60 protein-coding genes and 2 pseudogenes (2 of these 62 cut by a window edge) are annotated in these 55,051 nt (G+C 59.0%); 36 read left to right on the top strand and 26 right to left on the bottom strand.

What is annotated here, in order from left to right:
- Window positions 1-424, top strand: partial view of an SOUL family heme-binding protein gene (locus tag AC0V6L_RS00600; RefSeq protein ID WP_486152173.1) — the 3' portion only. Its footprint begins 227 nt before the window's first position; the window shows 424 of its 651 coding nt (coding positions 228-651); its start codon lies beyond the left edge, outside the window; it ends in the stop codon at window positions 422-424.
- Between the two features lie 21 nt (window positions 425-445).
- Here the strand turns inward: AC0V6L_RS00600 and AC0V6L_RS00595 are convergent, their stop codons facing one another.
- The 7 genes from AC0V6L_RS00595 to AC0V6L_RS00565 all read right to left on the bottom strand — a co-directional run bounded on the left by AC0V6L_RS00595 (window position 446) and on the right by AC0V6L_RS00565 (window position 8,182).
- A complete protein-coding gene (locus AC0V6L_RS00595) occupies window positions 446-721 on the bottom strand; it encodes a DUF1153 domain-containing protein (protein ID WP_486147092.1) in 276 nt (91 codons plus the stop codon).
- A 215-nt stretch (window positions 722-936) separates the two neighbouring features.
- The gene (locus tag AC0V6L_RS00590) at window positions 937-3,141 is read right to left on the bottom strand and encodes a prolyl oligopeptidase family serine peptidase (protein WP_486155026.1); all 2,205 of its coding nucleotides are present in this window, start codon (window positions 3,139-3,141) and stop codon (window positions 937-939) included.
- A gap of 316 nt (window positions 3,142-3,457) precedes the next feature.
- Entirely contained in the window at window positions 3,458-3,715 is a 258-nt protein-coding gene (locus tag AC0V6L_RS00585) for an ATP synthase F1 subunit epsilon (protein ID WP_486152172.1), read from the bottom strand.
- A gap of 9 nt (window positions 3,716-3,724) precedes the next feature.
- Entirely contained in the window at window positions 3,725-5,182 is a 1,458-nt protein-coding gene (gene atpD, locus AC0V6L_RS00580) for a F0F1 ATP synthase subunit beta (protein ID WP_486147086.1), read from the bottom strand.
- A 20-nt stretch (window positions 5,183-5,202) separates the two neighbouring features.
- Window positions 5,203-6,072, bottom strand: a complete 870-nt coding sequence (locus AC0V6L_RS00575) for a F0F1 ATP synthase subunit gamma (RefSeq protein ID WP_486152170.1) — start codon at window positions 6,070-6,072, stop codon at window positions 5,203-5,205.
- 13 nt (window positions 6,073-6,085) lie between these two features.
- A complete protein-coding gene (atpA, locus tag AC0V6L_RS00570; RefSeq protein WP_486152168.1) occupies window positions 6,086-7,615 on the bottom strand; it encodes a F0F1 ATP synthase subunit alpha in 1,530 nt (509 codons plus the stop codon).
- 12 nt (window positions 7,616-7,627) lie between these two features.
- Complete coding sequence (locus tag AC0V6L_RS00565; RefSeq protein ID WP_486152166.1) at window positions 7,628-8,182, bottom strand: F0F1 ATP synthase subunit delta; 555 nt, start codon at window positions 8,180-8,182, stop codon at window positions 7,628-7,630.
- 238 nt (window positions 8,183-8,420) lie between these two features.
- On the opposite strand from AC0V6L_RS00565, the gene AC0V6L_RS00560 reads away from it, so the two are divergent.
- On the top strand, window positions 8,421-9,248 hold the full coding sequence (locus AC0V6L_RS00560; RefSeq protein WP_486152164.1) for a TauD/TfdA dioxygenase family protein: 828 nt from the start codon (window positions 8,421-8,423) through the stop codon (window positions 9,246-9,248).
- A gap of 22 nt (window positions 9,249-9,270) precedes the next feature.
- Here the strand turns inward: AC0V6L_RS00560 and AC0V6L_RS00555 are convergent, their stop codons facing one another.
- The 3 genes from AC0V6L_RS00555 to AC0V6L_RS00545 all read right to left on the bottom strand — a co-directional run bounded on the left by AC0V6L_RS00555 (window position 9,271) and on the right by AC0V6L_RS00545 (window position 12,605).
- Window positions 9,271-10,767: a S1 family peptidase gene (locus AC0V6L_RS00555; RefSeq protein ID WP_486152162.1), complete on the bottom strand. Its 1,497-nt coding sequence runs from the start codon at window positions 10,765-10,767 to the stop codon at window positions 9,271-9,273.
- A gap of 105 nt (window positions 10,768-10,872) precedes the next feature.
- Window positions 10,873-12,072, bottom strand: coding sequence for a trypsin-like serine protease (locus tag AC0V6L_RS00550; protein ID WP_486152160.1), 1,200 nt, complete (start codon window positions 12,070-12,072; stop codon window positions 10,873-10,875).
- The gene (locus AC0V6L_RS00545) at window positions 12,039-12,605 is read right to left on the bottom strand and encodes a hypothetical protein (RefSeq protein ID WP_486152158.1); all 567 of its coding nucleotides are present in this window, start codon (window positions 12,603-12,605) and stop codon (window positions 12,039-12,041) included. Before AC0V6L_RS00545 ends, AC0V6L_RS00550 begins: the two co-directional genes overlap by 34 nt.
- A 7-nt stretch (window positions 12,606-12,612) precedes the next feature.
- Between AC0V6L_RS00545 and ada the strand changes: the two genes are divergently transcribed.
- Together ada and AC0V6L_RS00535 are read left to right on the top strand one after the other, a co-directional pair.
- Window positions 12,613-13,677 (top strand): bifunctional DNA-binding transcriptional regulator/O6-methylguanine-DNA methyltransferase Ada, encoded by a 1,065-nt coding sequence (ada, locus tag AC0V6L_RS00540; protein WP_486152156.1) that lies wholly within the window; start codon window positions 12,613-12,615, stop codon window positions 13,675-13,677.
- Window positions 13,678-13,694: 17 nt separating this feature from the next.
- The gene (locus tag AC0V6L_RS00535; RefSeq protein WP_486152154.1) at window positions 13,695-14,441 is read left to right on the top strand and encodes an isocitrate lyase/PEP mutase family protein; all 747 of its coding nucleotides are present in this window, start codon (window positions 13,695-13,697) and stop codon (window positions 14,439-14,441) included.
- Here the strand turns inward: AC0V6L_RS00535 and AC0V6L_RS00530 are convergent.
- The 4 genes from AC0V6L_RS00530 to AC0V6L_RS00515 all read right to left on the bottom strand — a co-directional run bounded on the left by AC0V6L_RS00530 (window position 14,438) and on the right by AC0V6L_RS00515 (window position 17,084).
- Entirely contained in the window at window positions 14,438-15,229 is a 792-nt protein-coding gene (locus AC0V6L_RS00530) for a fatty acid desaturase (protein WP_486152152.1), read from the bottom strand. The genes AC0V6L_RS00535 and AC0V6L_RS00530 overlap by 4 nt on opposite strands.
- Window positions 15,172-15,477, bottom strand: a complete 306-nt coding sequence (locus AC0V6L_RS00525; protein WP_486152150.1) for a hypothetical protein — start codon at window positions 15,475-15,477, stop codon at window positions 15,172-15,174. Before AC0V6L_RS00525 ends, AC0V6L_RS00530 begins: the two co-directional genes overlap by 58 nt.
- 167 nt (window positions 15,478-15,644) lie before the next feature.
- Window positions 15,645-16,430: an SDR family NAD(P)-dependent oxidoreductase gene (locus AC0V6L_RS00520; RefSeq protein WP_486152148.1), complete on the bottom strand. Its 786-nt coding sequence runs from the start codon at window positions 16,428-16,430 to the stop codon at window positions 15,645-15,647.
- A 9-nt stretch (window positions 16,431-16,439) separates the two neighbouring features.
- The gene (locus tag AC0V6L_RS00515; protein WP_486152146.1) at window positions 16,440-17,084 is read right to left on the bottom strand and encodes a glutathione S-transferase family protein; all 645 of its coding nucleotides are present in this window, start codon (window positions 17,082-17,084) and stop codon (window positions 16,440-16,442) included.
- A 114-nt stretch (window positions 17,085-17,198) separates the two neighbouring features.
- Between AC0V6L_RS00515 and AC0V6L_RS00510 the strand changes: the two genes are divergently transcribed.
- Window positions 17,199-17,963 (top strand): siderophore-interacting protein, encoded by a 765-nt coding sequence (locus AC0V6L_RS00510; protein WP_486152144.1) that lies wholly within the window; start codon window positions 17,199-17,201, stop codon window positions 17,961-17,963.
- Between the two features lie 64 nt (window positions 17,964-18,027).
- Here AC0V6L_RS00510 and AC0V6L_RS00505 read toward each other — a convergent pair whose 3' ends face one another.
- The 3 genes from AC0V6L_RS00505 to AC0V6L_RS00495 all read right to left on the bottom strand — a co-directional run bounded on the left by AC0V6L_RS00505 (window position 18,028) and on the right by AC0V6L_RS00495 (window position 22,887).
- Window positions 18,028-18,822: a hypothetical protein gene (locus tag AC0V6L_RS00505; RefSeq protein WP_486152142.1), complete on the bottom strand. Its 795-nt coding sequence runs from the start codon at window positions 18,820-18,822 to the stop codon at window positions 18,028-18,030.
- 291 nt (window positions 18,823-19,113) lie between these two features.
- Window positions 19,114-20,691 (bottom strand): cryptochrome/photolyase family protein, encoded by a 1,578-nt coding sequence (locus AC0V6L_RS00500; RefSeq protein ID WP_486155025.1) that lies wholly within the window; start codon window positions 20,689-20,691, stop codon window positions 19,114-19,116.
- 15 nt (window positions 20,692-20,706) lie between these two features.
- Entirely contained in the window at window positions 20,707-22,887 is a 2,181-nt protein-coding gene (locus AC0V6L_RS00495) for a primosomal protein N' (protein WP_486152140.1), read from the bottom strand.
- 56 nt (window positions 22,888-22,943) lie between these two features.
- Here AC0V6L_RS00495 and AC0V6L_RS00490 point away from each other — a divergent pair, with 56 nt between their 5' ends.
- Entirely contained in the window at window positions 22,944-23,648 is a 705-nt protein-coding gene (locus AC0V6L_RS00490; protein ID WP_486152138.1) for a DUF4197 family protein, read from the top strand.
- A gap of 16 nt (window positions 23,649-23,664) precedes the next feature.
- Here AC0V6L_RS00490 and AC0V6L_RS00485 read toward each other — a convergent pair whose 3' ends face one another.
- Entirely contained in the window at window positions 23,665-24,342 is a 678-nt protein-coding gene (locus AC0V6L_RS00485; protein ID WP_486152136.1) for a DUF2490 domain-containing protein, read from the bottom strand.
- Between AC0V6L_RS00485 and AC0V6L_RS00480 the strand changes: the two genes are divergently transcribed.
- From AC0V6L_RS00480 to AC0V6L_RS00425, 12 genes are all read left to right on the top strand, one after another.
- Window positions 24,341-24,529: a hypothetical protein gene (locus tag AC0V6L_RS00480; RefSeq protein ID WP_486152134.1), complete on the top strand. Its 189-nt coding sequence runs from the start codon at window positions 24,341-24,343 to the stop codon at window positions 24,527-24,529. The two genes, AC0V6L_RS00485 and AC0V6L_RS00480, sit on opposite strands and share 2 nt — an antisense overlap.
- Window positions 24,526-25,179 carry a fructose-6-phosphate aldolase gene (gene fsa, locus AC0V6L_RS00475; protein WP_486147054.1) on the top strand — a complete coding sequence of 218 codons (654 nt, stop codon included), beginning with the start codon at window positions 24,526-24,528 and terminating at the stop codon, window positions 25,177-25,179. The genes AC0V6L_RS00480 and fsa overlap by 4 nt, the downstream gene beginning before the upstream one ends.
- A gap of 9 nt (window positions 25,180-25,188) precedes the next feature.
- Window positions 25,189-27,033 (top strand): cobaltochelatase subunit CobT, encoded by a 1,845-nt coding sequence (gene cobT, locus AC0V6L_RS00470; protein WP_486152132.1) that lies wholly within the window; start codon window positions 25,189-25,191, stop codon window positions 27,031-27,033.
- Window positions 27,030-27,377: a hypothetical protein gene (locus AC0V6L_RS00465; RefSeq protein ID WP_486152130.1), complete on the top strand. Its 348-nt coding sequence runs from the start codon at window positions 27,030-27,032 to the stop codon at window positions 27,375-27,377. Before cobT ends, AC0V6L_RS00465 begins: the two co-directional genes overlap by 4 nt.
- An 84-nt stretch (window positions 27,378-27,461) precedes the next feature.
- Window positions 27,462-27,749, top strand: a complete 288-nt coding sequence (locus AC0V6L_RS00460; RefSeq protein ID WP_486147048.1) for a ribbon-helix-helix domain-containing protein — start codon at window positions 27,462-27,464, stop codon at window positions 27,747-27,749.
- Window positions 27,746-28,045, top strand: coding sequence for a type II toxin-antitoxin system RelE/ParE family toxin (locus tag AC0V6L_RS00455; RefSeq protein ID WP_486152128.1), 300 nt, complete (start codon window positions 27,746-27,748; stop codon window positions 28,043-28,045). The genes AC0V6L_RS00460 and AC0V6L_RS00455 overlap by 4 nt, the downstream gene beginning before the upstream one ends.
- Window positions 28,042-28,701: a nitroreductase gene (locus AC0V6L_RS00450; RefSeq protein ID WP_486152126.1), complete on the top strand. Its 660-nt coding sequence runs from the start codon at window positions 28,042-28,044 to the stop codon at window positions 28,699-28,701. The genes AC0V6L_RS00455 and AC0V6L_RS00450 overlap by 4 nt, the downstream gene beginning before the upstream one ends.
- A gap of 149 nt (window positions 28,702-28,850) precedes the next feature.
- Window positions 28,851-30,296, top strand: coding sequence for a cysteine--tRNA ligase (gene cysS / locus AC0V6L_RS00445; protein ID WP_486152124.1), 1,446 nt, complete (start codon window positions 28,851-28,853; stop codon window positions 30,294-30,296).
- Between the two features lie 64 nt (window positions 30,297-30,360).
- On the top strand, window positions 30,361-30,717 hold the full coding sequence (locus tag AC0V6L_RS00440; RefSeq protein ID WP_486152122.1) for a hypothetical protein: 357 nt from the start codon (window positions 30,361-30,363) through the stop codon (window positions 30,715-30,717).
- Between the two features lie 10 nt (window positions 30,718-30,727).
- On the top strand, window positions 30,728-31,666 hold the full coding sequence (locus AC0V6L_RS00435) for a D-2-hydroxyacid dehydrogenase (protein WP_486152120.1): 939 nt from the start codon (window positions 30,728-30,730) through the stop codon (window positions 31,664-31,666).
- A 92-nt stretch (window positions 31,667-31,758) separates the two neighbouring features.
- On the top strand, window positions 31,759-33,435 hold the full coding sequence (locus AC0V6L_RS00430; protein ID WP_486152118.1) for an acetolactate synthase large subunit: 1,677 nt from the start codon (window positions 31,759-31,761) through the stop codon (window positions 33,433-33,435).
- A gap of 26 nt (window positions 33,436-33,461) precedes the next feature.
- Window positions 33,462-34,901 carry an aldehyde dehydrogenase family protein gene (locus AC0V6L_RS00425; protein WP_486152117.1) on the top strand — a complete coding sequence of 480 codons (1,440 nt, stop codon included), beginning with the start codon at window positions 33,462-33,464 and terminating at the stop codon, window positions 34,899-34,901.
- A gap of 19 nt (window positions 34,902-34,920) precedes the next feature.
- On the opposite strand, the gene AC0V6L_RS00420 is transcribed toward AC0V6L_RS00425, so the two are convergent.
- Together AC0V6L_RS00420 and AC0V6L_RS00415 are read right to left on the bottom strand one after the other, a co-directional pair.
- Entirely contained in the window at window positions 34,921-35,418 is a 498-nt protein-coding gene (locus tag AC0V6L_RS00420) for a hypothetical protein (protein WP_486152115.1), read from the bottom strand.
- A complete protein-coding gene (locus AC0V6L_RS00415) occupies window positions 35,411-35,710 on the bottom strand; it encodes a hypothetical protein (protein WP_486152113.1) in 300 nt (99 codons plus the stop codon). The genes AC0V6L_RS00420 and AC0V6L_RS00415 overlap by 8 nt, the downstream gene beginning before the upstream one ends.
- A 127-nt stretch (window positions 35,711-35,837) precedes the next feature.
- Between AC0V6L_RS00415 and AC0V6L_RS00410 the strand changes: the two genes are divergently transcribed.
- The 4 genes from AC0V6L_RS00410 (at window position 35,838) to AC0V6L_RS00395 (ending at window position 37,769) form a co-directional block, all read left to right on the top strand.
- Window positions 35,838-36,341 carry a hypothetical protein gene (locus tag AC0V6L_RS00410; RefSeq protein ID WP_486152111.1) on the top strand — a complete coding sequence of 168 codons (504 nt, stop codon included), beginning with the start codon at window positions 35,838-35,840 and terminating at the stop codon, window positions 36,339-36,341.
- Window positions 36,313-36,549 (top strand): S24 family peptidase, encoded by a 237-nt coding sequence (locus AC0V6L_RS00405; protein WP_486152109.1) that lies wholly within the window; start codon window positions 36,313-36,315, stop codon window positions 36,547-36,549. Before AC0V6L_RS00410 ends, AC0V6L_RS00405 begins: the two co-directional genes overlap by 29 nt.
- Window positions 36,550-36,605: 56 nt before the next feature.
- Window positions 36,606-37,034 (top strand): DUF3617 domain-containing protein, encoded by a 429-nt coding sequence (locus tag AC0V6L_RS00400; RefSeq protein WP_486152107.1) that lies wholly within the window; start codon window positions 36,606-36,608, stop codon window positions 37,032-37,034.
- A 72-nt stretch (window positions 37,035-37,106) separates the two neighbouring features.
- The gene (locus tag AC0V6L_RS00395; protein WP_486152105.1) at window positions 37,107-37,769 is read left to right on the top strand and encodes an MBL fold metallo-hydrolase; all 663 of its coding nucleotides are present in this window, start codon (window positions 37,107-37,109) and stop codon (window positions 37,767-37,769) included.
- 167 nt (window positions 37,770-37,936) lie between these two features.
- Here AC0V6L_RS00395 and AC0V6L_RS00390 read toward each other — a convergent pair whose 3' ends face one another.
- Window positions 37,937-38,332: an MAPEG family protein gene (locus AC0V6L_RS00390; protein WP_486152103.1), complete on the bottom strand. Its 396-nt coding sequence runs from the start codon at window positions 38,330-38,332 to the stop codon at window positions 37,937-37,939.
- 222 nt (window positions 38,333-38,554) lie between these two features.
- On the opposite strand from AC0V6L_RS00390, the gene rpmF reads away from it, so the two are divergent.
- From rpmF to AC0V6L_RS00365, 5 genes and pseudogenes are all read left to right on the top strand, one after another.
- The gene (rpmF, locus tag AC0V6L_RS00385; RefSeq protein WP_486147018.1) at window positions 38,555-38,734 is read left to right on the top strand and encodes a 50S ribosomal protein L32; all 180 of its coding nucleotides are present in this window, start codon (window positions 38,555-38,557) and stop codon (window positions 38,732-38,734) included.
- A gap of 31 nt (window positions 38,735-38,765) precedes the next feature.
- Window positions 38,766-39,875, top strand: coding sequence for a phosphate acyltransferase PlsX (plsX, locus tag AC0V6L_RS00380; protein ID WP_486147016.1), 1,110 nt, complete (start codon window positions 38,766-38,768; stop codon window positions 39,873-39,875).
- Window positions 39,872-40,877, top strand: a pseudogene (locus AC0V6L_RS00375) (beta-ketoacyl-ACP synthase III). Before plsX ends, AC0V6L_RS00375 begins: the two are co-directional and overlap by 4 nt.
- A gap of 138 nt (window positions 40,878-41,015) precedes the next feature.
- Window positions 41,016-41,315 (top strand): integration host factor subunit alpha, encoded by a 300-nt coding sequence (locus tag AC0V6L_RS00370; protein WP_486147012.1) that lies wholly within the window; start codon window positions 41,016-41,018, stop codon window positions 41,313-41,315.
- 50 nt (window positions 41,316-41,365) lie between these two features.
- Window positions 41,366-41,788, top strand: coding sequence for a MerR family transcriptional regulator (locus AC0V6L_RS00365; protein ID WP_486147010.1), 423 nt, complete (start codon window positions 41,366-41,368; stop codon window positions 41,786-41,788).
- Window positions 41,789-41,797: 9 nt separating this feature from the next.
- Here AC0V6L_RS00365 and AC0V6L_RS00360 read toward each other — a convergent pair whose 3' ends face one another.
- The 4 genes and pseudogenes from AC0V6L_RS00360 to AC0V6L_RS00345 all read right to left on the bottom strand — a co-directional run bounded on the left by AC0V6L_RS00360 (window position 41,798) and on the right by AC0V6L_RS00345 (window position 47,462).
- Window positions 41,798-45,220 (bottom strand): AAA family ATPase, encoded by a 3,423-nt coding sequence (locus tag AC0V6L_RS00360; RefSeq protein ID WP_486152101.1) that lies wholly within the window; start codon window positions 45,218-45,220, stop codon window positions 41,798-41,800.
- A gap of 24 nt (window positions 45,221-45,244) precedes the next feature.
- Complete coding sequence (locus AC0V6L_RS00355; protein ID WP_486152099.1) at window positions 45,245-46,009, bottom strand: thioredoxin domain-containing protein; 765 nt, start codon at window positions 46,007-46,009, stop codon at window positions 45,245-45,247.
- A gap of 102 nt (window positions 46,010-46,111) precedes the next feature.
- Window positions 46,112-46,900 (bottom strand): DsbA family protein, encoded by a 789-nt coding sequence (locus tag AC0V6L_RS00350; protein WP_486152097.1) that lies wholly within the window; start codon window positions 46,898-46,900, stop codon window positions 46,112-46,114.
- Window positions 46,897-47,462, bottom strand: a pseudogene (locus AC0V6L_RS00345) (DUF721 domain-containing protein). The gene AC0V6L_RS00350 and the pseudogene AC0V6L_RS00345 overlap by 4 nt, the downstream one beginning before the upstream one ends.
- Before the next feature lie 29 nt (window positions 47,463-47,491).
- Here AC0V6L_RS00345 and AC0V6L_RS00340 point away from each other — a divergent pair.
- Window positions 47,492-48,538, top strand: a complete 1,047-nt coding sequence (locus AC0V6L_RS00340) for an A/G-specific adenine glycosylase (protein ID WP_486152095.1) — start codon at window positions 47,492-47,494, stop codon at window positions 48,536-48,538.
- A 22-nt stretch (window positions 48,539-48,560) separates the two neighbouring features.
- On the opposite strand, the gene AC0V6L_RS00335 is transcribed toward AC0V6L_RS00340, so the two are convergent.
- On the bottom strand, window positions 48,561-48,773 hold the full coding sequence (locus AC0V6L_RS00335; RefSeq protein ID WP_486152093.1) for a hypothetical protein: 213 nt from the start codon (window positions 48,771-48,773) through the stop codon (window positions 48,561-48,563).
- A gap of 158 nt (window positions 48,774-48,931) precedes the next feature.
- Between AC0V6L_RS00335 and AC0V6L_RS00330 the strand changes: the two genes are divergently transcribed.
- The 8 genes from AC0V6L_RS00330 to AC0V6L_RS00295 form a co-directional block, all read left to right on the top strand.
- On the top strand, window positions 48,932-50,260 hold the full coding sequence (locus tag AC0V6L_RS00330) for a serine hydrolase domain-containing protein (RefSeq protein ID WP_486152091.1): 1,329 nt from the start codon (window positions 48,932-48,934) through the stop codon (window positions 50,258-50,260).
- Complete coding sequence (gene nudC, locus AC0V6L_RS00325; RefSeq protein WP_486152089.1) at window positions 50,260-51,165, top strand: NAD(+) diphosphatase; 906 nt, start codon at window positions 50,260-50,262, stop codon at window positions 51,163-51,165. Before AC0V6L_RS00330 ends, nudC begins: the two co-directional genes overlap by 1 nt.
- Before the next feature lie 11 nt (window positions 51,166-51,176).
- Entirely contained in the window at window positions 51,177-51,872 is a 696-nt protein-coding gene (locus tag AC0V6L_RS00320; RefSeq protein WP_486152087.1) for a DsbA family oxidoreductase, read from the top strand.
- Between the two features lie 23 nt (window positions 51,873-51,895).
- A complete protein-coding gene (locus tag AC0V6L_RS00315; protein ID WP_486152085.1) occupies window positions 51,896-52,759 on the top strand; it encodes a DUF1295 domain-containing protein in 864 nt (287 codons plus the stop codon).
- A 24-nt stretch (window positions 52,760-52,783) separates the two neighbouring features.
- Entirely contained in the window at window positions 52,784-53,599 is an 816-nt protein-coding gene (locus AC0V6L_RS00310; protein ID WP_486152083.1) for an SDR family NAD(P)-dependent oxidoreductase, read from the top strand.
- 123 nt (window positions 53,600-53,722) lie between these two features.
- A complete protein-coding gene (locus tag AC0V6L_RS00305) occupies window positions 53,723-54,226 on the top strand; it encodes a c-type cytochrome (RefSeq protein ID WP_486152081.1) in 504 nt (167 codons plus the stop codon).
- A gap of 27 nt (window positions 54,227-54,253) precedes the next feature.
- A complete protein-coding gene (locus tag AC0V6L_RS00300; RefSeq protein WP_486152079.1) occupies window positions 54,254-54,922 on the top strand; it encodes a cytochrome b/b6 domain-containing protein in 669 nt (222 codons plus the stop codon).
- Window positions 54,923-54,928: 6 nt separating this feature from the next.
- Window positions 54,929-55,051 carry the start of a hypothetical protein gene (locus AC0V6L_RS00295; protein WP_486152077.1) on the top strand. It continues 420 nt past the right edge of the window, so only the first 123 of its 543 coding nucleotides appear in the window; it begins with the start codon at window positions 54,929-54,931; its stop codon lies off the right edge, out of view.

Here is a 55,051-nt window from a genome sequence, read left to right as displayed (position 1 = left end):
CTTTGGCGAAGACCGGCCCGAAGGCGGCGACAAAATCGCGATGACATCGCCTGTGCTGCAGGATCGCGCCGATCAGGATGCGAAAATCGCGATGACATCGCCAGTTTTGCAGGGTGAGACAGGCAGCGGCACATGGCGCATGCGGTTTGTGATGCCGGCCAAATATACCATGGCAACGCTTCCCACTCCGCCTGCTGATATCACACTCAGCGAAGTGCCCGCACGCCGCGTCGCAGCGGTCACTTTTAGCGGCAATGGCAGCGCGTCAGACCTTGCCGATATGGAAGCTTTGCTGAGCGAATGGATCGCAGCGCAGCAGCTTTTGCCCAAAGGCGATTTTGAGTACGCTTTTTACGATGCGCCGATGGTGCCGGGCCCAATGCGCCGCAACGAAGTGCTGATTGAGGTTGCGGCGGCGGAATAAACCGCGCCGCCGCACACACCCTCAAACCGCGGCCAGCTGGGCGGTGCGGGCAGGGGCCTCGGAGCCAGCGTCCATGCTGGTGTCGATATGCTCAAGCCCGCAATCGCGTTCCCACTGTTCAAACTCGCTGCGGCTCAGCAGATACCGCTCACGCGCTTCGTGGAAACTGATCGCACGCTCATGCACAGCGCGCACTACGTCTGCTTTGCGAGTCTTTGACCAGTGCACCTTGTGACTTTTGGGCAGGCCGTAGCTTTTGATGACATCAGCCATCGACATATGATTGGGATACGTCATTCGCTTTCTCCTTGTGCCCCCTCTGATGCATTTGAGATCGCGCTTTGGCACTTAACCACGCCCTTCCAAAGATGGTTAAAATCGTGTTGATCCTACCCCCCGTGCAAGCCCTGCGGTGAAGCGAGGCAAAACTGTCGGTTTGCTTTACAAGGCCAGTGAAAAACCCCGATGCTCAGCGCACCGGGGTTCACAATTTATTCAGTTATATGAGGAAGTTAACCGCCCTCACGCGCGTCCATCAAACGCTGCATCAGATACACATATTGCAGCGCCTGAAGCTTCGCGCGTTGTTCGTTATCGACCCCGCCGGAATGCCCGCCGGTCATATCTTCAAAGTAGTAATAAGGCTGGCCCAATTCCTTAAGCCGCGCGGCCCCTTTGCGGGCATGGGCAGGGTGCGTCCGGTCATCGGCGGTGGAGGCCCAGAGGAATGGCATGGGGTAATCCACCCCCTCCACAATCTTTTGATAGGGCGAATACCCTTCGATCCATGCGCGCTGTTCAGGGATGCGCGGATCGCCATATTCGCCAATCCACGATGCTCCTCTGCCGATCAGGTGATAGCGCAGCATGTCGAACAGCGGGATCTGCACGATCGCTGCGCCAAACAGGTCGGGGCGCTGGGTAAAGGCAGTGCCGACGAGCAAGCCGCCTTGCGAGCCGCCCTGAATGCCGAGATTGTCCGGAGAGGTGAAGCCGCGTTTCACCAGATCCTCACCCACTGCGATAAAGTCATCCCAGGTGCGCTGCTTGTTTTCGCGGATGGCGCTCTGGTGCCATTCGGGGCCAAATTCGCCCCCGCCGCGAATGTTGGCAAGCACATAAGCGCCGCCGCGTTCCAGCCACATCTTGCCGGTTGATCCCAGATATCCGGGCAGGCGAGGCACCTGAAATCCGCCATATCCGCCCATCAGAACAGCGGTTTCGCCGTCCATCGCCATGCCAGCGGGTTTGACGATGAAATAAGGGATGCGTGTCCCGTCTTTGCTCACCGCTTCGTGCTGTTCAACTTCCATGCCCGCGGCTTCAAAATAGGAAGGCGAGGTCTTTAGCACTGCCGGATCGGCGCTGCCATCGGTGTAATAAAGCGTGGTGGGATTGAGGAAATCGGTGACGGTGAACATGATCTGCTCGCTCTGGTTAGAGCTTGCCGCGATGCCCACAGTTGCATTGTCTGGCAGGTTCACTTCCTCGCTCACCCATGCGCCATCTGCAAAATTGAACTTCAGCACTTTGCCAACGACATTATCGAGCAGGCCCACATAGAGCGCGCCCGCCGTGACCGCGCCGCCGCGTTTTGTCTGGCGCTCTGCAGGAGCCCAAACCAGCGTTTTGGCCGCCGCATTGGGATCGGCTTTCCATTCTTCCAGATCGGCTGCAATCAGGCTGTCTGCGGGGAATGTTTGATCCCCCACCGTCCAATCGACATCGGTGGAGAAGAGAATATGCCCGTCCACAATCCCGTAAATCGAAGCCTTAAGCGGCATATCAAGCCGCACCCATTCCATGGTTTCAGGATTGCGCCAGTAATTTTCGCTTTCATGGAAACTGACAGCGCGAAACGCGGTGGTGGCATGCACGGTGCTGGCGGCATCGCGCAGCAGGCTCGCGCCTGACCACACATCCGATGCGTCCCCGCGAAAGATCTCAGCTGCGTCCGCAATATCGGTGCCACGCTTCCACAGCCGGGTGGTGAAGGGATATTCGCTGTCGGTCAGCGTCCCTTCGCCAAAATTGCGGCTGACCAGCATGGTGTCTTTGTCCATCCACTGGACGCTGCCCTGGCTTTTCTCAGAAAGCTCAAACCCGTCATCGACAAAAGTGCCGGTGGCGGTGTCAAATTCGCGCATAATGGTCGCATCTTCGCCCCCATCGGACAGCGCGATCATGCAGCGATTGAGCGCAGGCGGCAGGCAGGTGGAGCCTTTATAGACCCATTCCTTGCCATCCGCCTCGGCCAGCGCATCCACATCGAGCAGCACTTCCCATTCCGGCTCATCGCTTTGATAGCTTTCCAAAGTGGTGCGGCGCAGCAGACCTTTGGGGTTCTGTTTATCCTGCCAGAAATTATACAGGCCATCAGGGCGAAAGCTCACATAAGGGATGCGGTCTTCGCTGTCATAAATGGCAAGCGCTTCGGCTTTCAGCGTTTCGAACCGCGGATCGGCCTCCAGCGCGGCCAGAGTGAGCGCGTTTTCCGCTTCAACCCAGGCAAGCGCTTCATCGCTGCGCGCTTCTTCGAGCCAGATATAGGGATCTTGTTCGGGGCCGGGCACGCCATCATCTGTTGCGGTTTGCATATCGGCTTTCTCTGATTGGCTGTCTTCGCCGGTTTGCGCGCCTGCTTTGGCGGCATTGGCGGCATTGGCGGCGGTGGATGCGGTGATACTCATGGCGGCTGCCAGAGCGATTTTGGACACGAGTTTCAAGGGGTCTCTCCTGCGCGATAATATGGCCCCCTTGTGCCGGGGTCAGGCGCGCTTGTGAAGGCGCTTTGGCTGATAGAGTAGGAAAGGCTTTGCGCAATACGGGCCGCGCGGTTCTTGCATGGAAAAACCAATGCCGATTTCGCGGATTGATTGCCGTTTGGAAACAGGCGGCTGGTGGCCAAGGCATTACCCGTAACACCAGCACCCGTAACACCAGCCTGTGAGCGAAGGAAAACAACTCAGGATCGCTTGCGCAAAAAAGGCGGCCAACAAGGCCGCCTTTTCTGAGTTTCAATTATGGAACAACTTACCCCTCAACATGCTCCGCGAGCACGGTGAGGCCGGTATCGCCAACCTCGGCAAATCCGCCTTTGACAGCGATCATTTCGGGCGCAGCGCCTTCGGTTTTGAAGACCTGCACTTCGCCGTCGCGAATGGTGGACATGAACGGCGCGTGCCCTTCGAGCACACCAAATTCCCCGTCGCTGCCGGGCACGACAACCATATGGACGTCTTCGGACCGGACAAGCTTTGCCGGGGTTACGAGTTCAAAGTGCAGGGGCATAAAACTACCTTAAGCGTCCTCAGCCATTTCGCCGGCTTTTTTGACCACATCGTCAATGCCGCCGACCATGTAGAAGGCTTGCTCTGGCAAGTGATCGTATTCGCCGTCCACAACCGCTTTGAACGATTTAACAGTGTCTTCAAGCTGCACGAAGATGCCGGAGATACCGGTGAACACTTCTGCCACGTGGAAAGGCTGGGAGAGGAATTTCTGAATTTTGCGAGCGCGCGCAACGGTCAGTTTGTCTTCCTCGGACAGTTCGTCCATCCCGAGAATGGCAATGATGTCCTGCAAGCTTTTGTATTTTTGCAAGATTTCCTGAACCCGGCGAGCGGTGTCGTAGTGATCCTGACCCACAACGCGCGGTTCGAGAACGCGGCTGGTGGAATCGAGCGGGTCAACAGCGGGGTAAATGCCCAGCTCTGAAATCGCGCGGTTCAGCGTGGTGGTCGCGTCAAGGTGCGCAAAGCTGGTCGCCGGCGCAGGGTCGGTCAAGTCATCGGCAGGCACGTAGATGGCCTGAACCGAGGTGATCGAACCCTTGGTGGTCGAGGTGATGCGTTCCTGCAGGTTACCCATATCAGTCGACAGGGTCGGCTGATAACCCACCGCCGAAGGAATACGGCCCAGCAGAGCGGACACTTCCGAACCGGCCTGCGTAAAGCGGAAGATGTTGTCCACGAAGAACAGCACGTCCTGACCTTCTTGGTCGCGGAAATATTCCGCCATGGTCAGACCCGACAGAGCAACACGGGCGCGCGCGCCGGGAGGCTCGTTCATTTGGCCAAACACCAGCGCCACTTTCGAACCTTCGCTGATGGCTTCGCCAGCGTCGTTCTTGGCGATAACGCCTGCGTCGAGAAACTCGTGGTAGAGATCGTTACCTTCGCGCGTCCGTTCACCCACGCCAGCAAACACCGAAACGCCGCCATGGCCTTTCGCGATGTTGTTGATGAGTTCCTGAATAAGAACCGTTTTACCAACGCCCGCGCCGCCGAACAGGCCGATCTTGCCGCCTTTCGCGTAAGGAGCGAGAAGGTCGATCACTTTAATCCCGGTCACCAGAATGGCGGCATCGGTGGACTGGTCCACAAAGGGTGGGGCTTCTGCGTGGATCGGAGCGCTCATATCCGCGCCCACAGGGCCGCGTTCATCAATCGCTTCGCCAACGACGTTCATGATCCGGCCAAGCGTTTTGGGGCCAACAGGCACGCTGATCTGCGCGCCGGTGTTGATCACTTCGCCGCCGCGAGTAAGACCCTCTGTTGCGTCCATCGCGATGGTGCGGACGGTGTTTTCACCAAGGTGCTGCGCCACTTCGAGAACGAGCGTTTTATCGCCATTCTTGGTTTCAAGCGCGGTGAGAATTGCGGGCAGTTCACCGGGGAACTGCACGTCAACGACAGCGCCGATGACCTGGGCAATGGTGCCATTGGTGGTCTGGTTCAATACGGGTGCGGTGGCCATTATATCGTCCTTGCCTTCGATTACAGCGCTTCTGCGCCTGCAATAATTTCAATCAATTCGGTGGTGATCGCGGCCTGGCGGCTGCGGTTGTATTGGATGGTCAGCTTGTTGATGAGATCGCCCGCATTGCGCGTGGCGTTATCCATCGCTGTCATTGATGCGCCATGTTCGGACGCTTCGCGTTCGAGCAGCGCGCCGAACAATTGCGTTTTGACATAGCGCGGCAGCAATTCTTCGAGGATTTCCTCTTCGCCCGGTTCGTATTCAACCATCGCACCGGTATCCTCGGTCGCCTCAGGGGAGGGGACGGGGATCAGCTGGTTGATCGTAGGATCTTGCGCCAGCGCTGATTTGAATGTCGGAAAGACAAGATGCGCGATGTCAAACTTGCCCGCATCGAACATTTCAACCAGTTCAGCGGCGATTGCGTCGGCTTCTTCAAAGCCGGGAGTTTTGACAACAGTGGTGTCATAACCGCCGGTGATGTGGCTTTCATAATCGCGTTTGAGCGGTGCGCGCCCCTTTTTGCCGACGAGGTAAAACTCCACCTGCTTGCCGGCGGCAATCAATTCCTGCGCTTTCAATTTCGCCGCTTTGACGATGTTTGAATTCAAACCGCCGCACAGGCCTTTATCGGTGTTGACCACCACCAAAAGGTGGCGCTGGTCTAATCCGGTTCCGCTGAGCAGTTTGGGCGCGCTGTCGCCGGACACTTTACCCGCAAGGCTGGCCATCACCGCAGACAGACGCTCCGCATAGGGACGCCCCGCTTCGGCAGCAGCCTGCGCCCGGCGCAGCTTCGCCGCAGCGACCATTTGCTTGGCCTTGGTGATCTTCTGGGTGGATTTAACCGACCCGATCCGATCTTTCAGTTCCTTAAGTGAAGGCACGTGTCAGCCGTCCTTATGCAAACTGCTTAGCAAAAGCGTCGAGCGCGGCGACGGTGCGGTCTTTCACATCGCCTTCGAACTTGCCGCTGGAGCGGATATCATCGAGGATCGCGCCGTGTTCGCTGCGGATGAAGGCAAGCATTTGCTCTTCATATTCGCCCACACGCTCCACCGCGACATCATCGATATAGCCATTGGTGCCGGCAAAGATCGACACGGTCTGCTCTTCAAACGGCATGGGCGAGAACTGGGCTTGCTTCAGCAGGTCAGTAAGGCGCGCACCGCGGTTGAGCAGTTTTTGCGTTGCCGGATCGAGGTCCGATCCAAACTGCGCGAACGCCGCCATTTCGCGATATTGCGCAAGGTCCAGCTTCATCGAACCAGAGACTTTCTTCATCGCTTTGGTCTGAGCAGCACCGCCCACACGGGACACTGAAAGCCCGACGTTAATCGCAGGCCGGATGCCTTGGTAGAACAGGTCAGTTTCAAGGAAGATCTGACCATCGGTGATCGAAATCACGTTGGTCGGGATATAGGCCGACACGTCGCCCGCCTGCGTTTCAATGATCGGCAGAGCCGTCAAAGAACCGCCGCCTTCGGATTTGTTCATTTTCGCCGCACGCTCAAGCAGGCGTGAGTGCAGATAGAACACGTCGCCCGGATAGGCTTCACGGCCCGGAGGGCGGCGCAGCAGCAGCGACATCTGGCGGTAAGCAACGGCTTGCTTTGACAAATCGTCATAAACGATCACGGCGTGCATGCCATTGTCGCGGAAAAATTCGCCCATCGCGCAGCCAGTGTAAGGCGCAAGATATTGCAGCGGTGCAGGCTCAGAAGCGGTCGCGGCGACAACGATGGAGTATTCCATCGCGCCGTTTTCTTCCAACTGTTTCACGATCTGGGCAACGGTCGAACGCTTTTGACCAACCGCGACGTAGACGCAGTAAAGCTTTTTGCCTTCGTCATCGCCTTGATGTTCGTTTTTCTGGTTGATGAAGGTGTCAATCGCGACAGCGGTTTTGCCGGTTTGACGGTCACCAATGATCAGCTCGCGCTGACCGCGGCCTACAGGGACCAGCGCGTCAATCGCTTTGAGGCCGGTTTGCACAGGCTCGCTAACCGATTCGCGCGGGATGATGCCGGGCGCTTTCACTTCGACGCGGCTGCGCTGGGTTGTTGCGATGGGGCCTTTGCCGTCAATCGGATTGCCAAGTGCGTCAACCACGCGGCCCAGCAATTCCTTACCAACCGGAACGTCCACAATGGTTTCGGTCCGCTTGACGGTGTCGCCTTCTTTAATCTCAGCATCCGAGCCGAAAATCACGACGCCGACATTGTCCGCCTCAAGGTTGAGCGCCATGCCTTGCACGCCATTGGCAAACTCAACCATTTCACCAGCCTGCACTTTATCGAGGCCGTGAATTCGGGCGATGCCGTCACCCACGCTCAAAACGGTGCCAACTTCGCTGACTTCGGCTTCACTGCCGAAATTGGCGATCTGGTCCTTGATGACCTTGGAGATTTCTGCTGCGCGGATTTCCATATGAATAGTCCTTTAGGCCTTCATTGCCTGGGATAGCGAGTTGAGACGAGTGCGGATCGAGGCATCAATGCGCTGCGATCCAATGGTAACGACGAGCCCGCCCAAAAGGTCAGGATCAACATCTGATGTAAGCATGACAGTGCGCCCTTCGCGCGCGGTCAGTTTGTCTTTGAGCGCGGATAGCTGCTTGGCCGACAATTTGTGCGCGCTGGTGACGCTGGCGGTCACTTCGCCGCGCTGGCTCGCAGCAATCGTCTTGAACGCGCCGATCATGGCGGGCAGTGCGCTCAGCCGGCGATTGCTGGCGAGCACGCCCAGAAACTTTGTTGTCAGGTCCGACAGCTTAAGGTGCGACGCGATCCCGGCCACCGCTTGGCCCTGCTCAGTGCGGGACAATTGCGGATTGGTCGTGGCGGCGCGCAAATCATCGGATTCGCGCAAAGCGGTGCCGAGCGTATCAAGATCGCTCTCAACCGCTGTCACGGTTCCGTTTTCGGATGCCAATTCGAACAGGGCGGAGGCGTAACGCCCTGGCAGGCTTGCCTGAATACCGGCGGAATTATCCACGCGTTGATTGTCCTTTGCCGGAGCGTATGAAAAGGTCGAGTTACGTTTTGGCTGTGCGCAGACATAAAGCCTGCGTGCCAAATCTGGCGCGCGCCTAGCAAGGGAATGCAAAAGACGCAAGCGGGCTGGACAAGTTCACGCCCACCAAAACGGCCCCGCTGCCCGCGCAAAACTTGTCACCGCGCGAAATCTGCATCACAATGACACAAAATGGCAAAAGCCGCGGAGGGGATATACGATGAAAAAGACCGCTTTGGCACCCGAATGCGGGGTCGAGATCGAGGGGATTGCGCTGGCGAGTTGCAGCGATGAAGAGCTGCAACAGGTCAAACATGCAATTTACGAACACGGCGTTGCGGTTTTTCGAAATCAGGAATTTACGCCCGAAGATCACATCACCTTTGGCCGCCGCTGGGGCGGGATGGATGTGAACAATTACTTCCCGCAGCAGGGCGATTATGACGAAATCTCGGTCGTCAAGAAAGAGCCGGCGCAAAACACCAATATTGGCGGCGCGTGGCACACCGATCATTCCTACGATCAGATCCCGGCCATGGGGTCTGTGCTGGTCGCGCGCGAGCTGCCTCCCAAAGGCGGCGATACGATGTGGGCGCATATGGGTGCGGCCTATGATGCGCTACCCGATGACTTGAGAGCGCGGATTGAGGGGTTGGAGGCGTTTCACACCGCTGACCATGTCTACAAAGAAGGCGGCCTTTATGCGCAAACCGACATGGGTGAGCATTTGCGCGGGCAGAACCTAAAGACAGGCGCAGTGCACCCTGTCGTGATCCGCCACCCGCAAACAGGGCGCAAGCTGCTGTATGTGAACACAGCTTTCACGATCAATTTCGTCGGTCAAACGCGCGAGGAAAGTCTGCCGCTTTTGAACGCGCTGTGCGATGCGGCTTTGACCGATACCAACCAGTGCCGCCTCCAATGGAAGCCGGGCACAGTGGCGATCTGGGACAACCGGACAAGCTGGCACAATGCGATCAACGATTACGCTGGTCACCGCCGCGAAATGCACCGGATTACGTTGAGCGGAGAGGCGATAGCGGCGTAACGCCCGCGCGCCGCCCAATCCGCTATCTGCTCTCACAGGTGTAAACCAGCCGCTCATTGGGCTGGTCAGGCAGCTGCGCGAGCACCCCTTCCTGCATGTCTGCCAGTCTTTGTGAAGCATCGGGCGCGCCGCAGCTGGGCGGGGAATAGCTCATGCGGGCATCGCGCGCTTTTTGCCATTCGGTCTTGGGCAGCAAATACCGTTCATTGCGAAATTCGCCTTTGGCCAGATCAATCGTGGCGACGCGGACCATGTAATCTTCCTGCGGCACAAACACGCGGCGCCATACGCCATCCACCGCCTGATACTGCGATTCGCCCCGGCACCCATCGGCGCGCCATTCAAATTCTTCGGTGCGTTTTGGGGCGGTTGTTATGCGGCTGCGTTCGGTATCAAGTGTGCAGGTGAATTGGCCGGGTTGCAGCCCGTTAATCCCTTCCTCGTCGCTCCAATTGTCACCGCTTTGAGCCATTAGGCGATCATCTGCATCATCAATGCTGGGCCGGGTTATCCAGCTGAAGACAGCGCCAATCGCAGCAAGGCCGCCAATCGCGCCAAAGACAATCGCGCGGTTCTTTCCGCCCTCGGCCTGCGAAGCCTGATAGGCCAAGGCTCCGCCGCCAGCGGCCACCACCAGCAATATCGCGGCAAGCGCCATCATGTTTTCGCGCTCTTCCTGGATTTCCCGTTCGATGCGCCCGCGTTCCTGTGCTTCCGCTTCCTCAGCGGCGCGCAGCTCTTCATCTGCCTTGCGCTGCTCGATTGCGTTTCGCTCTTTTTCCTCCTCCTCGATCTCGGCAAGGGATCGGCACGGCAGATCGCTCGTTTTGGGCGACACATCATTGTTGCGCAGGAATGCGAGCGTTTCGGCATTTGAAACCGCGAAAAAGAACTCGCCTTCGCTGGCGATGGAATTGGCGCCGAATGTGTTGACCCCGACAATTCGCCCGCATTCATCGAGCAGCGGGCCGCCCGAATTGCCCCGCGCAATCGCGGCGCTGTGCATCACAATGCGGACATCGCGCGTCACACGCTGTTGAGAAACGATCCCGCGCGTTATCGTCGGCTCACGCCCAGCGCCCAAAGTGTCATCAACCGCGCCGGGAAACCCAGCCGCGACAACATTGGCATTTTCCGAAGTGAAATTGCTGACAAATGTCAGGGGAGGAAGGCGCAGGCTTTTTGGCACTTCGAGCAAAGCGAGGTCGCGATTGCGGCTGTATGAGACCAGCCTTACGCGTGTCGGCTCGTCCCCTTTGGGCGGAATTATGCCGACATAGACATCGTTATATCGCGCCGCCCTCTCGATCACATGCGCATTGGTGACAAACTTGTCCTCGGCAACGGCAAAGCCTGTTCCGTGGCCGAGGGGGACAAACCGCCGGTTGGGCGTGATGGTAAAGGTAATCACGCGCACCACCCCGCGCGAGGCGGCATCGATATCCGCTTCGCTCGCGCTAGTGGTGGCAGGCCAAAACGCGAGCGCTGCAACAAGAACAAGCCAAATCCGTTGAATCATTATGCCCCCTGAAAGACATAGCTTTTCGCACCGCTAAATGCGCAGATCCTATTGATGCCTAAAAATTGCCTGATTTGTAAACAAACTCAAGGGGTATTGTTGAAATTACTCTTCAAGCTCAGCAATCGCCGGATTGCCGCCTGCTTGTTTCGGTTCGCACGAATAGACGAGGCGTTCATTTTCGCGCTCGGGCAATTTGGCGATGACGGCGGCTTGTTGTTCTCCGAGCAGCCGGGCGGCATCGGTCACCCCGCAGGATGGCGGCGAATATCCGCGCCGCGCCTCGCGCGCAGCGGCCATGGCGGCCCGGCCCAGCAGATACCTGTCAGTGCGGAATGTGCGCGTTTCCGGATCGTAGGAATTGATTGAAACGGCTGCTTCGTCATTGGGTACGAACACCCGGCTCCATGTGCCGCTGTCCATGCCGTATTGCGTGCGGCCATTGACGCAGCCTGTGGCGGCCCAGTCAAACTCCACATCATCGGTGCGCGCGCCTGTCACGCGGCTGCGTTCGGGCACCAGAGTGCAGATCAGCGTGCCATCGCCCGCAGCGTTAAGATCGGGCGTTTGCGGACCATCCTCGCCCGCATCGCCTGCGTCCAGAATTGCAGCCACCCGGTCTTCGATATCGCCCGAGGTTGGCCGCGACAGCCACACCAGCACGCAGGCGATAAACGCCGCCCCTGCAAGCCCTGCGGCCATGACCGAGAATTTGCGCGTGGCCTCAGATCCGCGCAATTGCGTGGCGGTAAAAGCAGCGGCGAGCCCGACGATCAACAGCAACATCGTCATCGCAATCGCATTGTCGCGTTCATCCATGATGTCCATCTGCGCTTTGATCCAGGCCTGCTGGCGGGTTTCGCGCAAAGCTTCTTCGCGTGCGTCAATTTTCGCCTGCGCATCGGCGCGTTCTGCTTCGAACCGGGCCAGTTCTGCTGCGTTAAGTTCATCGATAGAACGGCAGGGCAGGGCGTTGGTGGCCGGTTCAATGTTGTTTTCGCGCAGGAACGGCAGCAATTCGCGCAAGGATACGGCAAAGTAAAATTCGGCATCCGATCCATCGGAATCCGCGCCAAACGAATTGACCCCCATCACTCGCCCACAGCGATCCAGCAGCGGCCCGCCCGAATTGCCGCGTGCAATGGGCGCGGTGTGCAGGATCGTATCAAACTGGCGCGATGGCCGCTCGCCCGAGAGGAACCCCCGGCTTTTGACAGGTGGCTGAGCGTTGAAAATATCGCTGATCTCCAACCCTTGGGCCAGATCGACATTCATTGGATAGCCCACCGCCGATACCTCGCCCATATCCCCGCTGCTGGTTCCAGCGAAAGTGAGGGGGGCAGGCGCAGGCTGCCCTCAGCAATCTCGATCAGCGCCAGATCATTGCGCGGGCTGACCGCGATGGCTTTACCAAATGCGCCGGGTTCGCCCGCGCGCGCTTCCTCGCTTGGCACGATCCCGATGCGCAATGTGTCATCAAGGATCGCCTCGCGGATGACATGGGCATTGGTGACGATAATATTGGACGTGACGGCAAATCCGCTGCCGTGGGAGATGGGCATGACCTCATCACCGTCTTTGCCAATAATCACCACCCGCACAACGCCGCGCGCTGCGGCATCCACGTCGGCCTGATCGGCAAAGGCGGGCACAGCTGCAAGGGCGGCGAAAATGGCGAGCAGATAAGCGGCAAGACGATGCAACATGATGCGTGCATGGCCCAGCGGCGCGGCGGCTGCAACCCGGCTTGTGCGCAGGCATGTCCCGCCGCTTGCGAAAGGCGCGAATGATTGAGCGCAAGCTTCGGGATGCGCATGGGCGGCAGCTGCGTTAAACACCCGCCCTATGCAGACAGACACACCTCTAACCGATGATGATCGCTGGCGCATTGCGCTGGCCAAAGATCGCCGCTTTGATGGCGCGTTTGTGACAGGCGTTCATTCAACCGGCATTTATTGCCGCCCCAGCTGCCCCGCGCGCGCGCCATTGCGCAAGAATGTGCGGTTCTATCCCGATTGGCAGCAGGCAGAGGCGGCGGGCCTGCGCGCGTGCAAACGCTGCTCTCCCAAAACGCAGTCCGCAGAAGAAGCCTGCGTGCTCGCCGCGATCGCTGCCATCCAGGCGGACGGAGCAAAGACGCTGGATGAACTGGCGGACCTCACAGGATATTCGCCGACGCATTTCCAGCGTCTGTTCAAACGCACCGTGGGCCTGTCGCCTGCCGGTTTCGCGCGCGCTTTGCGGCAGGAACAGGTGCGCGCATGTCTGGCGGATGGCGCCACAGTAAGCGGCGCGCTTTACGAAGCGGGCTATTCTGCGCCATCGCGGTTTTACGCTGAGGTAGAAGGACGATTGGGCATGGCTGCAAAAGAGGTGAGCACCGGGGGCGCAGGCGCGCGCATTCACTGGGATGTGATTGACACCTCCTTGGGCGAGATGCTTGTCGCCGCGACTGAAAAAGGCGTGTGCTGCTTAAGTTTTGGAGAAGGCGAAGAGCATTTGGCCGCGCGTTTCCCAAAAGCGGAACGTGTGCGCGCGGGCGAGAGTTTTCGCGCTTTGTTTGATGAGGTTGTCGCAGCGGTCGAACAGCCGGGCAGCGACAATTCGCATATCCCGCTGGATGTGCGCGGCACGGCCTTTCAACAAAGGTGTTGGGAGGCGCTTCGCACGATCCCGCCGGGTGAAACCCGCAGCTATGGGCAGCAGGCCGCGATGCTTGGCAATCCCAAAGCCAGCCGCGCAGTGGGCAGCGCAAACGGCGCGAACAAAATCGCCGTTCTGATCCCTTGCCACCGCGTTGTGCAAGCGGACGGATCGCTGGGCGGATACGCCTATGGCCAAGAGATAAAGCGCGAATTGTTGAGCCGCGAAGGTGTGAGCGATGCGCGCGATGAACCGGAGCTGTTTTGATATGAAGTTGTTTTGATATGATTGCGCAAGACTTTGCCAGACTTCACATGGGCGCGGCCCCTTTGATCCTGTTCAACATCTGGGATGTTGGAAGCGCGCGCGCTGTTGAAAGCGCGGGGGCCAAGGCTATCGCCACCGGCAGTCTCGCGCTGGCCGGCGCGCAAGGATTTGACGATGGCGAGGCGATTGGATTTGCGCAGCTGACAAAGACGATCGCGGCGATCGCCGAAGCGGTCAAAGTGCCTGTGACAGCCGATATGGAAAGCGGATTTGCAACAGGCCTTGCCCAGCTTGGCAAGAATGCCGCCGCGTTCCGCAGTGCAGGCGCGGTTGGGTGCAATCTCGAGGATCAATTGATCGGCGCGGACGCTTTGCGCGATCCGGGCGAGCAGGCCGAACGCATTGCGGTGGTAAGCGCGGCGGGATTGTTCGTGAACGCTCGCACCGATGTGTTCCTCGCCCCGTTACTGGCGGGAGAGGATCCCAATCGGCCCGAACTGGTGGAAGAGGCGGTGAGGCGCGCCGCCCACTATAGCGCGGCCGGAGCAGGGTGCTTTTTCGCCCCCGGCTTGAGCGATCCAGACTTGATCGCACACTTGGCAGCGCAAGTGGACATGCCGATCAACATCATGCGCCTGCCCGGTATGGTCAGCAATACGCAGCTGGCAAAGCTGGGCACCGCGCGCATCAGCTATGGGCCGGGGCCATGGCGCGATGCGATGGCAATGGTGGAAGAGGCCGCGAGGCAGGCGTTCGAAGGCTAAGCCTCCAACCGCAACCGGGCCGCTTCGCGAAAGCTGATAAGCTTGCGCTGGTTTTCATCCCATAATGTCAGGATCAGCGGGCGGATTGTCTGGCCAATTGTATAGCGGTTCAATTGCGCAAGGCCGGGATGGGATTTCAATGCCTCGGGCAGCCGGTAAAACGGAATGCGGCTGGCGAGGTGGTGGACGTGGTGAATGCCGATATTGCCGGTAAACCAGCGCAGCCCCGCAGGCAGATCAAGGTGCGTGCTGCCCAGCAAAGCAGCCTCATGAAAGGACCATGCATCTTTGCGGTCCCAATGCGCTTCTTCAAACTGGTGCTGGATATAAAACAGCCACACTCCGACAGAGGCAGCGAACAGCAGGACGGGCAGAAAAACCGCCAAAGTGGCCCCAATGCCGAATGCAAACATCAGCCCGACCAAAATCGCGCCCGTCACCGCATTGGTGGCCATCGCGCTAATCCAGTAAAGCGATCCCGCTTTCATAAGGCCAATGGGCAGGCGGTGGCGCAGCAGGAACAGATAAGCCGGACCAAGCCCCAAGAGCACAATGGGATTGCGGTAAAGGCGGTAACCAAACCGCCCCAGCGCAGACAGGTTTTCATACTCAGCCACGGTCAGCGTATCGACATCGCCAACGCCGCGCGCATCCAGATTGCCCGTGCCTGCATGATGGATCGCATGGCTGCGTTTCCACGGATCATAAGGAGTGAGCGTGAACACGCCCATCAACCGGCCCATCCAGTCATTGCCCGCGCGCGTCGCGAAAAAGCGCCATGCCCGCAATCGTGCTGAATGATGAAAAGGCGCAGCAGTAAAAGCCCCGCCAGAGGAAACAGCGCAAGCGCCGCCCAATATCCCGCTTCGACCGCAAACAGCATCGCGGCAAACACCGCCATAAACGGGATCAGCGTGATCGCGACTTCGATCAGGCTGCGCGCGGTGCGCGGATCGCGAAAGGCGTTGAGATCGCGCGTCAATTGCTTGGGATCAAGGCCGTGATCTTTCGGCGATCTGGCGCGAGGAGAAGACACGTTAGCAGGAGACACGTTTGAAGAGGGCACGGGGATCCTTTGGTTTGGCTTACACCCAAGCGCTAGGGGGCTTGTATGGCAATGTCACGACATGAATGGGCCAAAGCTGCGGGAATAGGGGGCGAGGCGTGCGGGGCGCTCCCTCGCTCGCGCGTTTTTGCCCGCGCTCACGCGTTCTTTATCGTGAGCCCGCCATCCACCGGGATCACCGCGCCTGTCAAAAAGCTGGCCGCTGGCAGGACGAGCGACAGCGTCATATTCGCGACTTCCTCTGGAATGCCATATCGGCGCAAAGGCACGCGGCGCTTGGCGTAGATTTCCTTGTGCTCATCGGGGATCGCTTCGGTGATACCGGTCAGGATCGGGCCGGGGCAAATGCAATTGACGGTTATCCCATCGCGCCCCAAATCCACCGCCAGCCCGCGCGTAAGGCCAATCACCCCATGCTTTGCCGCGACATAGGGCGAATTGGTGGGCGTCGCGCCAAGCCCTTCGGTCGAGGCAATGTTGACGATGCGCGGATGCGCGCTTTCCCGCAGAAAAGGCATGGCCGCGCGGATGATACGCTGCTGCGCGGTGAGCATGCCATCGAGGCTTTTGCTCCACGCCTCTGGATAGCTGTCATCCTCAATCGTGCTGGGTATGGCAAAGCCTGCATTGTTGATGATGATATCCAGCCCGCCAAGAGCGCGGGCAATCTCGGGGACACGCGCCGCGATGGTATCAGCGCTCAGCACATCAAGCGCCCAGCTTTTGGCCGAGCCGGCATAGCCTGCCGCTTCAATCTCCGCGCACACCGCTTCGCATTTGGCCGCATCCAGATCGGTCACCGCGACATGCGCCCCTTCGCTTGCAAACAAATGCGCGGTTGCCCGCCCCATGCCGCTGGCTGCGCCTGTGATGAGCGCTTTATGGCCAGCGATGGACCGGCTGAGGGGCTCGTAAGCTTTCACCGCGCCGCCTCAATCCAGCTTGGGCGGAAAGCCCGGTTCTGCCTTGGCCATCGCCGCCTGATAGGCATCGCGCGCGCCTATACGCTTCAAATACGCTTGAAGGTTCGGCATGCCTTCAATGCTCATATCGTTGAACGCGCGCGCCGTGGTCAGCGAAAAGCCGAGCATGATGTCAGCGGTGGAGAAATTCGCGCCGCCAAAATAATCCGCCTCGCCAAGGCCAGCCTCAATCGCAGCCCAGGCATTGGTGATCCGCTTGGCCAGCGGCGGGGGCATCTCAGCGCCAACGGCGTTCACCGCAATGCTCATCATGCCGTTGGTCATCAAAGTCGCATTGGCAAAGTGATACCAATACAGATGCCGCGCAAAATCGGGGCTGTCAGGGCCGGGCACCAGATGCGTGTCGGGCGCGTATTTGCCGACGATGTAATCCATGATCGCGCCGCTTTCGCCCAGCACCAGGCGTTGTCCGTCTTTGGCATCAGTAATAACCGGCGCAATCTCCATCGGGTGGATCGCTTTCAATTCAGGCGGGGCGAGGCGCGTTTCGGGATCGCGGTTGTAAAGTTTGAGATCATATTCGAGCCCCAGTTCCTCGCATAGCCAGACAATGCGTTCTGATTGCGAAATGCGCAGGTGGTGGATGGTGAGCATAGGGCGCGGTCCTTTGATTAAGCGTTCCGCCACCCTTCGCGCGCTGCCGCTGTCATGTCGAGAAATTTCGCGCGCCCGCTTGAATTGCGAGCCATTCGCATTAGTTCACACAGCATGGCTCAAGTTTTCTGCGATCTCACCGTGCTGGACAGCCAGCGCATTTCCCCCAGCATGCATCAGGTGACGATCGGCGGGGCTGACCTTGACCAGTTTCCAGCGGAGCATGACGGCGGATATTTCAAGCTTATCCTCGAACCCGCCAGCGAGACGCGGCGCAAGCCCTTGATGCGCACTTACACCATTCGCCGCCAGCGCCCGCGCGAACTGGACGTGCTGTTCGCGCTGCATGGCGGCAATGCGGCTGGCCCGGCGACGACATGGGCGCTGGAAGCAAAACCGGGCGACGCGATAAGGATAAGAGGGGCGGGCGCGCCCAAGCCTTTACCGGCTGGTTTTGACTTCTATCTGGTGGCAGGCGACATGGCGGCGCTCCCCGCGATCACGGCCAATCTGGAAGCGATGGACCGATCTGCGCGCGGCGTTGCGGTGCTAGAGATACAGCATGAAGATGATGCGATGCCGATTGATGCGCCTGAAGGGGTGGAGCTGCGCTTTATTGTCAATCCGCTGCCCGGCACGCGCCCCGATCTGCTGGCGGATGCGGTTCGCGCGGTTAAGCGGCCTGCGGGATCGCTTTACGCATGGGCGGCCTGCGAATTTTCAGGGATGCGGCAATTGCGCGCATTTCTGCGGGATGATCTGGGTTTGAGCCCGCGTGAGCTTTATATCTCAAGCTATTGGAAACACGGCCTTTCCGAAACCGAGCACAAAGTCGTAAAACGCGAAGATGCCGAAGCGGAAAGCGCGCCCATCGGCTGATGGTAAGCCTGAGAGAAGAAAGCCCACCGCTTTCCCTCTCAGAATTTGCCGGATGGCGCCGCGTTTAAGGCGTGACCGGACCTTCGCTGCGCAAATCGCGCAAGGCAGCCGCCGCAGCATCAAGCGCGGTGATGGCCTGTCCCAAACGGTCCTCTTCCCCGGGCGCTGAGGCGGTTGGCTCAGCGGCGGCTTCAACCGCGACCGTTTCGAGCGGTACGGGCGCGCTGGCTGGCAGAGCGTTTTGCGCGGTGTAAGTTGGGATGCCATCGACAATTTCGGGTGCTTGCCTGGCCCCAACCGGCGCGGCTGCGACCGCAGCAGGTGCCGCAGCAGGCATTGGCGCAGCTGTTGGCGCAGGCGCGGCAAATGCGACATTGCTTTCTGGCACGATGCAGGTGTTGATCGCGCGATTGGTTACCAGTTTGGACAAGGTTTCCATCTCATCATCATCCGCGCGGCCCGCCAGTTTGATGAAGGATTTCACATCCTCGCATTGTTCGCGGCTGGGCTGGATGTTCGAATGGTAATTGCTGATCCGGGTTTCGTATCTGTCAAAGGCCAATTGCCCCTGCCGATCTCCGTAACGGCCAACCATATCGGCCATCACCTGATCGCCGTGATAGGTCAGCTCCTGCCCGCGCGCATCGAGCAATTGGCCATATTTGCGCAAAGTCGCAGGCGAGGCGGCGCGGCATTTCAGCGCATTGACCATCAGCATAATCCGCAAGTCGTGGATGCGCGCCGATTGCATCGCGGTTTCGTCAAAGCATGGGAAGTTTGCGGCATTGGCGGGCGCGCACAGGCCGCAAAGAGCGGCTGCGACCAGGCCAATTCCTGTTCGGTTAAGCAACGAGGACATGATGTTACTCCTACTGTTTCAGGTGGGTAGAGTAGGAGCGCTCCGCGAAGAATATTACCACATAAGCCTAAGTGCGGAAACAAGCGTGTTGCGCATGCAGATTTTAAGAAATTCCCGGAAAGCCGATGATTTGGCTGAATGCTGGATTTACGCCCTGTCAGCCGATTGTCAGGTGCGCGCGGCAAAGCGTTTCGCTCCTGCTGTAAGCTGCGCCGATTCGCATGCAAAAGGCGGCTAAAATGGCATTCGTCTAGCAGTATGAGCGGTTAGCCTGTTGCTGGCTTAATCCGCTTATCCCTCATCACCTTGCGCTCGCGCCCAGCCGGGCTGTGCCGGTTCGAGGCTTTCCAGAAACGCATCGGCGCTTTCAAGATAATCGCGCTTCTTTTCATCGCCCATCCGGTCCCATGTCGCATAAATGCGGCCAATGCGGTGATTGCTGGAAAGCCGGTCGCGGTGGCGGTCCATAAAGTGCCAGTAAAGCGGGTTGAACGGGCAGGCATCCTCGCCCGTTTTCTTAGCGACTTTATAGCGGCATTCCTTGCAGTAATCGGACATCTTGTTGATGTAATTGCCGCTTGCTGCATAGGGTTTTGTCGCCAGTTTCCCGCCATCGGCGTACAAGATCATGCCCGAAACATTGGGCAATTCCACCCATTCGAACGCATCGGCATAAACCGCCAGATACCAGTCCTGCACATCGGCTGGATCAATCCCGGCGAGAAGGCAGAAATTGCCCAGCACCATCAGCCGCTGGATATGGTGCGCATGTGCGTTGTTATGGGTTGATCGGATACAATCAGACAGGCAGCGCATATCGGTTTCGCCCGTCCAGAAAAATTCGGGCAGGGGGCGCGCCGCCCCAAGCTGATTGTCGGTTTGCAGTCCGGGCATAAAGTGCCAGTAAAACCCGCGCACATATTCGCGCCAGCCAATGATCTGGCGAATGAACCCTTCCACTGAATTCAAAGGCGCTTTGCCGTCATTATAGGCTTGCTCGGCGCGCTGGCACAATTCCAGCGGATCAAGCAGCCCGATATTGATGCTGGTTGAAAGCATGGAGTGGTAAAGGTCATCCGACCCGAACACCATCGCGTCCTGATAGGGCCCAAAATTCTCGATCCGCTCTGCAAAGAACGCGTCGGCGGCTTTCTCTGCCTCGTCGCGGGTGACGGGCCATTCGAACGGGTCGAGCGTGCCGAAATGGTCTGCAAATTTCGCCTCGACCAATTCAATTACTTCGCGCGTGATGTCGTCGGGGGTGAATTTGGGGACTTTGGGAATGAAAATGTCCGCTTCCAAAGCCTCGCGGTTTTCCGCGTCATAGTTCCATTTGCCCCCCACCGGCTTGCCATCGTCCTCCATGAGCAAACCGGTGTCCTTGCGCATCTCGCGATAGAAATGCTCCATGGTGAGCGCTTTGCGGTTCTCGGCCCAATCACGGAATTTTGCATGAGTGCATAGGAACCGGTCATCGGGCAGGATTTGGGCAGGGCAGGGAAACTTGTCCGCCCATTCCTCGATCGCGCGCTGAACCCGCCATTCGCTGGCTTCAGTCACATGAATTTCGCGCGGGGAATGGCGTTCTACCGCGCGTGCAACCTCGCCCGTAAAGCTGCCAGCATTATCGGGATCATAGAGTTTGACATAGTCAACGCTCCACCCAGCATCGCTGAGTTCAGCGGCGAAATGACGCATGGCCGAAAAGATCAGGACGATCTTCTGCTTGTGATGTTTGACATAAGTCGCCTCGTCCCAAACCTCCATCATCAGGATGACGGTGTCATCCTTGGTGCGGCCTCTCAAAGAGGACAAAGTGCGGGTAAGCTGATCGCCCAGAACGGGCACGAGGATCGGGTTTTTTGCCATGGTCATCCAGCTACGTCACACGAATGAATAAGGATCAATATCAATCCCCACGCGCACGCCGGGCGCGAACTGGATATTGCCAGTCCAGTGGTTCAGCACTTGCTGCAAATTCGCGCTGCGCTTTGCATTCACAAGGAAACGGTAGCGGTACCGCCCGCGCAGCAAAGCCATGGGGGCAGGGGCAGGGCCAAGGATATAAAGGTCGTCGCGGTTTGGCCGCGTGTCGCCCAGCCGGTTGGCAGCCTCGCGCGCTTCTTTATCGTCTTCGGAAGAGATGATGATCGCGGCCCAGCGCCCGAATGGCGGCGCGCCTGCATCGCGGCGCGCATCGGTTTCAGCCGCGTAGAATGCGTCGCGGTCCCCATTGGCAAGTGCAGCGATAACGGGCGCATCGGGATGGCGCGTCTGGATGAGGACCTCGCCCGGTTTCGCCCCGCGCCCGGCGCGCCCGGCAACTTGGGCAACCTGGCTGTATGTGCGTTCCGCCGCGCGCAAATCGCCCCCTTCAAGGCCAAGGTCCGCATCGACCACGCCCACCAATGTCAGCTCTGGAAAGTGGAACCCCTTGGTCACCAATTGCGTGCCGACGATGATATCAATCGCTTTGGCTTCGGCCTTAGCGATGAACTCAGCCGCTTTTTCCGGATTGCCCAATGTGTCCGATGTGGCCACCGCGATGCGCGCTTCGGGGAAAAGCTTTGCGACCTCATCCGCGATCCGTTCCACACCGGGGCCGCAGGCGACCATGCAATCCGGTTCAGAGCATTCCGGGCATTCTTTGGGCACCTGCGTTTCAAAGCCGCAATGATGGCACGACAGACGCGCAGACAGCCGGTGTTCAACCAGCCACGCGCTGCAATGCGGGCATTGGAACCGGTGCCCGCAATTGCGGCACAAAGTCAGCGGAGCATAGCCGCGCCGGTTGAGGAACAGCAAAGATTGCTCGCCCTTTTCCAGCCGCGCTGCCAGCCCATCAATCACCGGTTTGGACAGCCATTGGCCATTGCCCGGTTTCTCAATCGTCAGATCGACCAGCTGGATATCGGGTAATTGCGCACCGCCAAATCGGCTGGGCAGATCAAGCTTTTCGTAAATGCCTGTGCTGGCCATATGCAGGCTTTCCAGAGCAGGCGTCGCGCTGGCGAGCACCACCGGAATTTTCTCAAATCGCGCGCGCATCACGGAAACATCGCGCGCATTATAGCGCACGCCGTCATCCTGCTTGAAGCTGACCTCATGCGCTTCATCCACCACGATCAGGCCAAGATCGGCATAAGGCAGGAACAAGGCCGAACGCGCACCGACGATCACCTGCGCGCCGCCATCTGCCGGACCATTGGCAATCGCGCGCCACGCCCGCCTGCGCTCTGTCGATTTAAGCGAGGAATGCCACAGGACAGGGGCGCTGCCAAAGCGTTGTTCAAACCGGGTGAGGAAATTTTCGGTCAGTGCGATTTCCGGCAGCAGGACGAGAACCTGCCGCCCTGCGCGGATCGCCTCTGCCACCGGTTCAAAATAGGTTTCCGTCTTGCCCGACCCCGTGACCCCATCAAGCAGGAAGGGAGCAAAATCGCGCGCTTTCACCGCCTCGACAATTCGGCCTGCGACGCGCGCTTGATCATCGGACAATTCGGGTAGGTAAAAATCGGGCTGGGCAGGCGGGTAGGGGCGGTCAATGGCAACCTCGACAGGCTCTATCACGCCCTGGTTCACCAATCCGCGCAGCACCCCTGCCGAAACGCCAGCAATCTCGGAAAGCTCGCGCAGGATGCCCTGTTCGCCGCTGAGCAATTCCATCGCCGCTTCGCGCTGGGGGGTCATGCGGTCCGGCATCGCGCCACCAACCAGCCGGTATTCGGTCGTCTTGGTCGGTCCGCCCAATGCGCCGCCGCTCGACAAAACCATGCGCGCGACGCTGGCGAGATTGGCGCAATAATAATGCGCGGTCCATTCAATCAGCCGCCGCAAGGGTTCTGCAATCGGCGGCACATCGATAATCTCACGAAGGGCGCGCAATTTCTCCGCTGGCACCTCAGCGCCGGGCAATCGCCCTTCGTCCCAGACGATCCCTGTTACCGTGCGCGGGCCAAGCGGCGCGATTACAACGCTGCCTGCTGGGATAACTTTGCCCTCGGGCACCTTGTAATCGAGCACGCCAAGTGCTGCATTAAGGACAAGAAGACGGACGCGTTGCATGATTGCATCCCTTATGGGTTGGCACATGGCCTGTTCGCAAGGTGAGAGGGGAAACTATGAACGAATTGCCACAGGCATTGCGCAATCCATCGCATCGGCGCGGGGTTTTAAAAGCGGGGCTTTTGGGTGCGGCGGCATTGGCTGTGCCAGCGTGTTCAACGCTGCCCGGTTTCAGCCTGGTCGATGCGGTGCGCCGCCTTTTGCTGCTATCAAGCGAGAACGCCTTTGCGCGCCTTACCGCGGATGGCGGGTTCTGGGATGCGCAGGTTGCGCGGCTGGGCGTCGATCAATTGCTGGGCCTTTCGGGGCGGTCGCTGTCCGGGGTGCTTACATCAGCGCTGTTCAAATCGCGGCTGGAGGATGCCTTTGCCGATATCGCGGTGCAAGGTTCTGAAAAAGCAGCTCCGCTGGTGGTCGATGCAGTGCGCACAATCGGCATTGAGAACGCCGCTGCGATCATCGGCGGCGGACCAAAAGCGGCAACCGGGTTCCTGCGCGGCGAATTCGGCGATGGTCTGGTGGAGGCTCTGGTGCCCGAATTGGGCGATGCGATTGCGATTGCGAACGAACCGCTGGTGCGCGACCTTATCAATCAAGTGTCCGGAGTGGATGCAGGCGGCATTGCGGCGCGCCTGTCGGGCAGTCTTAACGAAGCGATCTGGCAAGAGATCGGTATTGAGGAAGCGGCCATCCGCGCCGATCCCGGTGTAACAGGTGATCCCCTGCTGATCGGCGTTTTGGGCGCGGGCCGCGCATTTTAGCCTGCCTTGGCAAGCCTTAGAACCGTGCGGTGATACCGATATTGGCGATGTGCTGCACCCGGTCTTCCCCATCGCGGAACACATATTGATTAAGATAGCCGGGCGTAAAGCTGACCTGCTGCGTGATCGGCACCGATACGCCTGCAAAATTGCGCCAAACGGTCAGCCCTTCGCCATTATTGGCGACATCGTTGAGGCCGATAAATGGCTCTGAATACAGCACAAGATTGTTGTTCTCGCTTACCGGCACGGTCAATTGCACCAGATTGCGATAACGCCATCCGGTCGCATTGCTTTCCTTAAAGGTCCGCTGCTCCAGCCGATTGCGCGAGGTCAGTTTCACCCCGTCGCGATTGAACACAGTGACGTTGAGCTCCTGGTAAAAGCGGTGCTCGTTCACCTCGGCAGGGCCAATCGGATCGGTCAGGATATAGGCATAACCGCCGCCAATATTCACATCCTTGTTTATGCGATATCCGATGAAACTGCGCAGCAAAAGCTGGCCCAGCCTGTCTGCATCATCGGTAAAACGCTCCTGCGCTTCGCCGCGCACATACCAATCGCCATCCTTGTCCAGATCCACAAAGACAAACTGTCCGCCCCAGATGTTGAAATCATCCTCGGTCGCAGCAGCAGGGGCGGCAATGACGCCAAGCAAAACAGCCATGGCCGCAAAGGGGGCAAGCAAACGCATGAAAATCTCCGGCGGCGCAAACACCGCGCAATTGGCAAAAGTTCTGGTAGCAAGAATGGAAAAGCACCCGCGCGGTTCCACACAATCGCATAAGAACCCATCGGCGCATCTGGCCTCTTACCTGCAGCTATGCCATCGCTTGCCGACGCCGAATCAATCGAACGAGTATGGGGACGAGCGCGCATGAAATTCTTTGTCGACACCGCCGAGATTGAACCGATCAAGGATCTGGCCGCAACAGGTTTGCTCGATGGGGTCACCACCAATCCTTCGCTGATCGCCAAATCGGGCCGCGATTTCATGGAAGTAACCAAGGAGATATGCGGGATTGTCGATGGCCCGGTTAGCGCCGAAGTGGTCGCTCTTGATCACGCGACTATGATGAAAGAGGCAGAAATTCTGCGCAAGATCGCGGACAATGTCTGCATCAAAGTGCCGCTGACGGTGGACGGGCTCAAAACCTGCAAAGCGCTCACGTCAGAAGGCACAATGGTCAATGTGACGCTGTGTTTCTCAGCCAATCAGGCGCTGCTTGCGGCAAAGGCCGGCGCGACATTTATCTCGCCATTTGTGGGCCGCCATGATGACAATGGCACTGACGGGATGGACCTGATTGAGGACATCCGCCTGATCTACGACAATTACGCGTTCGAGACCGAAATCCTTGTCGCCAGTGTGCGTCATGTCACCCATGTGCTTGCGTCGGCTAAAATCGGTGCGGATGTGATGACAGCGCCGCCCAAAGTGATCCACTCGCTGTTCAACCATGTCCTCACAGATAAGGGGATTGAGGGTTTTCTTGCCGACTGGGAAAAGACGGGGCAATCCATCCTGTAAAGCGAGCATATGTCCGAAGAATCCCCTCTCGATCTGTTCAAGCAAGCGCTCACCGGCGCCAGCCGCGCCATTGCGCGCGATGAGGAGGTTGAGGTTGCCTGGAGCGCGGATGTGCCTGGCGCATCGGGCAACAGGTTCCGTGTGCCATTGCCGGCGCGCGATTTGCCAGCGGAACAAGTTAGCGAAGCGCGCGGATTTGCCGACAGCTTCTCCTTGAAATTGCGCCACCACGATGCAGGGCTGCACGCGGTGAACGCGCCGCCGGAACCGGTTGCACGCGCATGTTATGATGCGGTTGAACTGGTGCGGTACGAAGCGCTGGGCTCGAACAATTTCGCCGGGATGGCAGACAATCTGGATACCGCGCAATCGGTGCGTCTGACCACCGATCCCATCGTTCGCGCGCAAAAGGCAGACGAGGTGCCATTGCAAGGTGCGCTTGCCCTGATGCTGCGCGAAAAGCTTACCGGCCAGCCGATCCCCGATGCCGCCAAAGCGGGCGTTTCCATGGTCCGCGACTGGATCGAGGAGACCGTGGGTGAAGGGCTTGAGAGCCTCGTTGACAGCGCCTCTGACCAACAGGCATTCCAGGATCTCGCTCTCGATTTGCTGCGCGATCTGGACCTTACCCGTCCTACCGATGCCCCTGACGAAGCCGATAATGATGACGGCGATGAAGATGACGGTTCCGAAGACGAACAATCCGGCGATGAGCAGCAGGAAGGCGACGCCGATCCGAAATCGGCCGAAACCGCAGGCGAAATGGCCGAGGGTGAAGGCGATGGCGATGCTGACGGCGAAATGGCCGCCGAAGAGGAGATGCAGGACGGCGAACCGGGCGAAGAAGGCGATGCCTCCAATGCCCCTGTGCGCCCCAATCGGCCCGCCGCAGACATTCCCGATGGCTTGGAATATCAGGCCTTTACCACCCGCTTTGACGAAGAGATCGCAGCGCCAGAATTGTGCGATGCAGAGGAGCTGGACCGGCTGCGCGCTTATCTCGATAGCCAGCTAACCGGGCTGCAAGGCGTGGTGACGCGTCTGGCGAACCGCCTGCAACGCCGCCTGATGGCGCAGCAGAACCGCAGCTGGGACTTCGATCAGGAAGAGGGCGTTCTGGATGCAGCGCGCCTAAGCCGCGTAATCGTCTCGCCCGGCACGGCTTTGAGTTACAAGGTTGAGCGCGATGTGGAGTTCAAAGACACCATCGTCACGCTGCTGATCGACAACTCCGGCTCCATGCGCGGGCGGCCCATTTCCATCGCCGCGATCAGTGCCGATATCCTCGCGCGCACTTTGGAGCGGTGCGGGGTGAAGACCGAAATTCTCGGCTTTACAACCCGCGCTTGGAAAGGCGGCCAATCGCGCGAGGCATGGCTGGCCGATGGCAAGCCTCAGGGGCCCGGGCGGCTCAATGATTTGCGCCATATCCTCTACAAACAGGCAGACGAGCCATGGCGGCGCGCGCGGCGCAATCTGGGCCTGATGATGCGCGAGGGATTGCTCAAAGAAAACATCGATGGCGAGGCGCTTTTGTGGGCGCATTCCCGCCTAATCCACCGCCCCGAAGAACGCCGCATCCTGATGGTAATCTCCGACGGCGCGCCAGTGGATGACAGCACGTTGAGCGTGAACTCGGCAGGGTACTTGGAAGCGCATTTGCGCGGGGTGATCGAGTGGATCGAGAACGTCAGCCCCGTGCAACTCGTCGCCATCGGCATCGGCCACGATGTGACGCGATATTATCGCCGCGCGGTGACGATTATGGATGTGGAGCAACTGGGCGGCACGATCATGGAGCAGTTGGCTGAGCTGTTTGAGGATGAGAAGGGCGCAGGCAGGGGGCGGCGGTGACTGAAACGATTACTCTTTGGCGTCCGACCGGTCCTAAAGAACTCAAGCTGGTGGAGGAAGCAGATTGGAAAGCTTGGCCTCCACGCTTGCCAGAGCAACCAATCTTCTATCCGGTCACAACAGAGGAATACGCAATCAAGATTGCCCGTGACTGGAATGTGAGGGCGAGTGGATCTGGCTTTGTGACACGATTCGAAGTGCGAAAAGACTACCTCGACAACCACGAGGTACAGTTGGCGGGTGGCAAAGATCACGCTGAATACTGGATCCCTGCCGAGGAGCTTGACGATTTCAATGCTGCAATTGTCGGAAAGATAGAAGTTACAAGGACCTTCCCTGAATGATCGTATCTGAAGCCGTCACCAGTTGCCGCGTGCGCGGCACCGCGATCTTGCCGTGATCACACAAAGTATGATATCTGCATACGCATGAGCAAACTCGAACGCATCACTGTCACCATGCCCGAAGAAATGGCCGCCAAATTGCGCGCTGCTGTGGAGAGCGGGGAATACGCAACAACGAGCGAGGTTGTGCGTGAAGCTCTGCGCGATTGGACCAATGAGGAGCAGCGGCGCGAGGCCGAAAATGCCCGTTTCCGCGCAATGCTGGATGAGGCCAGAGCGGAAGGCTCTTTGTCAGCCGAAGACGTGTTTGAAGAAGTTCGCGCTTACACTCGGCAAATTGTGGTGGAAGAGCAGCAGCGGCAAAAAGCGTGAATCTCACTATCACGCCAGCGGCTCGTTTGGATTTGCTTGATATCGCTCAACAGATTGCCCGAGATAACCCGGAACGCGCTGAGACATTCGTCGAGGAGCTTATTGGCTTTTCTGCAGCCTTAATTGAACGCCCTCAATCTTATCGCCTGCGTAAAGAGTGGGGAGATAACGTGCGCAGCTCGCGCCGCGGTAATTATCAGGTTGTGTTCGAAGCCAACGAACATGAAGTCTTGATACTGCGCTATCTGCATGTACGCCGGAACATTGATGCCATTCTTTCACAGGACCAGAAATGAACGTAACCCAAGCCGTCACCACCCGCCGCTCTGTCCGCGAATTTCTCGACAAACCCGTGGAGCTCGAAACCATCCAGCGCGTGATGGATACCGCGCGCTGGGCGGCGTCGGGGTGCAATTATCAGCCTTGGGAAGCGACCGTTCTCACTGGCCAGCCGCTTGCGGATTTGCAGGCGAAAATCACCTCTACGCCGCCGCAAGTGCTCGAATATGATTGGGATGCGCCCAAGCAGGAAGACGTTTATAAAGAGCGCCTTTACGGCGTTTCCAAAGGCATGTTCGACGCGCTTGGCATTGCGCGCGATGACGGGGCGGCGCGCATGGCGGCGATGGGGCGCAATGCGACCAGCTTTGATGCGCCGGCCGTTATGTTCGTCTATTTCCCGCGCCTGATGAAAGAGCCGCAATGGTCGGATACGGGCATGTGGCTGCAAACGGTGGCGCTGCTGCTGCGCGAAGAGGGGCTCGACAGCTGCTTTCAGGAATTCATGGCGTATTATGCGAATGTAATCCGAGGGTTTCTGGGCCTCGATCATGACCGTTATATGCTGTTTTGCGGCATGGCGATTGGATACCGCGATCCGGATGCGCCTGTGAACAATTACGAGCGTGAGCGTGTGCCTTTGGAGGATCAAGTTAAGTTTCTCGGGTTCTAGCTTCGTCATTGCGAGGGGCGCAGCCCTGCAGCAATCCATCTTCTGACCTCCCCACTTGTTGGAACCTAAGTTGATGGATTGCTTCGCCTGCGGCTCGCAATGACGATTGAATTGACGGCCCGCCATTGGCTGGGCAAAGCGCATCGCAAATGACTGACCTCAAACTCTTCAACTCGCTCACCCGCGAAATCGAAACCTTCACCCCCGTCCATGATGGTGAGGCGCGGGTCTATACGTGCGGGCCGACGGTCTACAATTACCCCCATATCGGCAATATGCGCGCCTACGTCTTTGCCGATGTACTGGGACGCACGCTAAGCCATCACGGGCTCAAACTCACTCACATCATCAACATCACCGATGTGGGGCACCTCACCGATGACGCGGATGAGGGCGAGGATAAGATGGAGAAGATGGCGGCGGAAAAAGCCCAATCCATCTGGGACATCGCCAAGCATTATACCGAGGCTTACTGGGCCGATGTCAAAGCGCTCAATATCCGCGAGCCTGCCAAATGGTCGATCGCGACGGACTATGTCGAAGAGATGATCGACTTCGTCAATTCGATGCCTGAAAAGCACATCTACGAAATCGAAAGCGGTCTTTATTTCGACGTCTCTTCGATTGAGGATTACGGTAGACTTGCCCGCGCGGTTACTGAGGAGGGGGAAGGCCGCATCGACGCGGTCGAAGGCAAGCGCAACGCTGCCGATTTCGCGCTCTGGCGCAAAACGCCGCCGGGTGAAACGCGCCAGATGGAATGGGACAGCCCATGGGGCAAAGGCGCGCCGGGCTGGCATCTGGAATGCTCGGTTATGGGCGAGAAATTGCTCGGCTTTCCCTTCGACATTCACACCGGCGGGATCGACCACCGCGAAATCCACCACCCCAATGAAATCGCGCAAAACCAGGCGTTTTGCGGTTGCGAGGGACTGGGCGAGGCGCGCAATTCGGGCGCGAATATCTGGATGCACAACAACTTTCTGGTTGAGCGCTCTGGCAAGATGTCCAAATCCTCCGGCGAATTTCTGCGGCTGCAATTGCTGATCGGCAAAGGCTATCACCCGCTCGCTTATCGGATGATGTGCTTGCAAGCGCATTACCGCTCAGAGCTGGAATTCAGCTGGGAAGGGCTGGAGGCGGCTTTGACGCGGCTCAAGCGCATGGTGATGCAGGCGGAGCGGCTCGCAGATGCCGAGCCGCAGCCGCAAGCTGAACATCCCAAATTCGCCGCTTCCTTGGCTAAGTTTGACGAGGCGATCAGCGATGATCTGGGCACCCCAGTGGCGCTCACTGCTTTGGAAGATGCTCTCGGCACCAAAAAGGTGGATGCCGGGGTTAAGCGCGCCGTGATCGAACATATGGACGCGGTGCTGGGGCTGGGCCTGCTTGACCTCGCTCGCAAGGATTTGCGCATCCGGCCCAAAGCGGCTGAGATAGACGAGGCTGAAATCGAACAGGCGCTGACTGCTCGCAAAGCCGCACGCGCCGAAAAGGATTTCGCAGCGTCCGATGCAATCCGCGATGATCTTGCTGCCAAAGGGGTCGATGTGATGGACGGCGATCCGCTGGGCTGGGAGTGGAAGCTGATCTGAGGCAAGGCAGGCGTAGCAGAGCGGCCGGCCTTGCTCCTGCCTGGCAATCTGTTAAATAGATTGCATGTTGAAACCTATATTATGGCTCATCCTTGCTGCGATCCATGCAATGCCTGCGCTGGCGTTGTTTCGGCCAGCGACCATCACAACTTTGTATGGCGTTGCGGCCGACAACCCGCTTTTCCTGCTTTTGCAGCACCGTGCAGCCTTGTTTTTTGCGGTGTTCATTGCGTGTCTATGGGCTGCCTTTGTACCGGAAGGGCGCAGGCTTGCAGTGCTGATTGTCGGTATCAGCATGGTGAGTTTTCTTGGATTGTATTGGCAGGCGGGCGCACCGCAGCAGCTTAAAACAATCGCAATGGTTGATCTGGCAGGATTGCCTTTTCTAGCGGGGGTGGCTTGGCTCGCATTCCGGCCCTAAGGGTATGGGGATGACAATCCTAGCCATTTCCGGACTAATCCGCCCGCTGCTTGAACCGCGCCTTCCCGGCGACCTCGATGTCCGCTGGTTTATGACCAAAGAGGAAGCGCTGGAGGTGGTGCCTGTTGCTGAGATTGGCTGGTTCGATATGTACGAACAAGAAGCCATGGCCGCGACCCTGCGCGCGGCAACTAAGCTCAAATGGCTCAATTCGATTTACGCAGGCCTCGATTTTCTGCCCATGGATGTGCTGATTGACCGGGGCATCACGGTCACCAATGGGGCAGGCATCAACGCTGTGACCATTGCGGAATACACGGTGATGGGCATGCTCAATATCGCGAAGGGTTACCGCGATGTCATGCGCGCGGCAGAGCGGCGCGAATGGCTATTGGACAGTCCGGGCAAGCGCGAACTGGCCGGATCAAAAGCGCTGCTTTTGGGCTATGGCGCGATTGGAAAGCTGATCCAGCCGCGATTGGAAGCGTTTGATGTGGATGTGACTGTGGTGCGCCGCAGCGGCGGTGAAGGCACGCTCAAACCCGATGAATGGCGCGGGCGATTGGGCGAATTTGATTGGGTAATCCTCGCCGTGCCAGCGACACCGGAAACCGATGGAATGATCGGCGCGGAGGAGCTGACCGCGATGAAATCCGATGCAGTGCTCGTCAATATCGCGCGCGGCACCGTGGTCGATCAGGGGGCGCTGACAACCGCGCTGCGTGAGAACGTGATCGGGGCGGCTTTCCTCGATGTGACAACGCCCGAACCTCTGCCCGCCGATAACCCGCTGTGGACGCTCGATAATGCGCATATCTCCATGCACCTGTCTGGCCGCGCGCAGGACAAGATGTTCATCCGGTCTGCCGAACGGTTTCTAGACAATCTGACGAAGTACCGCAGCGGAAAGCCCGTTGCGCCGATTTTTGACCCGGCTCGCGGATATTAGCGGCCTGTAACGTGTTGGGTGATTGAAACGTATACCAACACAATGCAGGCACCCCGCTCGTCAGGCGAGCGGAATTCAGGAGGATATCCCCAATGAGCGACACCCAAAAAGCATCTGACCTTTTCGTTGAATGCCTCGAAGCGGAAGGTGTCGAATATATCTTTGGCGTTCCGGGCGAAGAAAATCTCGACCTTCTCGAAAGCCTTTCGCATTCCAAACAGATCAAGCTGATCCTAACCCGCCACGAACAGGGCGCTGCGTTTATGGCGGCGACTTATGGCCGGCATACGGGCAAGACCGGCGTGTGCCTTGCAACGCTTGGGCCCGGTGCGACCAATCTTGTGACAGGGGCTGCCTATGCGCAGCTTGGCGGGATGCCGATCCTGATGATTACCGGGCAAAAACCGATCAAGCATTCCAAGCAAGGCCGGTTCCAGATCCTCGACGTGGTCGACATGATGGGTCCGCTGACCAAGTTTACCCATCAGCTGCATTCAGGCGACAACATTCCCAGCCGCGTGCGCGAGGCGTTCCGTTTGGCCGAAGAGGAAAAGCCGGGCGCCACTCATCTCGAACTGCCCGAAGACATTGCCGATGAACAAACCAGTGCCCGCCCGATCCAGCGCAGCGTTGCGCGCCGCCCGTCTGCGGAGGTGAAAGCGGTTCGGCTGGCGGTCGAAGCTTTGGAAGCGGCCACATCGCCCGTGCTGGTGATCGGGGCAGGGGCCAACCGCACGATGACGGGCAAGATGCTCAGCGAATTTATCGAGAAAACCGGCATTCCGTTTGTGACAACGCAAATGGGCAAAGGCGTGATCGATGAACGCCACCCGCTTTTCCTTGGCTGCGCGGCTTTATCATCGGGCGATTTCTGCCACCGCGCCATCGAAGACGCTGATTGCATTATCAATGTTGGTCATGATGTGATTGAAAAACCACCGTTTTTTATGCAAGATGCGTTTGATGATCCAAAAGCAAGCGGCACCAAAGTCATTCATGTTTCTAACAAGACCGCCGAAGTGGACCCTGTTTATTTCCCTCAGATCGAAGTAATCGGCGATATCGCCAACGCCATTTGGCAGATCAAGGAAAGCGTCACCGCGCAAAGCCATTGGAGCTTTGACCGCCTGCTGTGTTACCGCCGCGCAGAAGCCAAGCACACCCAGCCGCTCGCCGAAGATGAACGTTTTCCCATCTTCCCGCCGCACCTTGTGAGCGAGGTGCGCCGCGCCATGCCCGAAGACGGGATTATCTGCCTCGACAACGGCGTTTATAAAATCTGGTTTGCGCGGAATTATACAGCATACCTGCCCAATACGGTGCTGCTCGATAATGCGCTGGCGACAATGGGGGCGGGGCTGCCGTCGGCCATGATGAGCGCGATGCAATATCCGGATCGCAAAGTGATGGCGATCTGCGGCGATGGTGGGTTTATGATGAACAGCCAGGAGATGGAGACGGCGGTTCGCCTGGGCCTCAATCTCACCGTGCTGATCCTGCGCGATGATGCTTACGGAATGATCCGGTGGAAGCAGGCCAATATGGGCTTTGCCGATTACGGCCTGACTTATGGCAATCCCGATTTCGTGAAATATGCCGAAAGCTACGGCGCGCACGGCCACCGCGTGACATCAGCAGCGCATCTAACCGATGTTTTGGCTGAGACCCGCGATACGCCCGGTGTGCATGTGATCGATTGCCCCGTTGACTACACAGAGAACGACCAGATCCTCAATCACGATATCAAGGAACTGAGCGCAGGCTTGTGAGGTTGAACTGGTAAAAGGAGGCCGCGTTGCCAACATTGAAAGACACATACCCGCTTTACCTCAACAACAAGGCTGTCCAGCCCAACACCGATCTGGAAGTCACTGATAAATATACAGGCGAGACCGCGTTTCGCACTGCGCTTGCTTCGCCTGAAATCATTGATGAAGCCATTGCGGGCGCGGTGCATGCGGCGGAGCCGATGGCGCGGCTTGCGTCTTATGAAAAGCAGGACGTGCTGATGCATTGCGTCGCGCGGTTCAAGGAACGCTTTGACGAGCTGGCCTACGCCTTGTGCGTTGAAGCGGGCAAACCGATCAAGGATGCAGAAGGCGAGGTCACCCGTCTGATCGACACATTCCGCATCGCGGGCGAAGAGGCGGTGCGCAATTATGGCGAAGTGATGCCGCTCGATATATCGGAGCGCGCAAAGGGTTATACGAGCATGTGGAAACGCGTGCCCATCGGCCCGTGCAGCTTTATTGCGCCGTTCAATTTTCCGCTCAATCTGGCCGCGCATAAAATCGCGCCTGCCATCGCGGTTGGGTGCCCGTTTGTGATGAAGCCTGCATCCAAAACGCCTTTGGGCGCGCTTATCATGGGCGAGGTTCTGGCCGAATGCGATGTGCTGCCCGAAGGGGCGTTCTCCATTCTGCCCGCCGCCCGCGACGGTGCGGATCTGTTCACCGAAGATGAGCGGCTTAAATTGCTTTCCTTCACCGGATCACCCGGCGTTGGCTGGGCATTGAAAGCGAAAGCGGGCAAAAAACCTGTCGTGCTGGAACTGGGCGGCAATGCGGCCGTCGTGATCGATCACGATGCGGACCTTGACGATGCGTTGGAGCGAGTTGTTTTCGGCGCGTTCTATCAGTCGGGCCAATCGTGCATCGGGGTGCAGCGTGTCATCATCCACGCTGACGTCTATGACGCCTTCAAAGCCAAGCTGGTCGCCAAGACCAAAAGCCTTATCGCAGGCGATCCGAAAGACCGCGACACTTTTATCGGCCCGATGATATCTGAAGGCGAGGCGACCCGGCTGAAAGGTTGGATTGACGAAGCGGTCGAAGGCGGCGCCACTTTGCTAACCGGCGGCGGCCTGTCGCGCGGCAATATGCTGGAGGCGACATTGCTCGAAAATGTCCACCGCGATGCCAAGGCGATGAACGAAGAGGCATTCGGCCCGCTGGCGATCCTGATGAAATTTGACACCTTCGATGAGGCGCTGGACGAAGTGAACCGATCACAATTCGGCCTTCAGGCGGGCATTTTCACGCGCGATCTGTTCAAGATGTACGATGCGTGGGACAGGCTCGATGTGGGCGGCGTCGTGATCAATGATGTGCCCAGTTACCGGGTGGACAATATGCCCTATGGCGGGGTCAAGGAATCCGGACTGGGCCGCGAAGGTATCCGGTTCGCCATGGAAGATATGAGCGAGATCCGGAACCTTGTGGTGAGGCGGGGTTAGGGCGCGGGCACTGCTGCCCTTACACCTCCTCCAGCAGCAGCAGCACTGCCGTCACTCGCATCAGCTCGGTTTCGCCAAAACGGTGATCGACCTCGCTCACCGTTGCTTCGGCGACCAATTGGGCGGGGATGGTGAATTCGTGCTCGGGCAGATCAGCGATGAATGCCTCGCCCGCAGCAACAGCGTCTGCCCCTTTGAACTCCAGCACCATTTCGTGCCGTGTGCCGGCAAAGGTGATCGAAGCCCAGGCGGTTTCTTGATGGTTGAGCACATCGCCCTTGCCATCGGCGAGCGACAAGACCGCCTCGCGCACCCGGTCTGACAAAGTGCGGCGCGGGCGATAGCGGCGGGCGCGTTCTATCGTTTGTGCCTTTTCTGCATCTGCGCTTACGTCTGCATCTGCCGATTTGGTTTCGAAATCCGCCGGAAACGTCGGCAATGTGCCCTGCGGCGCGGCGGCTGGCGCTGGCAAGAGTGCGTGATCGGGCGCGAATGCGGTGAGGCTGGCTTCAAACATGGGCGGTTTCCTTGGGGCTGGATTTGTATTGAACGGGGCTGATTTGATGATCGGCGCGGGGAGCGGGGATTTGCGCGGCAGTGACTCTGACAAGGCCCGCACGCGCGGCCTTGTTTGCGGCGACGTCATATTCAGCCATCCACCCCCTGATGCGCGCTTCGGTTGCGGCGCGCGGGATGCGGCCGAGCCTTAGATCGAGCACAAAGCGCGGATCGCTGGCGGCAAGCCGTCCAAATTTTGTGGCGGCCATATCGTGATGTGTGAGGAAGGCCTCTACGGCTCTGACTAGCATGATGATCCCTCTTGGTTGCGTCACCTCGATGCGCCGAATGCGGACTGGCGAATCACTTGATGTTCCCACAATGTTCCATTCAATTTCCTACTTGTCTAGGAAAAATCCTTCATGTAGGAAGATTCTTATGGTAAATGAAAATCTCAACCTCGATCCCGTCCGTTCTCGCTTGCTACAATTGTCGCAGGAACGCGGCGCCAGCCTTGCCAGCCTGTCTGAGCTTTTGGGACGTAACCCCTCGTATCTCCAACAATTTATCACCAAGGGCAGCCCGCGCAGGCTGGGCGAGACCGATCGTAGAACGCTGGCGCAATTCTTTGGGGTGGAGGAGCGTGAGCTGGGCGCACCCGAATCGCCTTCGGCATCCTTAACGAAGGATAAATCCTATATTGGGACAGTTTCGCAGCCAAGCGCGCGCGCCGCTCGGCCCCGGCAAGGCTGGGTCGATGTGCCGCGCCTTGATATTGGTGCATCCGCTGGGCCGGGCGCATTGCCGGGCGAGGAAGAGGCGTTTGACACGTTCCAGTTTTCGCATCGCTGGCTGAGCGAACAGGGGCTTGAACGCGCGCAATTGTCCTCGATCACGGTGCAGGGCGATCTCGATGGAGCCGCTGCTTCAGGATGGCGATGATATTCTGGTGGACCGCGCGCAAAACGCCTTTCGCGATGGCATCTATGTGGTGCGCCTTGATGAAGCGCTGATGGTAAAACGCCTGGCCGCGGCAGGCGGAGGGCGCGTGTCGCTGCTCAGCCAGAACCTCGCCTATCCGCCCGTAACGGTCGCGGTGGAGGAGCTTGAGATTATCGGCAAGGTTGTGTGGAAGGGCGGGCGGGTTTAACCTGAGGAGCGTATCGGCTGGCAAAGCAGCCCGCTCGCGCTTCAGGAGTATCTCTAATGTCGCCACCTTATACAAAAGCAGCAGGCGTTCTCGTCGTCGCGGCGCTTACCCTGGGGGCTGCGAATGGGACAGTGATCGACCTGACGCCGGGCCGCTGGGTCACGGACCACACCATTCGATCAGGCACGGGCGAAGTGATCCATGCAGAGCAATCGCAGCGATGTCTGACCGAAGCGACAAGCAAAATCACTTTCGATTATGTTCTCGAAGAGCTTGATTATGGCGAATGCCAGACGCGCAATGTCGTCATCACTCAAAATAGCGGCAGTGCGGATGCGACGTGTGTCTATGCCGAAGATGGTGGCATCACGATCAATGGCCGGATGGAGGCCACTTTTTCGAAGGAAGCCTATAAGATCACCTCGCGCATTCGCGAAAACGGCGTGACCTACACGGGCATAGGCCGCCTGACTGGGCCTTGTTGACGGGCTGCTGACACGTTCGCCGAATTGTGCGCCCTCTTGCATTGAACTAGCGTCCAAGCCATCTCCTCACTCATGACCAATCCCACACCCCCCATGAAAGCCGCGATCTTGCCGGTGACGCCTTTGCAGCAGAACTGCTCGCTGATTTGGTGCACAAAGACCATGAAAGCCGCGCTGATTGATCCGGGCGGTGATCTTGATAAGCTGAAAGCGGGCGTCGAAAAGGCGGGCGTTACGCTCGAGAAAATCCTTATCACCCACGGCCATCTCGATCATTGCGGGCAGGCAGGCATGCTGGCGGATGAGCTGGGGCTGCCCATCGAAGGGCCGCACAAGGATGATCTGTTCTGGATTGAGCAATTGGACGATGACGGCGCGCGTTATGGGATGGAGGCGAAAAGCTTTACCCCAACGCGCTGGCTAGAGCATGGCGACACGGTGACGGTCGGCGAATTGACGCTCGATGTTATCCATTGCCCCGGCCACACACCAGGCCATGTCGTGTTCGTCCACGGGCCAAGCAAGTTTGCGATTGTGGGCGATGTGTTGTTCCAAGGCTCCATCGGCCGCACCGATTTTCCGCGCGGCAATCATCAGGATTTGATCGACAGCATCACCAAACGCCTATGGCCGCTGGGCGAGGACATCATGTTCATCCCCGGCCACGGCCCAACCAGCACATTTGGGCAGGAACGCAAGACGAATGCGTTTGTGAGCGATATGGCGCTTTCTTGAGTGTGTTCGCCCATCCGGGCGAACTCCTCGGTGCTGTTTCAAACCCCGGCTTTGAGCACCTGCGGGCGCGCAGTCGCGCTTTGACTGCCGTGACCAAGAACGGATTGGCGACCAGATTGCCGCAAGGCCGCGCGCCGGCCCAGATAGGCCAGCGCAGATAAAACTCCTTACATCACCCCCGCGCCAATCAGCGCGGCGACCACGCCCAGGCCCAGCAGCGTCAGCATCGAAACAATCGTCCCGATCATTCGGCCAATGCCCAGCGCGCCGCCGTCCATTCCAAAGGCATGCGCCACGCGGCCCAGAACAAATGCCGCCGCGACAAAGGCGAGCCACGGCTGGCCTTTGCCCGACAGCTCAATCGCTGCGATCAGGATCAGCGCAAACGGTGCGTTTTCGACAAAGTTCGCTTGCGCCCGCATTCGGCGGATCAAGGGCTCGCTGTCTTCATCGCCGACAAAGATCTTTTCCGCCCGCCTGATTGCGCCAATGCGCACCATCAGCCAGATGCTCAAAATCCCCGCAGCTGCCGCTGTTGTTAAAGTCACTGGCAGAATTATCATGTGTTAGACCCCTGTTTGCTCAAACCCCTCGCTATACGGGTGCAACACCGCTTGCAACGCGCGAGTTTTGCGCTATAGCGCGCGGCTTCCCGCCAGCTTTTGGTAAGGATGCAGCTCACACATTTGCTTGTGCGCCGCGCGCCTTTGCCTTAGGGGCTGTCGCAGATATTGCAGTGCGCACCGGCGCAAACACACGAATTTATTTGAGGAAATGGTGCCGCCATGGCTGTCCCAAAGAGAAAAGTATCGCCCCACCGCCGCGGAAACCGCCGCGCGCATGATTCGCTTAAGGTTGAAGCATTCCACGAATGCTCAAACTGTGGTGAGCTGAAGCGGCCGCACAATCTGTGCCCGCATTGCGGCTATTACAATGGGCGTGAGGTCGTCGCTGTCGGCGTTTAAGCCGGTGCGATGTTAGACGGAGAATTATGACATGAGCCTGCCGCGTATCGCTGTTGATGCGATGGGCGGCGATGAAGGCGTGCGTGTCATGGTCGAAGGCGCAGCGCTTGCGCGCCGCAATCACGACAATTTCCAGTTTCTGCTGGTCGGCGATGAAACGCGGATCAAATCCGCTTTGGAAGCGCATCCCAATATGCGCGGCGCTTCTGAAATCCTGCACTGCGATGATGTGGTTGGCGGCGACGAATTGCCCAGCCGCGCGATCCGGCGAGCGAAAACCACCAGCATGGGCCTTGCGGTGAATGCCGTGAAAGAAGGCCGCGCAGGCGCTGCGATCAGTGCTGGCAATACCGGCGCGCTGATGGCGATGAGCAAAATCGCGCTGCGCACGATGCCGGGAATTGATCGGCCTGCCTTGGCAGCTTTGATGCCAACTTTGAAATCGCACGATGTCGTCATGCTCGATCTGGGCGCCAACACCGAAGCGGATGCGCGCAATCTGGTGCAATTTGCGGTGATGGGCGCGGCCTATTCGCGGATCGTGAACGGTTTTGACAAACCCAAAGTGCGCCTCCTTAATATCGGCACGGAAGAGATTAAAGGCACCGATGCTTTGCGCGATGCTGCGGCCATGCTGCAGGCAGCATCGGATAAAGCGGATGGCGGCCTTGCCATGCAGTTTGATGGCTTTGTCGAATCCGACAAGATCAATCGCGGCGAAACCGATGTGGTCGTCACCGATGGTTTCTCCGGCAATATCGCATTGAAAGCGATTGAGGGGTCGGCCCGCTTTGTGACCGATCTGCTCAAACAGGCTTTCACCAGTTCGCTGCGTTCAAAATTCGGATTTCTGGTGTCCAAACCCGCGACAGAGCTGCTGCGCCATCATCTTGACCCCAACAATCACAACGGCGCTGTGTTTCTGGGGCTCAACGGCGTGGTCGTCAAAAGCCATGGCAGCGCGACTGCAAAAGGCGTGGCACATGCGGTGACAGTCGCTGCGCGGCTGCTCGAAAACAAGCTGACCCAGCGCATCGCTGAGGATCTTGGCGAGCTGGGTGAGGATGCTTTGCGCCGCAATGGGAGCAAAGCAGCGCCGCCATCGCAAACCGAATCAGATGATACCGGAGCGGCGGCATGAGCGGGTCTCGGCTGGTCGGAACAGGCTCAGCCTTGCCCAAAACCTGCGTCACCAACGCCGAATTGGCGTCCCGGATTGATACAAGTGATGAATGGATCGTCGAACGCACCGGCATCCGCCAGCGCCATATTGCAGGCGAGGGTGAGACCACCGCGACCCTTGCGATAGAGGCCGCGCGTGGGGCTCTCGATGATGCCGGATTAACGCCTGCCGATATCGGCCTGATTGTGCTGGCAACCGCCACGCCCGACAACACATTTCCCGCCACCGCGACCAAGGTGCAAAACGCGCTCGGCTGCAATGGCGGGGTCGCGTTTGATGTGGCGGCGGTGTGTTCGGGCTTTCTTTATGCGCTGGCCACTGCCGATCTCGCTGCTGCGCACTGGCATGGCGAAAAATGCGCTTGTGATCGGCGCAGAAACTTTCAGCCGCATTCTCGATTGGGAAGACCGGACAACCTGCGTGCTGTTTGGCGATGGGGCAGGGGCCGTGGTTTTGACAGCGCCCGATACCGACCATGCAAGTGGCGAATTGGAGGGTCAGTCGGAGAGCGAAAACGCGCCAGTCGGCGTCCTTGCAACCCGCCTTCATGCCGATGGTGCCCAGCACGATCTGCTCTATGTCGATGGCGGGCCATCAACCACGCAAACGGTTGGCCATCTGCGGATGAAAGGGCGCGAAGTGTTTCGCCATGCGGTCGTCAATCTCGCCAGTGTGCTGCGCGAAGTGATTGAAGAAGCTGGCATTTCGGTTGAGGATATTGACTGGGTCGTCCCCCATCAGGCCAATGCGCGCATTCTGGATGCGACCGCGAAAAAGCTCGGAATTCCGGCGGAAAAAGTCGTGATGACAGTGCAGGATCATGCGAACACATCGGCCGCATCGGTGCCGCTTGCGCTCGATACAGCGCGGCGCGATGGACGGATTAAAGCGGGTGATTTGGTTATGCTCGAAGCGATGGGCGGCGGCTTTACCTGGGGGGCAAGCCTCGTCAGAATGTAGCGTATGTAGGGCCGCCGTTAGGCTGTTTGTTTACGAAACATTGGCATTTGGCATCCAGTCCATTGCGAAATTGGCACCGATTGCTTAGGGTGCCAGCAGCTTTTCGAAGGGTCGCACCTATACAGGAGGATGTGCAATATGCGTTCCATGGGCACGCTTACTCGCGCCGATTTGGCAGAGACGATCAATCGCAAGCTGGGCTTTAGCCGGGCTGAATCGCTCGACATGGTTGAAGCCATTTTGGACAAGATGTGCGATTCGCTCGCCGATGGTGAAAATGTCAAAATTTCAGGCTTTGGCAGCTTTGTCCTTCGCGACAAGAATGAGCGCATTGGCCGCAACCCGAAAACAGGGGTCGAAGTGCCGATTACCCCGCGCCGGGTGATGACATTTCGGGCCAGCCAATTGTTAAAAGAGCGGATCGCGGCTGGAAAATAGTTTAGGAATGTGATCTATAGCCCTCAATTCATTAGGGGGAATTATAAATCATGGCTGATTTCGACGATGGCAAAGACGATGGCGCATTGCGCACCATTGGCGAGGTTAGCGAAGCGCTCGGCATCAAATCGCACGTTTTGCGGTATTGGGAACAGCAGTTCACTCTGCTCAAACCGTTAAAGCGCAGCGGCGGACGGCGGTATTATCGGCCCAGCGATGTCGAACTGGTTGAAACGATCAACCGCCTCGTGAACGAAGAGGGCTACACGCTGAAAGGCGCAGAGGCTGTCCTGCGATCCAGCGGAAAATCGGAACTGGATCGCCGGACCGATGATCGCCGGTCGGGCGATCGCCGCGCTGCCACAGAACTGCGCCGCGCCAGCGATGATGACGGGTCAAAGCGCAGCAAATCGGAAATGATCGCGCAATTAAAAAGTATCCGGGACAGGCTGGACAGCGCGCTCGACGCCTAACGCGGGAAGCTACTCGGCCGCCATCAATTCCGCTTCGCCCAGATCCACACTGACAAGGCGCGAAACCCCTTTTTCCGCCATGGTCACACCGAACAGGCGGTGCATGCGGCTCATCGTGACAGCGTTGTGCGTGACGATCAGATAGCGCGTCTTTGTGGTGCTCACCATGGAATCGAGCAGGTCGCAGAACCGTTCGACATTGGCATCATCAAGCGGCGCATCGACCTCGTCCAGCACGCAAATCGGCGCGGGATTGGTCAGGAACAAGGCAAAGATCAGCGCGGTTGCAGTGAGCGCCTGTTCGCCCCCTGACAACAGCGATAGCGATTGCAGGCGTTTGCCCGGCGGCTGGGCGTAAATCTCTAGCCCCGCTTCTAGCGGATCATCGCTGTCGACCAGCGCAAGATGCGCCTGACCGCCTTGGAAAAGCCGGGTGAACAGCACGCGAAAATGCCCGTCCACCTCTTCAAACGCGGCGCGCAGCCGCTCGCGCCCTTCGCGGTTCAGGTTGCCGATAGAGCCGCGCAGGCGGTTCACCGCTTCGGTCAGTTCCGCCTGCTCGGATGTGCTGGTGCCGTGCTCTTCCTCGATCCGCGCGAGTTCATCGGCGGCGACCAGATTGACAGGGCCAATGCGTTCGCGGCTGGCATTGAGCTTTTCCAGTTCGGCGGATTCTTCGGATGATCCGCCCACTTGCGTTTCGTCGAAATCGTGTTTGCCGGCCAGCATCGGCGGGGGGCATTGGAACCGTTCGCCCGATATGCGCGCCATTTCGGTGCGGCGCGCTTCCTGGCTTTCGGCGCGTGCTGCCAAAGTGGCGCGGGCCTCGCGCGTTTGGATCAGAGCTTCGTTGGTGGAGGCCAGCGCGCTGTCGGCTTCGCTTGCGGCGGATTGGCACGTGTCCATCGCTTCCTGCGCCTGCTCCAGATCGCGGGCCAGCCGCTCGCGAACTGCATCGCCCTGTTCAATCTCAGCGATCAGCGACTGGGGCTTGGCCGCGATGACGCTGCGCTCTTCCTCAATTTCTTCCAGCCGCCGCCCCGCCTCAGCAACGCGCATTGCCGCTTCGCCGGATCGTTTTTGCCAATTGGCCTGATCCGCCTTTTGTGCAGCGAGCCGTTCGCGCGCCACCGCCAGCGCCTGATCGTGCGAGGCGAGTTCGGCCATCGCCGATTGCACCGCCATGCGCGCTGTTTCATGCTTGGCCTGCGCCGCTTCGAGAGTTGCGCGGCCCGTATCGGGGGAGGGGAGCGATTTGCGCTTGTCCTCTGCCTCGGCCCGCTCACTTTGGGCAGCGGTTAATTGCTGAGCCAGTTCCTCGGCGGACTGGGCAAGTTCAGTAAGGCGCGCGGCATTGCGTTCGCGCTGCGCTTCGGCGCGGTCCAATTGCAGCAGCGCGCGGCGTTCATCCTCAATCGCGCCCGCAATATCGCGTTCGCGCGCGACCAGATCGGTTTGCAGGGTTTTGAGTTCCTCGCGGCTGGATGCTTCGGCCTCGCCTGCAGCATTGGCCGCCGATTGCAGGCCGGGCAGCACTTCTTCAAGCTCTGCCAGCCGGTTGGCCGCTTCCAGCTTGGCCGCTTCCGCTGATCCTTCGCCGCGCGCGATGAACCCATCCCAGCGGCGCAATTGTCCCGCTTTCGTCACCAGCCATTCACCGGGAGCGAGCGCTCGGCCATCATCGGTTTCTGCGCAGTGCACCAGAGCCAGCCGGGCGCGCAATTCATCGGGGCACTGGGTAATGTGGCCGAGCAAAGCGTCCGCCACAGGCTTTGGCGCATCTCTGCCAGTCCAGAACCGCCCATCCTGATCGGGCGAAGGCGCGCCCAAAGGCGATTTGCCATCGCGGCCCAGCACGCTCGCAAGCGCGCGTTCGTAACCTTTGGCAACGCGCACCGTATCGAGCGCAGCCGCCATTCCTTCGCGCGATTTGGCTGCCTTTGCGCGCGCATCCCGGTCGCGGGCAAGCGCTGCGTGTTCGCGCTGGATCCCGGCCAGTTCCGCGCGGGCGGCGGCCAGTTTGGTCGCTGCATCATCGCGGGCGGTTTGCAATTGCGATTTGCGCGCCTGTGCTTCTTCCAACCCTTCGCGAAGGGTGGCGAGATTGTTCGAGGCTTCGTCTGCCGCTTTGCGCGCGGCGATCATGGCCTGCTGGGATTGCGCCTCGCTTTCCAGTCCGGCGCGCGCTTCGGCAATGCGCGCTTCTTCGGCTTTGAGGCGCGAATGCCGCCGCTCTGCCTGTTCTATCGCGGCTTCGGCAACGCGCCATTCTGCCTCAACCCCTGCATGGTCTGCGGTCGCTTTGGCGAGAGCGAGTTCAGCCGCCCGGCTGGCGCGTTCGCTGTCTTCGGATTTGGCGGCAAGGGCGGGGCGCGCTTTTTCATTGTCGGCCACGGCAAGCGCGCCCCGCTCGCATTCCTGCGTCAATTTCTGCAAAGCACCCGCCGCATCCGCAGTCAGACGATCAGCGGCCTCGCGGTCTTCTTCAAGCCGGGTTTTCTGCCGGTCGAGATCGGCCAGCCGCGTTTGCGCTGCTTCCAGCTTTTCTGTCAGCGCGGCCATGCGGTGGCCATGCGCGCTGGCATCATCGCGGCGATCGGTCAGCGTCTCGCGCGCTTGCGACAATTCCAGCGCCAGCCGGGTTTGCGCGGCTTGCGCTTCGTCCACCGCTTTCTGCGCTGCGGCAACACGGGCATCGGCCCCCTGGGCTGCATCGCGCGCTTCTTTGGCGGCATCAGCAGCATCGCGCCACCGGGCATAGATCAGCCGCGCCTCTGCCGTCTGGATTTGCGCAGTTAGAGCCTTGTAACGCTCCGCCTGTTTCGCCTGCCGCCGTAGCGAATTCATTTGGGCATCCAGCCCTGCCATCAGATCTTCGAGCCGGGCGAGGTTCGCCTCGGTTGACCTGAGCTTGCTTTCGGCATCCTTGCGCCGCACATGCAGGCCCGAAATGCCTGCCGCTTCTTCGAGCATTTGGCGGCGCTCGGCAGGTTTTGCTGCGATCACTTGCGCGATTTTGCCTTGGCTGACGAGCGCTGGCGAATGCGCGCCGGTCGCAGCATCGGCAAAGGTCAGCGCGACATCTTTGGCGCGCACATCCTGTCCGTTGACGCGGTATGCGCTGCCTGCCCCGCGCTCAATCCGGCGAGTGACGACCAGTTCTTCGTTATCCTCGTCAGCCGCGTGCAGGACAACTTCGGCAAAAGCGCGTTCGGGCCGGGTGGATGTGCCAGCAAAGATGACATCTTCCATCCCGCCTGATCGCATGGATTTGGCCGAGGTTTCCCCCATGACCCAGCGGATGGCTTCGAGCAGGTTCGATTTGCCGCAGCCATTGGGCCCGACAACGCCGGTTAAGCCGGGTTCAATGCGCAGTTCAGCCGGCTCGACAAAGCTCTTGAAACCAGAGAGCTTGAGGCGGCTTATCTGCATAGGCTCGGCTAACTCCCCGCCGCTTTACCGCGCGCCTGCGCGTTGCAGCATGGGTTCAATATCGGCCCAGCTGCGTTCTTCGACCTGGCGGCCATTGATGATGAAGGTCGGCGTGGCGTTGATGTTCAATTCCTCCGCCTGCTGGCCCGAAGCATCGGCAATCGCTTCAACTTTGGCTTTATCGGCAAGGCATGTGCGCGCCTGATCGGATGACAATCCGCGTGCGGCAAAGAAATCGATCAATCCGCCTGCTTCGGCAATGGTGATGAAACGCTGTTCGAGCGGCTGAGTGGTGGCCGCTTCGTATGCGGCGCCGTTTTGGTTGATCGCCGCAAAGGTATCATTGAGCGCTGCCCAGGCCTGATCGGACAAAGGCTGCATATTCTCTTTAGCGCCGCAGCGCACCAGAGTGGCAATGGTAAGATCGATCGGATCGCGCACCAGATTGCGCTGTTCAAAGCTGACAACACCGGTCGAAATGTAATCGCTTTTCAGCTTGTCTTTGGCCTGCTCGGAAAATTGCGCGCACGCCCCGCAAGTGTGCGAGGCGTATTCAATCAGCTTGATCGGCGCATCAGGATTGCCCAGCACATAACCATCAGATTCGCTAATCGTGACTGTATCGAGCCACGTCGTGCCATCGGGTGCGGGGATTGCAGCGATGGGATCGCCGTCCTGCAGGCCTTCTTCACCGGAGCCTGAACACGCGGCCAGTGCGAGGGCCAGCGGCGCGGCAAAGGCCAAAGCGCGGGAAAATACTGGCGAAGAAGAACCTTTGGTAAGAACCATGGTTTTAAGAATCCTTGTGTCTTGATCAGTCAAAATAGCGGGGCGCGGGTCTGCACCCAAGGGGTAGCGCCAAGTGCTTGTGCAAAAATCTGTGTGTTGCGCTCACTTATTGGCATTGCCAGAGGCAGTTTGGTCAGCAGCATATTGCCCTGAAAGCACCGGGTAAAGGGTGCCCCATGAATGCACACCGACGAGCAGATTGCCATTGAGCGCAAAGCTGGGCGTTGCGCTCACTTTGAATTCAGCGCGGTCGGCATTGCTGGCATTGATCAGTTTCTGCGCTGCTGCATCATCTGACAAGCACCGGGTTATCTGAGTGCGCGTAAGCCCTTTATCGGCCATCATATCGTCCAATCCGACGGCGCTTGCCATGCTGATGCGGCCCGCGCGGTCGCCGCGCGACCATGCCTGTTTCTGCGATTGCGGGGCGGCAAACAGCGTGGGGAGCCATTCGTCCTGTTTTTCCATCACGATCCGGTGACGGTTTTTGAACCCCTTGGGATCGCCGCAAGCCACCAGCAGCGAAATCGTAAGATCAGCCGAATTGCGAATGACCGAGCGGATTTCTGCGCTCATATGACCGGGAGCTAGCAGCGCCAGATCAATCGCGCCATCGGCCTCTTTGGAAAAATGCGCGCAGTGGCTGCAGGTGTAGCTGATAAATTCAATAAGCGCCGCATCCGCATCCGGATTGCCCATCAGGTAACCGCGCTCTGTTGGTTCAATCTCGGCATGCCAGCTGCGGCCATTCTTATCGGCAAAGGAACTGCGCGGATCGCTCAGCTGATTGGTTTGGTCGCTGTCTGAGCTTTGCGCGGCAAGCGGCCCTGCGCCTATCGGTAAAGCTATCGCGGCGATGGCTGCGAAGGCGGCCAGCAATTTCGTCGTCACATCTCTTCCTTTGTGTCTTTATCACCCATGCTGCGCGCCAGCGATTCCAGCACTGTGCGCAATTCGGGATCGCCAATATCGCGCAAACTGTCACCCAGCGACATGGGAATGGGTTTGAGCGATGGCGGCGGTTTGGCAGGCTTATCTGCATGGGTCGGCTTAACCGCGCCTTGACGGATTTTGACCCGCGCGACCGCCTTGTAACCAAAGAAGCGATTGACCCGCTCCATAATCTCGGCTGTCACTTGCTGGATCAGCGGCGCATGGGCAGGCGCGACGACCAATTGCAGGATGCCTTCGGATTTCTCGCCGGGGGGAAACGGATCGCCTCTGGGCTGCACACGCGCGCATGGGCGGGGCCAACGATTTCGGGCCAGCGGGTGACGACAGAACTTTGCACAAAGCCAAAGCGGCGAAACGCGGTGCGCCCGATTTCGGGAGTGAGATCGCCAATCGCTTTGGCCCCGCCGCCGCGCGGACGGGTGTATTGTTTGGCTGCTTTGCTCGGGCGTTTGCTGCCCGCTTTCTTGCCGGTTGATGGTTTTGGAGTGCCTGTTCCCATTACGGCCACGCTCATGCCATAGAGGCCGCGTGACTGCCAGCATCTCTGACACTCTGCTCCACTGGTATGATGCGCATGCCCGCGATCTGCCTTGGCGCGTGCCGCCCTGTAGCCCGCGCCCTGATGATCCCGCCTTTGCCTACCGCGTCTGGCTGTCTGAGGTGATGCTGCAACAAACGACCGTGGCTGCGGTGAAGCCGTATTTTGCCAAGTTTACAGGCGTTTGGCCGACTGTTTTTGACCTCGCTAAAGCGAGCGAGGATGCGGTTATGGCCGCCTGGGCGGGGCTGGGATATTATTCGCGGGCGCGCAATCTGGTGAAATGCGCGCGCGAAGTGGCGGCAATGGGCGGCTTTCCCGATACCGAAGAAGAATTGCGCAAACTCCCCGGCCTTGGCGCATACACCGCCGCTGCGATTGCGGCGATTGCGTTTGGCAGGCGCGCGGTGGTCGTCGATGCCAATGTTGAACGGGTTGCGGCGCGATTGTTCGCCATCACAGACCCTTTACCGGGAGCGCGCAAAGCCATTCGCGCCGCTGCAGAGACGATTACGCCGGACGCGCGCGCAGGCGATTTTGCGCAAAGCATGATGGATCTAGGTTCCAGCATTTGCACATTCAAAGCGCCCAAATGCCTGCTGTGCCCGCTCACCGATCTATGTGCCGCGCGCGGGGCGGGCGATCCTGAACGCCTGCCGGTAAAACCGCCCAAAAAGGCCAAGCCTGAACGGCGCGGGACGGCATTCTGGATTGAGCGGGAAGCGGCAAATGGCGCGCGCGAAGTGTGGCTTGTCACCCGGCCAGCCGCCGGAATGCTGGGCGGAATGCGCGCGTTTCCTGATGATGGATGGAGCGCGAGGGGTGATGGTTCAGGCGCGCCGCCGATTGCAGGCGCGCGCGAGGCTTTGGGCGCAGTGCGGCACACCTTTACTCATGCGCATCTGACGTTGACGGTTGAGCGGATTGCGATTGATAGAGCGCCGCCGGGCGAGGGCGTATGGTGGCCCATCAGCGATATCGATCAGGCTGGCCTGCCCACTCTGTTTGCCAAGGCTGCGCGGCTGGCGATGGCGTAAAGGCCGCTTCTAAAGGGCGTTTCTAAAACGTGCCGCCCGTTATCGCCATGCGCAGCACGATCAGCACAAAAACCAGAATGCAGAAATTGCGCCCGCTATTGCTCGATGAAAGCGCGCCGATCACGATACCAAGGGCACTGATGGGAAGCAAAACCCATAAGAGCAAACCCACAACGGGCAGCAGCATGGGAATGCCAAGAACAAGGCACACAAAGCCAATCAGCCAGGAGATCACATTAAGCATGTGCCTTATATAGGTAACACACCTCGCGCATTCAAGCCTGCCGCGCCCATGCCTGCGCGCCGCATCATTGCAAATTGCAACCCTTTCATTGACGCTTCAGGTGAATGCCCCCATTCAGGCGGCAACCAAACAATTCCCGGAGAGACCTGATGGCCTATCGCAGCTTTGACCCCGCCCAAATCACCCCTGACATGTCACGCCGCGCGCTGTTTCGCGCAGGCGGATTGCTGGGGGCGGGCGCGGCTTTTGCCTCGCTGCCGTTCGGGCGCGGGCTGCTCGCGCATGACGTGTCAGAGGCGTGGCCCAATGTCGCCGCGATGGCCAAGAAATATGTCGCGGAGAAAAAAGTCGCGAATATGTTCCTCACATTCGGCTGGGGTCAGGAAAGCCACGCGCACACTGTGGGCGGGGGCACTCTGGCGCTCAACAATCCTAAGCAGGTCGATGAAAATTCGCTTTACCGCATCTATTCCATGACCAAGCCGATCACCGGCATGGCGATTATGATGCTGATTGATGAAGGCAAGCTTGGCCTTGATCAGCCGCTGGGCGATATCATCCCCGCCTTTGCCGAAATGCAGGTGCTGGTCGATCCCGAAGGCGCGCTGGAGGATACGGTTCCGGCTGACAAACCGATCACCATTCGCCAATTGCTTACTCACACATCGGGCCTTGGTTACAACATCACCAGCAAAGGCGCGCTGCTTAAAGCCTATCAGGAAAAGGGCATTATCTCTGGCCGGGTTTCCAAGTTGCCGATCCCCGGCATCCCCACTGTCACCCCGCCGCCCAGTCTTGAAATTTGGGCTGACCGTCTTGCGTCCTTGCCGCTGATGTATCAGCCCGCGACCAAGTGGAGCTATTCTGCCAGTATCGATCTGCTGGGCAGGGTGATCGAAGTGGTATCAGGGATGAGCTTTCCCGATTTTCTGCAAACCCGCTTCTTTGATCCCATGGGCATGGAAAGCACCTATTTCCAGGTTCCGCAAAGCGAGCTTGGCAGGCTTACCGACAATTACGGCGTGCTGCTGAATAATATTCTGCCGATCGACCAGGCGGACAATTCGATTTATTCCGAGATGCCAACAGCGCCGATGGGCGGGGCTGATCTGGTGTGCAGTCCCAAGGATTATGACCGGTTCCTGCGCATGGTGCTGGGTTACGGCAAATTGGGCAATGAACGGATCATGGGCGAGCTCGCTGTGCGTGTGGGCGTTTCCAATCTGGTGCCCAAAACGGTCGATATGAGCGGATCATGGATGGAAGGTCAGGGCCACGGCGCAGGCGGCCGATCTGTTGATGGCACCTTTGGCTGGGGCGGTGCGGCCGGCACTTTGGCAGCGGTCGATTTCGGACTGGGCCTTCGCACCGGATTGTTCACCCAATATCTGCCCAGCGATGCTTACCCCGTGCGTGATGAATATCTTGCCGCGGTGGAAGCTGATCTGGCTGCACTGCGCGCAAGCAAAGCGGCGTAATGGCAGGCATTGGAGTGCAGGGGGCAAGCCAAGTTCCGCCGATAGCCTTTGCCGGATCGCCGATGGACCGGGCGGACAATATCCGCGTGGATGCAGATGCGCTGGGCGGTCTGATGAATTGGCGCGCGCGCGTGCTCAAGCTGGATGGCCTGATGCCTGCCATAGATGAGACGGGCGCGCTGGAATGGGGCACTCTGGCCGATGTGGCCGAGGATGCTGAGCTGGTGTTTCTGGGTCTGCTAGATGACAAAGCGCACTTTGCGCCTGTCCCGCCGGGCAAAGGCGCGAATGCGCCTGCCGATCCGCGCGCCTGGCAAGTGATGCAACTTCTGCAGCCAGAAGACCTCGCGATTTACGGCGAGGCGCGGTCGCTGTGCGATTGGCATGCCCGCCACCAGCACTGCGCCCAATGCGGCGCGCCGACAATGCTGGCCAAAGGTGGCTGGCAGCGATCCTGCGACAATTGCGGCGCGCAGCATTTCCCGCGAACCGATCCTGTGACCATCATGCTGGTTGAACATGAGGACAAGCTGCTGCTGGGCCGCCAGCCGCGCTTTCCGCCGCGCATGTATTCAGCGCTGGCCGGATTTGTCGAACCGGGCGAAACCATCGAAGAGGCGGTCGCGCGCGAGATTTGGGAAGAAGCAGGCGTGCGCGCGCACAGCGTCGAATATATCGCCAGCCAGCCATGGCCCTTTCCCAGCCAGCTGATGATTGGCTGCACGTCCAAAACCGATGATCCCGCGCTGACGATTGATGAAACAGAGCTTGATGACGCGCGCTGGTTCACGCGGGCCGAATTGGAAGAGGCGCGCAGCGCGGGCGAAAAGGGCAGCGATCTGATGATTTTCCCTCGCCCCTTTGCCATCGCGCACACTTTGGTCACATGGTGGCTTGACAAGTAAGGAGTGCAAGAATGCCCCAAAACCTCACCATCGACATCTATTCCGACGTGGTCTGCCCGTGGTGCGTGATCGGGCATGGACAATTGACCAAGGCGCTGGCCCAATTGGACGGCGAAATTACCGCCGATATTCGCTGGCGCCCGTTTGAGCTGAACCCCGACATGCCCGCACAAGGCGAAGAAGCCGAAGCGCATTTGCAGCGCAAATATCGCCGCTCTGCCGAAGAAGGCACAGCGATGCGCAACCAGATGAAGCAAATTGCAGCGGATGCAGGGGTGTCGCTGTCCTATGAGGGGGAAGGGGAGGCGGATGCGCCCCCTGCGATGATGTGGAACACCCGCGATTGTCACAAGCTGCTCGCCTTCGCGCTCGAACAATTGGGGCCGGTAGCGCAGACGCAGCTGAAACTTGAGCTATTCAAAGCGCACTTCAATCACCGCCGCAGCTTGGCGGATCGTGATGTGCTGCTTGATCTGGCGGCAAAAGCTGGCCTCCACCGCGAAGCGGCCAAGGCGGCCCTCGATGATCCCGATCTCGAAGCCCGCGTGATCGCCGAAGAACGCCAGGCTTGGGATTTCAACATCACCGGCGTACCAGCGATGATCGTGAATGATAAATTCATGATCCCCGGCGCGCAATCGCCCGAAACCTATGTAAACGCCCTGCGCCGCGTCGCTGCCAAAACGCGCGAAGTTGCGTCTTCCTAACGGTTCGCTACGTAGTTGCGCTTATGAAAAGCATCCTTGTCGCCGCAATTGTCACCGCCATCGGTCTGGCGTTTTCGTGGTTTCTCGGCAGCGTCAGCGGCACGCTCTATGGCTATCCGCTTACATTCCTGTGCGCTTTGATCGCGTTTGCGGTGAACTGGATCGCTTTTGTCCCATCGGCCGCCGCAAAGGCGGATACGTTTTACGACACTATCGGCGCGGTGACCTATTTGTCCGTCACCGCCTTTGCCTGCTGGGCATCGGCTCCGCTTGATCTGCGCGGTATGGTCATTGCGGCGATGGTCGGCATCTGGACGGTAAGGCTGGGCACATTCCTGTTTATCCGCATCCATGCGAGCGGCGGTGCGGATTCCCGCTTTGACAAGATCAAGACGCATCCGGCGCGCTTTCTCGTCGCGTGGACATTGCAGGCGGTGTGGGTGATTTTCACTGCAGCCGCTGCGATGGTCGCCATCACCGCCGAAACCCGCGCGCCCATTGGCCTGTTCTTCTGGGCGGGCGCAGCGATCTGGGCCTTGGGATTTGCCTGGGAAGTGATCGCGGACGAACAGAAACGCCGGTTTAAGGCGGACCCATCGAACAAAGGCGATTTCATCAATGTGGGCCTGTGGAAATGGTCGCGCCATCCCAATTACTTTGGCGAGATTACTTTGTGGACGGGTATCCTTGTGATGAGCGTGCCCTTGCTGTCGGGACTTGCGTGGCTGGCGGTGATCTCTCCGCTGTTTGTCACCTTGCTCCTCACCAAAATCAGCGGTGTGAACCTGCAAAACAAGCAGGCGGAGGAGCGCTGGGGCGATGATCCTGCCTACCAGCAATACCGCAAAAACACGCCCGCTCTGGTCCCCATGCCGCCTAAGGGTTAGTCTCCTCCTGCAAGGGAGAGACAAATGAGTGAATTTGCGCCTCGCACCGCCGTCATCACTGGCGGGGCAAGCGGCATCGGACTGGCTTTGGCAAAGCGGCTGGCAGGGCAGGGCGCGCGGGTGATGGTGGCCGATTTGCCCGGTGCGAAACTGGACGCAGCGGGCAAGCTTGACGGCATTACCGCGCAGGTTTGCGATGTGGCTGACCTTGAGCAGGCCCAGACGCTTGCCCAAAGCGCTTTTGACACATTCCAGCGGGTTGATCTGGTCATCAACAATGCCGGGCAAGGCGGCGTGCATGGCAAGTTATGGGAAGTCGATCCTGAGGCTGCCCGCGCGCATTTCGATGTCAATTTCTGGGGCGTGTGGCACGGCTGCAAAGCCTTTGCTCCGCGCCTGATCGGGCAAGATTCCCCATCCGCGATTTTCAACACGGCAAGCGAGAACAGCTTTTTCTGCGCTGTCCCCCAAACCGCTGCCTATATTGCGGCGAAACATGCCGTGCTGGGTATGACCGAAAGCCTGCGCGGCGATCTGCCGGCCCATGTGCATGCAGGCGTTATCATTCCAGGCTGGGTGTTCACGCCGCTTGGCCCGGAGCAATTTATGAAACTGGGCATGGATGTGGAGGATTACATCGACATCATCCTGCCCCAGATCACCGCGCGGCGGCGGTTTGTTGTCAGCCATGGCTATAACGCGGTTCGCATTGCTGAGCGGATGGATGAATTGGATGAGAGCTATAACCGCTACGCCCTGCCAGCGGATGAGGATGCGAAACACGATGTGCAGTCGGTGATGGCGGCGCTGCGATCGGCGGGGGCTCAGACGAAACCGTAACGGGCCTGCTCTGGGCAAGCCCTTGGCAAAGCGCGGCTTTATGGTGTAGTTAACTCACCGAATGCTGCGCTGGGGGATCACGGGCAGGATTGACTATCGCTTTTGTGCAAGGAGTCTTTTCGCATGACCACTCTTTCTTTCTCGCGCCTTTTGATTGCCACACCCTTGATTGCCGTGCTCGCCGCATGCGGCGGGGAAACGGCCGAAACAGGGGATGGTGACGGCACAGCAGCAGGCGATGCGCCGCCCGCCATCGCTGAACGACAAGAGAATTTTGAGAAGATCGGCGATGCCTTCAAAGCCATCCGTGAGGAACTGGAAACAGACAATCCCGATCTCGCCTTTATAAAGACATCGGCTGAAGATATCGGCGCGCGTGCAGAGGTTGCCAAGGGTTTGTTCCCCGCAGGAACCAGCGTCGATGATGGCTATGACACTGAAGCTTTGGCCACTATCTGGGAAAAGCCCGAAGAGTTTGAGGCCGCCGCGCAGGCTTTGGTCGAAGCCGCTGGTGAAATGGCGAGCCTTGCCGATGCTGGAGATGCAGCCGCGGTTGGCGCAGCGGTCGGCACGGTGGGCAAAAGCTGCAAGGGCTGCCACGACAATTTCCGCGTCGATGATGATTGATCGCCCGCGCGCCTGACGGTGTAATTCGTGTCTTCAACAACGCATTCCATTCGCCTGTGGGACTGGCCCGTGCGGCTGTGCCATTGGAGCTTTGCTTTACTGGTGCCTGCCATGTGGTGGACGGCTGATAACTCGCATTGGGGCTGGCATATGCGGCTGGGCCATGTGCTGCTTGGCTTGCTGATATTCCGCATCATCTGGGGCTTCATCGGGACGCGAACGGCGCGCTTTTCGCAATTTGTGCGCGGGCCGGGCGCAGTGCTGGATTATCTGCGGGGGCGCTGGGATGTGAAGCGCAATATCGGCCATTCGCCTTTGGGGGCTTTGTCAGTGGTCGCACTGCTCGGCGTGATGCTGGCACAGGTGAGCATGGGGCTGTTTGCAGGCGATCCTTATGACGGCGCAACCGGGCCATTGAATGATCTGGTGAGCATCAGCACAGCCGATTTCCTCACCGACACGCATGAATGGTTCTGGTGGGTCATCGCCGGAATGGTGGCGCTGCACCTAAGCGCGATTGCCTTTTACGGCTTCGTGCGAATGGACGACCTGATCGGCCCCATGGTGAGCGGCGAGAAAACAGTGCCAGCCGAGGTTGAAGGCATCGGCAAACCAGGCGCGCGGGCCTTTGCAGCGCTGGCGGCGGCGATTGGTGTTGCGGTTTGGGTTTGGTTTGGGGCTGCGGGGCTGGGGTGATGGCGAATGGAAAGCCTTTGGGCATTTACGGAGCAAAAGATCAAAAATATAAATGGTTCTCAAAACCCGGCAAAGGCCTTCTCTTTGCTTGTATTGCTACTTGTTCTTGCTGGATGCGACGATACGTCT

It is taken from the genome of Erythrobacter sp. JB1-15 (assembly GCF_057365035.1).
The sequence above is the reverse complement of the archived record's forward strand: the minus strand, read 5'-3'. Positions and strand labels throughout refer to the sequence as shown.

Excerpts from the sequence above, each read along its gene's own strand:
- AC0V6L_RS00595 (WP_486147092.1), bottom strand. The coding sequence starts at position 721 with ATGACGTATCCCAATCATATGTCGATGGCTGATGTCATCAAAAGCTAC.
- AC0V6L_RS00585 (WP_486152172.1), bottom strand. The coding sequence starts at position 3,715 with ATGCCCCTGCACTTTGAACTCGTAACCCCGGCAAAGCTTGTCCGGTCC.
- atpD (WP_486147086.1), bottom strand. The coding sequence starts at position 5,182 with ATGGCCACCGCACCCGTATTGAACCAGACCACCAATGGCACCATTGCC.
- atpA (WP_486152168.1), bottom strand. The coding sequence starts at position 7,615 with ATGGAAATCCGCGCAGCAGAAATCTCCAAGGTCATCAAGGACCAGATC.
- AC0V6L_RS00560 (WP_486152164.1), top strand. The coding sequence starts at position 8,421 with ATGAAAAAGACCGCTTTGGCACCCGAATGCGGGGTCGAGATCGAGGGG.
- AC0V6L_RS00555 (WP_486152162.1), bottom strand. The coding sequence starts at position 10,767 with ATGATTCAACGGATTTGGCTTGTTCTTGTTGCAGCGCTCGCGTTTTGG.
- AC0V6L_RS00550 (WP_486152160.1), bottom strand. The coding sequence starts at position 12,072 with ATGGGCGAGGTATCGGCGGTGGGCTATCCAATGAATGTCGATCTGGCC.
- ada (WP_486152156.1), top strand. The coding sequence starts at position 12,613 with ATGCAGACAGACACACCTCTAACCGATGATGATCGCTGGCGCATTGCG.
- AC0V6L_RS00535 (WP_486152154.1), top strand. The coding sequence starts at position 13,695 with ATGATTGCGCAAGACTTTGCCAGACTTCACATGGGCGCGGCCCCTTTG.
- AC0V6L_RS00515 (WP_486152146.1), bottom strand. The coding sequence starts at position 17,084 with ATGCTCACCATCCACCACCTGCGCATTTCGCAATCAGAACGCATTGTC.
- AC0V6L_RS00510 (WP_486152144.1), top strand. The coding sequence starts at position 17,199 with ATGGCTCAAGTTTTCTGCGATCTCACCGTGCTGGACAGCCAGCGCATT.
- AC0V6L_RS00505 (WP_486152142.1), bottom strand. The coding sequence starts at position 18,822 with ATGTCCTCGTTGCTTAACCGAACAGGAATTGGCCTGGTCGCAGCCGCT.
- AC0V6L_RS00500 (WP_486155025.1), bottom strand. The coding sequence starts at position 20,691 with ATGGCAAAAAACCCGATCCTCGTGCCCGTTCTGGGCGATCAGCTTACC.
- AC0V6L_RS00495 (WP_486152140.1), bottom strand. The coding sequence starts at position 22,887 with ATGCAACGCGTCCGTCTTCTTGTCCTTAATGCAGCACTTGGCGTGCTC.
- AC0V6L_RS00490 (WP_486152138.1), top strand. The coding sequence starts at position 22,944 with ATGAACGAATTGCCACAGGCATTGCGCAATCCATCGCATCGGCGCGGG.
- AC0V6L_RS00480 (WP_486152134.1), top strand. The coding sequence starts at position 24,341 with ATGAAAATCTCCGGCGGCGCAAACACCGCGCAATTGGCAAAAGTTCTG.
- AC0V6L_RS00485 (WP_486152136.1), bottom strand. The coding sequence starts at position 24,342 with ATGCGTTTGCTTGCCCCCTTTGCGGCCATGGCTGTTTTGCTTGGCGTC.
- fsa (WP_486147054.1), top strand. The coding sequence starts at position 24,526 with ATGAAATTCTTTGTCGACACCGCCGAGATTGAACCGATCAAGGATCTG.
- cobT (WP_486152132.1), top strand. The coding sequence starts at position 25,189 with ATGTCCGAAGAATCCCCTCTCGATCTGTTCAAGCAAGCGCTCACCGGC.
- AC0V6L_RS00460 (WP_486147048.1), top strand. The coding sequence starts at position 27,462 with ATGAGCAAACTCGAACGCATCACTGTCACCATGCCCGAAGAAATGGCC.
- AC0V6L_RS00450 (WP_486152126.1), top strand. The coding sequence starts at position 28,042 with ATGAACGTAACCCAAGCCGTCACCACCCGCCGCTCTGTCCGCGAATTT.
- cysS (WP_486152124.1), top strand. The coding sequence starts at position 28,851 with ATGACTGACCTCAAACTCTTCAACTCGCTCACCCGCGAAATCGAAACC.
- AC0V6L_RS00440 (WP_486152122.1), top strand. The coding sequence starts at position 30,361 with ATGTTGAAACCTATATTATGGCTCATCCTTGCTGCGATCCATGCAATG.
- AC0V6L_RS00435 (WP_486152120.1), top strand. The coding sequence starts at position 30,728 with ATGACAATCCTAGCCATTTCCGGACTAATCCGCCCGCTGCTTGAACCG.
- AC0V6L_RS00430 (WP_486152118.1), top strand. The coding sequence starts at position 31,759 with ATGAGCGACACCCAAAAAGCATCTGACCTTTTCGTTGAATGCCTCGAA.
- AC0V6L_RS00420 (WP_486152115.1), bottom strand. The coding sequence starts at position 35,418 with ATGTTTGAAGCCAGCCTCACCGCATTCGCGCCCGATCACGCACTCTTG.
- AC0V6L_RS00415 (WP_486152113.1), bottom strand. The coding sequence starts at position 35,710 with ATGCTAGTCAGAGCCGTAGAGGCCTTCCTCACACATCACGATATGGCC.
- AC0V6L_RS00410 (WP_486152111.1), top strand. The coding sequence starts at position 35,838 with ATGGTAAATGAAAATCTCAACCTCGATCCCGTCCGTTCTCGCTTGCTA.
- AC0V6L_RS00405 (WP_486152109.1), top strand. The coding sequence starts at position 36,313 with ATGGAGCCGCTGCTTCAGGATGGCGATGATATTCTGGTGGACCGCGCG.
- AC0V6L_RS00400 (WP_486152107.1), top strand. The coding sequence starts at position 36,606 with ATGTCGCCACCTTATACAAAAGCAGCAGGCGTTCTCGTCGTCGCGGCG.
- AC0V6L_RS00395 (WP_486152105.1), top strand. The coding sequence starts at position 37,107 with ATGACCAATCCCACACCCCCCATGAAAGCCGCGATCTTGCCGGTGACG.
- AC0V6L_RS00390 (WP_486152103.1), bottom strand. The coding sequence starts at position 38,332 with ATGATAATTCTGCCAGTGACTTTAACAACAGCGGCAGCTGCGGGGATT.
- rpmF (WP_486147018.1), top strand. The coding sequence starts at position 38,555 with ATGGCTGTCCCAAAGAGAAAAGTATCGCCCCACCGCCGCGGAAACCGC.
- plsX (WP_486147016.1), top strand. The coding sequence starts at position 38,766 with ATGAGCCTGCCGCGTATCGCTGTTGATGCGATGGGCGGCGATGAAGGC.
- AC0V6L_RS00370 (WP_486147012.1), top strand. The coding sequence starts at position 41,016 with ATGCGTTCCATGGGCACGCTTACTCGCGCCGATTTGGCAGAGACGATC.
- AC0V6L_RS00365 (WP_486147010.1), top strand. The coding sequence starts at position 41,366 with ATGGCTGATTTCGACGATGGCAAAGACGATGGCGCATTGCGCACCATT.
- AC0V6L_RS00360 (WP_486152101.1), bottom strand. The coding sequence starts at position 45,220 with ATGCAGATAAGCCGCCTCAAGCTCTCTGGTTTCAAGAGCTTTGTCGAG.
- AC0V6L_RS00355 (WP_486152099.1), bottom strand. The coding sequence starts at position 46,009 with ATGGTTCTTACCAAAGGTTCTTCTTCGCCAGTATTTTCCCGCGCTTTG.
- AC0V6L_RS00330 (WP_486152091.1), top strand. The coding sequence starts at position 48,932 with ATGGCCTATCGCAGCTTTGACCCCGCCCAAATCACCCCTGACATGTCA.
- nudC (WP_486152089.1), top strand. The coding sequence starts at position 50,260 with ATGGCAGGCATTGGAGTGCAGGGGGCAAGCCAAGTTCCGCCGATAGCC.
- AC0V6L_RS00320 (WP_486152087.1), top strand. The coding sequence starts at position 51,177 with ATGCCCCAAAACCTCACCATCGACATCTATTCCGACGTGGTCTGCCCG.
- AC0V6L_RS00315 (WP_486152085.1), top strand. The coding sequence starts at position 51,896 with ATGAAAAGCATCCTTGTCGCCGCAATTGTCACCGCCATCGGTCTGGCG.
- AC0V6L_RS00310 (WP_486152083.1), top strand. The coding sequence starts at position 52,784 with ATGAGTGAATTTGCGCCTCGCACCGCCGTCATCACTGGCGGGGCAAGC.
- AC0V6L_RS00305 (WP_486152081.1), top strand. The coding sequence starts at position 53,723 with ATGACCACTCTTTCTTTCTCGCGCCTTTTGATTGCCACACCCTTGATT.